This is a genomic window from Sulfurospirillum sp. MES (assembly GCF_000789415.1).
GTDB lineage: Bacteria > Campylobacterota > Campylobacteria > Campylobacterales > Sulfurospirillaceae > Sulfurospirillum > Sulfurospirillum cavolei.
Genome location: NZ_JSEC01000001.1, coordinates 575,156 through 632,826, shown reverse-complemented (window position 1 = coordinate 632,826; position 57,671 = coordinate 575,156). Strand labels below are relative to the sequence as shown.

Below are 57,671 nucleotides of genomic sequence, written 5' to 3'. Positions count from 1 at the left end.
GCGCCTACGACGGAAGGTTGAAGCGTAATCAAACTGACGTCATGATTGACGCTCATCTTTTTCCAATCGCGCGAGGTTACCAGCAAGATCGAATCGGTAATCGCCTGCCCCGAAAGGCTCGTTCCTGCGGCTCGAAAAACGACCGGAAGTGAAAACGTGTCGCTGAGTTTTAAAATCCGACTGACTTCATCGGCATTATCGACCCACACGACGATTTTCGGAATCAATCGATAAAACGACGCGTCCGTTCCGTAAGCAATCGTATGCAAAGGATCGGTAAAGATACGGGACTTTGGGATAAAAGAGACGATTTCTTGATAAAAATCGTGATACTTTCCGCTTAATGTCATCGGCCATCCTTCATGGTTAGAATTTTAATCGAGTGTAACACGTCGGTATAAAATCGGTATGACATTTTGAGAGAATCGCGGTAAAAAAAACGAAAGCGGAAAAAAGGTTACATGTAATTGACATGTAACCTTTAGAGTCCTTATTTAAGCATGATGTCGATGCCGTAAAGTTCAGGCCAAAGCGTGAAAAGAATCATGACGCAAATTTGCAATACGATAAACGGTACGACGCCTTTGTAGATATCCATCGTCGTCACGCACGAAGGTGCTACGCCGCGCAAAAAGAAAAGGCTGAAACCAAAAGGCGGCGTTAAAAACGACGTCTGTAAATTTAAGGCGATCAATAAGGCATACCAAACGGGATTGAGTCCTATAGCAGCGGCAATCGGTGCTAAAATCGGAACGATAATATAGGATATTTCGACAAAATCGATAAAAAAGCCCAATGCCATAATCGCGAGCATCGAAACCACGATAAAACCCCATTTATCGCCCGGTAAGCTTCGCATCGCCGCTTCGACGATCTCGTCGCCTCCGGTATACGAAAAGACCATCGAAAAAGCCGTCGCTCCGATCAAAATGGCAAAAACCATCGCCGTAGCGCGTACCGTTTCCAAAGAGGCTTCTTGAACCATTTTAAACGAAAACGATCGGTACATCCATGCTAAAACCATCGCACCGATACATCCTACCGCCGACGATTCGGTGGGTGTCGCGATTCCTTCAAAAATGGAGCCTAGCACCAAAACGATTAAAATTAAAGGCGGCAAAATTGCCTTAAACGCACTCAAAATTTGACGACGTTTGCTCTCTTTAATTTCATGACGCGGAATCGCAGGAGCCGCTTCTTTATTAAAAAAAGCCGTTACTGCGATATACGCGACGTAAACGCCTACCAACGTCAAGCCAGGTCCCAACGCCCCCGCGAAAAGATCGCCGACGGGTTGTTGAAAAACGTCCCCCAAAATAATCAAGACCACCGAAGGCGGAATAATTTGTCCTAGCGTTCCCGAAGCGCAAATCGTGCCGCATGCCAACGATTTTGAATAGTTGTATTTGAGCATAACCGGTAACGAAATGACACCCATCGCCACAACGCTTGCTCCGACGACGCCGGTCGAAGCGGCCAAAAGCGCACCGACCAAAACGGTACTGATCGCTACACCGCCTCGAACTTCGCCGAATAAAAAGCCCATAGCTTCCAACAAACGTTCGGCTAAACGCGATTTTTGCAGAATAATACCCATCAAAATAAACATCGGAACGGAGATCAAAATCGCATTTTCCATGATCGACCAAATACGATGCGGCATAAACGCAAACAGATGCGCGCCGATTTGCAGCCCTTCCATGAGACCTCCACCGTCTCCCAACGACTCGACGATACCGGCAATCAAACCGAATACGACCGAAATCGCTCCGAACGTAAACGCTACGGGGAACCCTAAAAGAAGCATCGACATACCGACGAAAAACATAATAATCCCGATCATAACGTCTCCTTCGGCTGTGCGTTTGCGTGGCGAAGTCCCTTATAAACTGCGATATTTTTAACGATAAACCCGATTTCCATCAGCAGTAAAACGGCAAAAGAAAACGGAATAAATGCTTTTAAAATCCACCGCTGCGTTAACCCTCCCGGAGCACTGCTCACTTCATGCGAAACGTACGCTTCGCTCACGAAACCGAGTGAGCTAAACATCACTAAAAGAGCAATCGGCGTTATAAACAAAACGGCACCGATAATATTAACCGCGGCTTGACGACGTTCGCTCCATTTGGCATAGAGCACGTCGACGCGTACATGTGAGTCTTCCATCAGCGCGTAAGACATACCGAGCAGGAAAATGACCGAAAAAAGATGCCACTCCAATTCCTGTAGTGCAATCGAACCGCTTTTAAACGCATAGCGCATGCACACGTCGTAGAAAATATTGAGCATCATCACGATCATTAAAAAAGCGCACACATACCCGATCATGCGGCTCAACGCATCAAACCATTTCTCAATTCTTAAAAGCATCACCCTACCATCCTCTTTTCTTCTTTGGATTTTTTAATAAAGTTCTTGCAGAACTCTTGACACGTCTTTAAAGCAAAGCTCTAAAGACTACGTTAACACTGCGTTTTCTTCAGTGCAAAGCCCACGCACCTTTGGTGCTTTGACTCAAAGCAATTCTATAACGGCTATTGATTGTCGCGAATATACGCGTACTCGCCGATCAAGGTCCACGCTCTTGCTTTTTGCATGTAAGCACGTTGCGACTCGACGATTTTTTTGAACTCCTGATTTTTGGAAGACTCTTCGGCAATCAATTCGGCATTGGCTTGACGCATCGCATCCATCACGGGTTTGGGAAACGTCTTAATTTTAATATTCGGATACTCCGTTTTCATTCGATCCCATGCCGCGGCGTTCATATCGGCATTTTGGATTAACATGTCATACGCCGACAAGCGCATCGCCGCTTTTAAAATCACCTTATTTTTCGGCGAAAGCGCGTCGAATTTGGCTTTATTGACGATAAATTGTAATTCCGTTGCGGGTTCATGCCAACCGGTATAATAATACGGAGCGATTTTATGAAATCCCATGCTCATATCCATCGAAGGTCCCACCCATTCCAATGCATCAATCGTTCCGCGCTCCAACGAAGTGTACAATTCGCTCGGAGCAATATTGGTCACCGCACAGCCCAATTTGGCGAAAATCTCTCCCGCAAAACCGGGAATACGCATCTTAAGCCCTTTTAAATCTTCCAAACTGCGAATCTCTTTTCGAAACCAACCGCCCATCTGCATGCCCGTATTGCCGCCCGGAAAAGAGTAAACACCGTGTTTAGCGTAGGCTTTTTGCATCCATTCCATTCCTTCACCTCGGTAAAACCATGCGTATTGCTCGAGGGCATTCATACCAAAAGGCATTGTCGTAAAAAGCAACAACACCGGATCACGCCCTTTCCAATAATACGACGCGGAATGCGCCATATCGTACTGGCCGAGCTTCACCGCATCTAAGACGCCAAACGCCGCTTTATGTTTGGATACGTCGTCGATTTTAATCTTGAACTCTCCGCCGCTCATCTGCTCGACCATCGTTACCATATTTTCAACGGTATCGGTAAAAGGAGGAAACACCTTGCTCCACGACGTTGCCAACTTCCACGTAACCGTGTCGCTAGACGCATGCGCGCCCAATGCGAAAAGAAGGGAAAAAAGACTACATGTAAGAATCGATCGTATCGTTTGCGTGAACATTGTTTACCTTTTCAAGTCTAATAGCGTAAAATATACCCGACGTCTACCACGGTTTCGATGCATTCAAACGGGAGCTTTTTACGTACGCGGCGCATTAAAGAGCGAATCGAGTCTAAACTCGTAAAATTGCCCTCCCATACCATCGCTTGAATTTTATCGAACGTTACGACTTTGCCTTTTTCGCTAATCAACAAATTGAGCAGCAATTTTTCTTTACGCGATAAATGCTCTTCGTGTTCGCCGATGCGAAGTAAACTCGACTTAAAATCAAAACAGCACGCTTCGCCTAAATTAACGATGTCGTGGCGAATATTGCAAAATTTTTCGATTTTAATTTCTAACTCGTCGATAAAAAACGGCTTTTTCAAAAAATCATTGCATCCGAAATTGTACGCATCTTTAATCACTTCCAGTTCGATGCTGGAGCTGATGATAATGACCGGCGTTTCACGGTAAAAGTCGCGAATTTTTTTCAAAAGCTCAATGCCGTCGAGGTTGGGAACGTTAATATCCAAAATAAAGCACATGTAACCGCTGTCTAAGGCCTCGTAAGCTTTTTTACCGTCCATAAACGCATCGACGCGATAGCCCTTGGCTTCTAAACGTTTGACGATCGTCGCGTTTAAGCGCGCATTGTCTTCCAACAATAAAATTTTCACGTTTCCTCCTTTATGCAACGCTATTGGGAACGCTTAGCGTAAATTCGACGCCTTGAGTGCCGAGATTGTGAACACGAATACTGCCGCCCATTTTATCTTCGATAATCATCTTTGCCATATACAACCCAAGTCCCGTACCGTTTTTGCTCGTCGTAAAATAAGGATCGAAAATAAAGCCGATAATTTTTTCGGGAATCGACCCACCGTCATCGCTCACGATCAGTTTCGTCGAAGAAGCGTCTTGATCCAACGCGATTTGAATACGTTCCCCTTTTCGCGTTTTCAACAGTTTGTTTTTTGCATTGTTGATAATGTTTAAAAGCACTTGTTTAAATTCGTTTTCGTACCCGTAGACGGGATAACTTTTGGTATCTTTACGATACTCGACTTTAAGTTCGATATGTGCGTAAAAAATTTGGCGCCCGATAATCTCCAAAACTTCCAAAAGTGCCTTTTTGGCACAAAAAAGCGTTTTTTTTGTCGAAGGTTTTAAAAAGTTGCGAAAATCTTTCAATGTCTGCGACATGTACTGAATTTGAACGATCGAATCATGCACGAACGCTTTCATTTTAGGCTGATCCATTTCGCCTTGATTGAAACAAAACTCCATATCCTGCATGATTGCCGAAAGCTCAACCAAAGGTTCGTTCCACTGATGCGCCACGCCTGCGATCATTTCTCCCATCTCAGTTAATTTGGATTGCTGAATCAAAAACTGCTGGTGTTGCGTGCGCTCGGTAATATCGTCCATCACGCATACGATACCGCCGACGCTTCCGTCGATATTGGAATAAACCGCCTTATTTAATACAAAAACTCTAGGCCGTTTTTTAGGAAAATGCAGCGTCAACTCAAACGTCTCGGCACCTTTATTCGCTAAAAGATCGAGATCGTTTTTACGGCGCTCGGTTGCCCAATCGTGTGGGAAAAAATCGAAAACGGTTTTTCCTAAAATTTCCTCTTTACTTTGATCGTATAAAGTGGCAAACGATTGGTTGGTACCGATATACTCGCCTTTGACGTTGGTATAATAAATAGGATTGGGGATCGTATCTAAAAGGACACGGATAAATTCGAGCTGATTTTTAAGGGCAAGTTCGCTTTGGCGACGCATACGAACGTTTTGCGTTAAAAAAAGCACGACCATGCTAATCGCGCTTAAGAGTGCTGCAAAGAGCCAAATATAGTGTTTATACTCCTCGTAAAACGAAAACGGTTTATTGATCATCTCATAATATTTGATTTCCGGAGCGATTTTTAAACGATGTTCCAACAACTCTTTATAGTCAAAAATATAGCGGTTCGGACTGGTTTCGATAATGGGAATTTGATTGGGGTTTTTCCCTGCCAAAATTTGCTTAACGATCTTTGATGCGGCTTGGGCTTGGGCGGTAGCACTGGTCAAAAAGCCGCCGACGATCCCGTCGTCCAAATAAAAATCCCATAAGCCGTAAATCGGAATGTTCGTAATTTTTCGAATCTGTTGCAGGTTTTCTTTGTAGGTAAAAAACTTTCCCGTTTTATCTTTATAAAGCAAAACCCATAAAATAGCACTGTTGGGAGAGAGTTCACGCGTCTTTTGCTCGATCTCTTCCATATCCATACTATCGATATATTCTATCGTCGTTTTACCTTCATACCGAGGTAAAATAGCATCGATTTGATGCTTGATCGCCTCTCCGGTCGTCGTGCGCTCGTTAATAATTAAAATTTTATCCAAACGCGGTTGATTGGCTAAAATCAAATCGATATTTTTTTCGATATCGACGTTTTCAACAACGCCGCTGACCAAATCGATATTATGAATCAAAGAAGGTTCAAAATTGTTAATCCCTAAAAAAACGACCGGAATAGCTTCAAAAAGTTCGTGATAATGTTCTCTGACAAAATCCAACGCCGCATTATCCGCAACGATCACGACATCAAATTTATAGTGTTTAAACCGTTCTTTATAATAAGCGTAGAACGTTTGAAGGTACGAAGACGTATCGTTTCGCTTCGTATCCATATAAACCGTCGAGAGAAAAATATTCTCTTTTTCCGAAAAATTTTGTTCGATAACGCTTGAAATCGCATCGCTCCACTTATACCCTTTATGGTACGACTGAATCAGTAAAATATCTTTAGGCGGAGAAGGATTAGCAAAAACAAACGTAGCGAATAAACAGAGAAAAAAAAGAATTTTTTTCATACGCACGAACGATCGTTACAGAATGAAAAAATTGTGAGGAGTCTTTAAAATGGCACTGTGCTCGGCAATAGCCTCTTCCGCCATATTGTAACGTTCATTAAAAATGGGGTGGTGAAATTGTACTTCATCATTCAAAATTTCAAAAACCATCGTCTCATAAACGACTTTTTGGGCATCTCCTTCGAAAAACGAATGCCTGACGTTCATACTGATCGTCGAAACCAAAAACTCTCTATTGTCGAGTTTCAAAATATTTTTTAACGCAACTTCTTGCATAGAATCATCCTTACATACATTAAATGTATCGTTTGCAAAAGAGTAACATAACTAAACATTGGATTTACTAAAAAGAGAAAGTTAGATCAAAAGAAGATGGTGCGGACGGGGGGATTTGAACCCCCACACACGTAGTGCGCTACCACCTCAAGGTAGTGTGTCTACCGTTCCACCACGTCCGCAAAGAGGAAACGAAGAGAGAAATTTCTCTTCGCTAAAAAGCACGGCTATTAACCGATAAAGTTTGTTTTTCCAAGAATAATAAAAGCGATAACAAGTGCGTAAATAACTTGTGCTTCGATCATTGCAAGTGCAATAAACATCGTCGTAGAAAGTTTGCTTCCAAGACCTGGATTTCTTGCAGTACCTGAAATTGCCGCCGCTGCAGTATTTCCCATACCGATAGCACCACCGAGTGCTGCCAAACCGACCAAGAAGCCGACACCCAAAACCGCATAAGATGCAACAACGTCGCTTAATGCTTTCGCATCATCCGCAGCAAATGCAAATGAAGCAAATGCTACCATTAAAAAAAGAATCTTTTTCATAAGACTTCTCCTGATTGTATTTCAAAGTCGGTTCGGATATACCCCTACTTTCCACTTTGTGAGCGAGATTATAGCCGCCTAATTGTTAAAAACCCATTAAAAGCTATCGGATAAGCTCTAATTCTATTTTATTTCCCGTCTGTTTCAAAATCTTAACGCGTACTTTTTGCTCAAGCGCAAGATAATCGCTGACTTTTTCGACGCGATGATCGGCTATTTTTGAGACATGTAACAATCCGTCAATGCCGCCGGGCAGTTCCACAAAAGCACCGAAATCCACGATGCGTTTTACCGTACCGTCTACGATTTCGTCTTGGACAAACGTCGGAACCGGTTTTTCTTCTCTTGGAGCACCGTGACGATCGTTGCGATCTCGGCCGTGCCCGCCGCCGCGTCCGCCGAAGGAAGGTTTATTGGTAATTTTAATAATATGCTCTTTTGCGGCATCCACGTTTGTTTTATTTTCTCCAGCAATTTTGACTTCGCCTTTTTCGCGATCCAAATCGATTGAAACCTCAAATTTTTCGATAATCTCTTTGATAGTTTTACCTGCTTGCCCGATAATATCGACAATCTTCGAAGGATCAACGCTAAAAAGTTCTAATTTCGGCAAGATCGCGTTATTGACGACGATTTCACGACTGGCTGCTTCCATAAGCCCTAAAATATGAGCTCTTCCTTCTTTAGCTTGAAATAACGCTTCTTTCAGAACATCACGAGAAATACCACCTAATTTAATATCCATCTGAAGTGCCGTAATACCGTCTCTCGTACCCGCCACTTTGAAATCCATATCGCCGTCATGATCTTCCAAGCCCATAATATCGCTTAAAACGGCATGTTTATCTCCCTCAAATACAAGTCCCATCGCAATACCGGCGACTAATTTTTCAATTTCAACGCCGGCAGCTTTCAACGCCAATGCACCACCGCAAACCGTCGCCATAGAAGAAGAACCGTTGGATTCTAGAATTTCGGAAACCAGACGAATCGTTTGTAAGCGATTCATGGAAACGACCGGTTCAAGTGCACGACGTGCCAAATTACCGTGTCCTAATTCCCTTCGTCCCGGTGCACGAAGCGGTGAAGCTTCGCCGACGGAAAAACCCGGAAAATTATAATTAACCATAAACGTATCGCTCACACTGTTTTTTTCTGTTAAAAGGTCGTACATTTGAGCGTCTTTATCGTTACCGAGCGTTGCAATAACCAAGGCTTGCGTTTGTCCACGCGTAAAAAGGCATGAACCGTGGGCTAAAGGTAAAAGGTTCGTTTCGATGCTAATCGGTCTAATTTCATTTAATTTTCTACCGTCTGCTCGTACGCGTTTTTCGACGATCATTTCACGTACAACTCGTTTTTTATAGGCACCTAAAACGCTTTCGACCAGTTCTTTACTCCAGTTCTCAAGTGCTGCCGTATCGTCTTTTAAGATTTTGTCAACGATTTTACCGAGTTCGCTGGCACGTTCACTTTTTGCCATTTGTAGAATCGCATGAGAGACTTCTTCTTTATAAAATTCATCAATATAGGCAAAAATAGAATCGCTTTCCAAATCCGCCTTATAATCCAAAAGCGCATCTTCTTTTTTAAGCGGCGTAAAAACGTTTTCATAGATCGTCGTCGCTTCGGTAATGGCACTTTGTGCTTTATCGATCGCCGCTAAAATGGCTTCTTCGTCAAACTCGTTCACGGATTGTTTGGCAATCACGCTTTGTGCAAGCGTAGGGTCTAACATCGGATCGATCGCCATAACCGGAAGCGTCGTCGTTTCCATAGACGCGATCGCACGCATTTCGATCATTAAAAGCTCTTCTTTCGTACCTGCAACGTAAAGATCCAAACGACTGTTTTTTAAAGCAGAATTTGAGGGGTTAACAACATACTGACCGTCGATGTAACCGATTCTAACGCCTGCAACCGCCTTGTTAACGGGAATATCCGAAAGATATAACGCAGCACTTGCGGCGTTAAGCGCGGCAACTTGTAAATCAACTTCAGGATCGCAACTCAGTACGAATATGACAATTTGCGTCGGATAGGCATAGCCTTTGGGGAAAAGCGGACGTAAACTTCGATCGATAATACGAGACGTCAACGTTTCAAAATCACCGGGTTTGGTCTCTCTCTTAACGTAACCTCCGGGAATTTTACCGACGGCATATGTTTTTTCGACGTATTGAACGGTAAGAGGAACAAAATTTTCTGCAACTTGCGTATCGTCTCTTGCAACGGTTGCTAAAATAACCGTATTTTTAATACGTAATAACGCCGCACCGGCTGCTTGTTTCGCAACTTTACCGATGTCGTACGTTTCTTCTTGATTGTTCACTTTAAATGTATATTCCACGCTTTTGCTCCTTAATAGTGTTCCTGTTAATTTTGAATACTTTACTGTTTTTGTTCCGATTCCGTTTTAAAATCATAACTAAAACTTCCCATCGGATATAAGTTAAACATCAACATCACGCCTCGTTTGTTAACCGAGTCGATACCGTTGGTGCTCGTTGTCTGTTTTGGAGTATTGGAATCGCGATACACCAAAGAGTAATCCCAACATTTTTTCACTTTTTTAAATCCTAAACTCCATGACTTGAACAAATCGTCTTCAACGTCGTAATTAATCGCGCTAAAGAGCGTAAAATGCTCCCAATAAGCCGTTTCGGCATACAGCGTCACGTAACTGTAATCTTTTCCTTCCGTATTGTTTTCATAGGTAGTATCGATATACGTGTGGCGTAATGAAACTTTATAAATCGGCTCTTGATAATTTAAAGAAATTTGATTACGTGACAATTGATCGTAGCGATGTGAATAATGAACGGTATCGCCGATGTAAAAATGTTCGTTAAGATAATATTTGACATCATTTTCTAAATCACCGTAGTGGTACTCTTTATCATAGTAATAAGCTTGTTTGAGCGAATGACTGAGTTTTTTCTCACCGTCCATATCATAAAAAAACTGCTTAAATTGGAATGCCGTATTTTTTTCTTCCAAATCAAGAGGAATCATATCTTCACTAGTAACTGCATTTTTGAATGTATTATTGTATTGAGTTCCTTCCGTTTTACTGTAGCTTGGAACCGTATGCTCAAGACCTATGTACATCGTATGAAAAAAAGTATCGTAACTTCTTGCAAGATCGGTAAAAAGATTAAAACGATGATAGTTGCTATAATGTTTAAGATAACTGCCGTCTGTTTCTTCGCCGTAAGAGACATACGTCATGTAAATATTTTCCGACGCACTTGCATGTACGTAATCGTCAAAAAAAGAGGTATAAAACGTTACGGGAGTATTGATTTCATTTTGCAAGGCAGTAATACCTTCTTCTCGTGTATAATTTTTTCCCTGATAGTCTACCGAATAAAGCAGATTATCCCAAAAAATCGGAGAAGTAAACCGGTGGTATTGGATAGTCGGAAGTTCTTGTAACGTATCTTTATTTGAACTTTTTGACGTATCGATATAATATTTCGTATAAAATCCAAAATAGTCTTGTTCTTGTTTAATATAATAGTTAAGACGCGATACGGCTAATTTATCATAGACGGTATCTTCATTATCTTTCGTATTGTAGTAGTCGATATCGTTTAAATAATGAATATCTACCCACAAGCCGTCTTCTTGAATCTGCGAGTATTGCGTACTTAAAAGAGCACTGCGATCGTATTGGAGATGAAAGCCGTAATGGGCGTCGTTTTTAAGATTTTCTTCATCGACGTAATGACTTTGCTCTTTAAAATAACCCGTTGTTATTTCGCCTTTTGAGTATGCCGTATCAACGAAGCGGTACGTTGCATGAAGCCCTTCTCCGCGATTCGTTCGAATTTGAGGTCTTAATTCCAAATCCCAATCGACGGCGGGTGCAAAATAAATCGGTTGCATATAATACAACCCTTCCGAACTACTCATGCCAAAATCCGGACGTAAAAGACCCGTACGGCGAGTACGGTCAGTTGAAAAAGCAAAATAAGGCAAATAAAATACGGGTACGTCTCCAGCATAAAAGACGGGATTGTATAAGTGCATCCATTTGCTCTCTTTATTAAACTCTCCGGTCGTAAAGACAATTTTCCAATCGGGGTCTTGCGTATTGCAACTGGATACAATCGATTTTTGAGTGATATACGTTTCCGCATCTAAGACGGCATTTTCACATTTAAGCCATACACTTGAACTTTCGTCAAAGAAAAAAAGCGGATCTGAGGTTCCTTTTTTAGTTTTCAAGTTCAATTTCGAATGTCCGCTGCGTGAGGCGTAATTAACGCCTTCTAACATCGTAATATTGCCGAAAAGCTCTAAATCCCCCGTAACGTAATTGTAATAGGCTTCATCGGCGGTAATTAAATATTGCGGGCTGTAAACGACGACATTACCGATCGCGTGTGCTACATCCCCGTCCTTCGTGACGGTTTTTGCCAACATCTCGACGTCTTGATCTTTGGGCTTATCCGCCGCCTGTAATAGAGCACAAGAAAGGGTTAGAAAAATAAAAAATTTAGCGAGCATCGACAACCAACGTCGTAGCGATTTTATCGTGCCAAGTTTCGCGTTTCGGATTTAAAAAAGCCCATACGAATCCTAAATAAAAAAGCGATTCGCTGACGATACGAAACGATGCGCGACTCAATGCCGTAAAAAACGTCGGATTTTCTAGATCCAACGTCGAAATGACGCGTATTTTCATAGCGATACGCCCCAAAGTCGCTCCGTACATCCATACGAAAAAAGTTTGATACAAAATTTTGATTAAAACGATATAACCGAAAAGTCCGTTAACGATTCCGATAAACTCTTCGGTCGTAACGGTTTCGGGAATCTGATCGAAGTAAATTAACGAAAACAATACGGAGATCAAAATCTCGTCGATAGCATAGGCCAAACCTCTTTTTTGCAAGGAGGCTAGCGTAATATTTTCACTTTCAAACTTTTCGATTAACTCTTCGTTAGTCATTGTCGTAATGCCTGATATGCGATATCGTTTCTAAATTGTTTACCCGCGAAATGCACTTGCCCACACAATAAATAGGCACGATCACGCGCTTCTTTGATACTTTCTCCGACGCCAACACATAAAAGTACGCGTCCGCCGGTTGCATATAATTTTCCGTCTTCTTCGCTGACGCCCGCATACGAGATGTGCGTGTGTTCAAGTTCGGAGTGTGCGTTTTGATCGATGAGAATTTCCGAAGGCTTTGAACTGCTATAAGGATAGTTTTCGCTTGCCATAACGACGGCAACGGCAAAACGATCCAAAAATTCAATCGTCAGATTTTTAAGATTGCCCGTAGCGGCTTTGTAAAAAAGCTCACTCGCCGGCGTTTTTAAAAGCGGCATAAGGATTTCACACTCCGGATCGCCGAAGCGGACATTATATTCTAAAACGATCGGCTCATTCTTAACGATCATCAAACCGATAAATAAAACCCCTTCAAACGGAGTATTTTCCTGCTGCATACCGAGTAAGGTAGGTTTAACGACGCGCTCTTCAACTTTTTTGTAAAGCGTTGCATCGATTAAAGGCGTCGGAGCGTAAGCACCCATTCCCCCGGTATTAGGACCTTCATCGTTATCTAAAAGACGTTTATGATCTTGTGCCGCCGGTAAAATTTTATAATCTTTTCCATCGCATACGACAAAAACGGAGAGTTCGTAACCGTCTAGAAACTCTTCGACGACAACACCGCGTCCGGCATCACCGAAGCTTTTTCCGCTTAACATGTCGCTAACGGCCTCTTTTGCTTCGTCATAGCTTTTAGCGATGATAACGCCCTTCCCGGCGCATAAACCGTCAGCTTTAACGACAATCGGCAATGCGAGCGTATCGATAAAATCGTTGGCTTGCTTGACGTCGCTCGTTTCGATATACCGTGCCGTAGGGATCGCATAACGCGAAAGAAAATTTTTCATAAAAATTTTTGAACCTTCAAGGCGTGCGGCCGCCTTTGACGCACCGAAAATCACTAAACCGCGAGTCCTAAAACAATCGACGATCCCCTCGACCAAAGCCGTCTCCGGTCCGACGACGGTAAGGTCTACGCCGTTTTCTTTCGCATACGCGGCAAGTTCTTCGTAATTGCGATACGAGACGTTACGCCCCAGCCGCGAAGTTGCACCGTTACCCGGTGCAAAAAAAAGTTCCGTAACGTTAGGGTCTTTTTTCAGCGCTAAACCTATCGAATACTCTCTACCGCCGCTACCGACGACCATTACCTTCATTCATTTTCTCCACGACAGACATCAGACTTTTTTCACAATTTTTCCGATCAAAACGATTGTGAAAAAAGTCTGTTAAAACCCAAGTGAGCGTTCCGTGATTGAAGCGGCCCTAATAAGCCAACTTCTGGGAATTGACCTTTTCTTTAGGCTGCAATTTCTCGCTTTTTCAAGCTCGGACGATACCGCAGACACACCAAAAACGTACAGATTCCGCTTTTACTAATTGTTGGACCCTCATGAAAACGGTTGTCGCTTCACCCAGGCACTAAAACATTGTCTCATTATAAAAGAAGTTTGCTTCTAAATAGCTTTTGCTAAGTCTATGCACGAGGCAATCGAGGGCTTTTGTGCGATATAGACCCGAAACGACGGAGGAAACGCGGCAGCGGTCTTTGTGCCGATCGCAACGGCTTTATAACTTTCGTCCCATTCGAAATTTTTAAAAAAACAACGCACGGTGGAAGGCGACGTAAAAATCAGACGTGCATTTTTCGGCGGAGCGCAATGCGGTTCATACGAACGACAAAACGTTTCGTAAACGATACGTTCGTCAACCCTAACCCCGCATTCGCGTAAAATGGCATAAAGCGACGAAGAGACTTCTTTAGCGCGCGGAAATAAAACGGTTTTGCCCGTCAAATCAGACGCAATTTTTTCGGCAAAGCGATCGCCGTAAGAATCTTCACATGTAAAGCAAAGCGTCCCGCCTAAACGCTCGATCCATGCCGACGTTCCCTCGCCGATAGCGTAAGATGCTTTTTGCCTCCACGAAGGATCAAGGCAATCGAGGGCTTTAACGGCATTTTTAGAAGTAAAAACCAGCGCATCGTAGGGCGAAAGATCGATCGGCGTCGTATCAAAACGAATTTCAAAAAGCGGTAGATGCTCTACCCCCTCATGCGCTTGATCGCTTAAGAGGTAGATCATCGTTTTATTCCCACTCGATCGTGGCGGGCGGTTTAGAAGAAATATCGTACACGACGCGATTAATTCCGTTGACTTCATTAATAATACGTCGACTGATATTTTCCAAAATCGTATGCGGAATATGCGCAAACGTCGCCGTCATTCCATCGGTAGCATCCACGATTCGTACGCATACGGTATTGTCGTAGGTACGGTTATCGCCCATCACGCCGACGCTTTTGACATTTAAAAGAACCGTAAACGCTTGCCACGTTTTATCGTAATAACCTGTTGCGCGAAGCTCTTCTAGCATAATCACGTCGGCGGCACGTAAAAGCGTTAAATCTTCTTTCGTTACCGCCCCCATAATGCGAATCGCAAGACCGGGACCGGGGAAAGGATGACGCGAGAGCATCTCTTTAGGCAATCCTAATTCCGCACCTAAAGCACGCACTTCGTCCTTAAAAATTTCACGAAGCGGCTCAATGAGTTCAAAACGCATCCAATCGGGAAGTCCTCCGACGTTGTGATGCGATTTAATCGTTTTAGAAGGTCCTTTGACCGAAACGGATTCGATTACGTCCGTATAAAGCGTACCTTGGGCTAAGAACTCGATGCCGTCGTGTTTTTTCGCCTCTTCGTCAAAGACCTCGATAAACGTTTCGCCGATAATCTTACGTTTTTTCTCCGGATCGCTAACCCCGGCGAGCCGACTCAAAAATTTTTCGCCGGCATCCACCGTAATCAACGGTACGCCCCTACTTTTAAACATCGTTTCGACTTGTTCGCGCTCTTTTGCGCGTAACAACCCGTTATCGACAAAAACGGAAACCAATTGATCGCCGATTGCTTCGGCTAAAAGTGTTGCTACAACCGAACTGTCTACACCGCCGCTGACGCCGCAAAGCACTTTTTTACTGCCTACTTTTTCGCGAATTTTAGCGATTTGCTCTTTCGCAAACGAACCCATATTCCACGTACTTTCGCATCCGCAAATATATTTCGCAAAATTTTTAAGCAGTTTCGTACCTTGTTCGGAATGATAGACTTCCGGATGAAACTGAAAAGCGTACATGTTACGTTTTTCGTCGGCAATCGCCGCATAAGGAGAGTTCGCGCTAAAGCCTATTTTTTCAAACCCTTCCGGTAAAGTTTCGACGCGATCGCCGTGGCTCATCCAAACGATTTGTCCGCACGCCGTATCTTTAAAAATTTTATGATCGCTTTCAAAACGAAGCTCCGCTTTACCGTACTCTTGATGCGTTGCGGGAATCACGCTTCCTCCGAAATACTGCGTTAAAAGCTGCATACCGTAACAAATACCTAAAATCGGTAAACCTAAAGTGTACACTTTTTCATCGGGGTGATAAGAGTCCTTCGCGTAAACCGAAGCGGGACCGCCGCTTAAAATAATACCCTTAGGGTTCCGTGCTTTAATATCTTCGATTTTCTCGTTATACGGAACGATTTCGCAATAAACACCGCTTTCACGAAGTTTACGAGCAATCAGTTGCGTATACTGCGAACCGAAATCTAAGACTAATAGAGGGACTTCTTTCATCTGTTTCCTTTTTTTAATATAAACCCATGACTTCAAATTGAACATACCAAATCACTAACGATACGATATATCCGACTAACACGGTCCAAGCGTATTTCATGTGAGATCCGAAGGTATAAACCCCCCTAAGTTTCCCCATAACTCCCACACCTGCGGCAGAGCCGAAACTAATCAAACTTCCTCCGATTCCTGCCGTCATCGTAACCAACAACCATTGATCGTCGCTCATTGCGGGGTTGGCTTTCAATACGGCACTCATCACCGGAACGTTATCGATAATCGCCGATAAAAATCCGACGCCGATATTGACCGTCGTTGCACCGGCATAATCATACAATTTTGCGGCTAAATCTAAGAAGCCTAAAAAATGGAGTCCTCCGACCGCCGCTAAAATACCGAAGAAAAAGAGTAAAGTGTCAAATTCTATTTTTCCAATGGATTTAAAAATGCTGATCGTTTCGTTACTACGGCGCTTGAGTTGATACGTGTAAAGCTTTAAAAGCGAAAGCCCGAAGACCATGCCCCACATCGGCGGCATATGAAAAAGTTGCTGACATAAAACCGCCGAGACGATCGTTAAAAGTCCTAAGACCATCACGACTTTACCGCCCTTTAAAATCACGACTCTTTTTTCCACGCTCGCGTCAAAATGCGGTTTAGAAGAAGGAACTGACAAGGAAAGCAACCATGCCGTTAACAACCACCCTAAAAACGATGCGGGAAAAAGCCCGAAAAATTCGGCAAACGTCGCCTTTTCCGCCATCCACGTCATTAACGTCGTAATATCTCCAAACGGACTCCAAGCACCGCCGGCATTCGCACCGACGACGATATTAATCGCACCGGGGACTAAAAAAGTTTTGTCTTCTTTCTCAATCGTAATCAAAACCGTCGATAAAATGAGTGCCGTCGTCAAATTATCGGCAACGGGGCTGATAAAAAAAGCTAACGTTCCGGTTAACCAAAAAAGTTTTTTATACGAATAGCCTTTTGAAACCAGCTTATATTTTAACGTATCGAAAACGCGTCGTTCGATCATAACTTCGATAAACGTCATCGCTACCATTAAAAAGAAAAAGATTTCCGCGATTTCCAAAATCAACGCATCGACTTCATGCGTCAAAGGCGCCGTATCCATACCGTTCAGCGCAAAATAGATACCGATAAGAATAAAAATAAACGTCCCCATAAAAAGCGCAGGCTTTGCTTTATTGATGTGATAATTCTCTTCCGCCGCAACAAAATAGTAGCCGACCACAAAAATAATCAACGAAACGATGCCGACCCACGAGCTACTTAAATTCTGTCCGCCCGAAGCCCATGTGCAGCTCAAAAGCGTTAATAATAATCCGATAATTCGCATATGTGTTAGTTCCTTACGACCATAGTATGTGCACCGAGCGAGGTTTTACGTCGACGAGCACTTAAAATAATTTCTCTGGATACCGCCAATCTCAATCTTAAAAACTTACCTATCGGCAACGCCAACATCTCCTCGACACGCTCTTGTGCTTTGGCCAACCCTTCTTCATCGCGTAAAATACCGGCATAACGCCACATGAGACGACGCAATTCGTTTTTTAGCTCTTTATCTCCCGTTTGGGATAAGCAGGCTTCCGCTTCGCTAAAATAATGCTCTTTTCGAGACGTAAAATCGCTTTGCGCAAGCTCTTGGGCAACGCGGCGCGCAAAAACAAGTCCTTCCAAAAGCGAATTGCTGGCGAGACGATTGGCACCGTGTACGCCCGTGTTAGCGCATTCGCCGACCGCAAAAAGATCCTTAACGTTTGCAATACGTCCTCTTAAGTCGGTGCGAATACCGCCCATAGCATAATGAAACGCCGGAGAGATCGGTATCTTTTGTTCGGGAACGTCATAACCGATCGTTCGCATGTTGTAGTAAATACTCGGGAAACGTTTCTTAAAATGTTCATGCGAAAATGCACTCAAATCCAAGTAAACCTCGCGCCCCGTTTTTTGTTTATGTAAAAAAATGGCCCGACTCACGACGTCTCGCGGAGCCAGTTCTCCGCGCGGATCGTACTCAAACGTAAAGCGTTCCGCATGATCGTCGACGATCATCGCACCCTCGCCGCGAAGCGATTCGCTCAAAAGCTGTTTGCGTACCGCATGTCCCAAAACAAACGCGGTAGGATGAAATTGCATCATTTCCATATCTGCTAAAGCGATTCCGTGATCCAAGCAAATTCCTTGCATATCGGCACTGATCGTTCTGGCATTGGTATGATATTCGTACAAAGAGCCCACGCCGCCGCTTGCGATAACGATTTTCTTAGCGTAGAGGTTAAAAATCTTACCGGCATGAAAAACGCGTACACCATAACATGTACCCTCGTCAATAAGTAAATCCGTAACGTGCGTATTGTATAAAACCGGAAAAGGCAATTGTTCCATTAAAAAAAGATGTAAATAACGTCCGGTAGCATCGCCGCCAGCGTGCAAAATGCGTTGCGTACTGTGTGCAGCTTCCTTGGTATACAATAACCGTCCCGACGCGTCATGATCAAACGAAAATCCCCGTTCGATCAATTCACGAATAGCGGCAGGTCCTTCGGAGCATAAAACATCGACCGCCGCTTCGTTGCAATGTCCCGCACCCGCTTCAAGCGTATCGCGACGATGCACCGCGACGTCTTGCGCATCTTTGGCAACCGCAACGCCGCCTTGTGCATAAAACGTATTGCATTCCCATGCATAATCTTTTGAGATTAATAAAACATCGAGATTTTTAGGGAGCCCGAGTGCCGTATTTAAACCGGCGATTCCCGTACCGACGATGAGAACGTCGTAAGATGTTTTCATAAAAAGTGCGTTTTCTTCGCAGGAGTCGTTGTATTGGCGTCTTTGTAGACGGGATCGCCCTTATAGCCGCACCCCAAAAGGCTCAAGCCTAAACATGCTATAATGAGCACATGAAAGATTCTAAAAGTATAATTTCCCATCTCGTTCGACAACCTTCTATGAAAAAATACGCTCAGATGCGTTGTTACGAAAACTGGCTTGCGCTCTTGCCTCAAAGCTTTACCTCAATGGTGCGCTTTGTGTATACGAAGAACGACACGCTCTTTTTCGTGCTCAATCATCCTTGCGCGAAAATGGAATTCAATTATAAACGCAATTTAATAAAGAGTCTATTAAAAGAGTTTAACGCTCGTTTCCCCGAATGCACCTGTTTATGCGTCAAAGAGGTGCAAGCTTTTGTCACGAACCAACCCGTAGAAGAGGAAAAAAAACCGACACCTTCGGCAATTTTTTACGCCGAACAGGCGAAGGGTACTTTCGAAACACAGTGTGACGATCCCACGTTAAAAACCCTTTTCGAAGCTATCAAACAAACGATTCTTACACGTACATGTTAAGCCAAAAACTTAAAAATGCTCCGGAATTTGCGGGCATCTATCAATTTTTCAACGCATCCGGCATGCTCCTTTACGTAGGCAAAGCTAAAAATATTAAAAATCGCGTCAAAAGTTACTTTCGCTTTTCGGGCACGCTAGCACCATCTCCGACGCTATCGTTGCGTATTACGAAAATGATTTTAGAAGTAAGCGATGTCGAATTTATCGTCGTACAAAGCGAACACGACGCTTTAATCTTGGAAAATTCGCTCATCAAACAGCTCAAACCCAAATACAACATCTTGTTAAGAGACGATAAAACCTACCCCTATATCGCCATCAACCTTGCTGAACGGTTTGCGCGTTTTGAGATAACGCGTAAAATCGTCGATACGAAACACACACGTTACTTCGGTCCGCTTTCGGGCTCGGCTAAAGCTCTTCTAGAAGCCCTCTACTTGGTCTTCCCGCTTGTGCAAAAAAAAGGATGTCTCAAAGGCAAAAAAGCGTGTCTTTTTTTCCAAATCGGGCGTTGTTTAGCACCTTGTGAAGGACGCATCGCCGAGCAAGACTACAGGGAAATCGTCGAGAAAGCCTTGTCGGCATTGAGCGATCAGCGAAAACTTCTTGCCCTTTTGGACGAACGCATGCAAGAAGCCTCTTTGAAACTTAATTTTGAAGAAGCCGCGCATTTAAGAGACACAAGAATTGCGATTCAAAATGCCTTACATGTCACGCATGTGGAACTTAAAAAACTCGAAGACTACGATGTTTTTGCGATTGAAGCAACCGAAAAAACCGCCGTCGTAATGCGCTTATTTATCCGACACGGCAAAATCGTCTCGACGTCGCACTCGTTGCTCCATAATATTTACGGTTTTGAAAAAGACGAGCTTTATCAGCGAGCACTTTTCGAATTTTACTATCCGATGAACCAAAGCTTCGCAACGCGCGTACTTACGGCGGAAGCTTTTAGCGAACAAGCCGAAATGGAACGCTTTTTAAGCGAAAAATTTCAGCAAAAAATCGAGATTTTCGTTCCGCAAAAAGGCGAAAAACAGGCTTTGACGACCATGGCACGGCACAATGCGCAAGAAATTTTGCTGCAAAACCTTTCTAAAAACCAATCCAGCTTTGCCGAACAATTGCAAAACCTTTTTGATCTCGCGACACCTCCGCGACGCATCGAAATTTTCGACAATTCACACCACGGCGGTAGTGCTCCCGTAGGAGCGATGGTCGTTTGGGAAGACGGATTTGCAAAAAACGCTTATCGCCGATACGCTTTATGTCATAGCGACGAGTATGCCCAAATGCACGAAATGCTAACGCGCCGTATCGAAGATTTTGCCCATGAACCGGCACCGGATTTATGGGTACTCGACGGAGGCGAAACCTTGCTGAAACTGGCACGATCGCTCTTGGAAAAACACCGAATGTCCATCGATCTTTTAGCCATAGCAAAAGAGAAAAGAGATGCAAAAGCCTATCGTGCCAAAGGAAATGCCCACGATACGGTTTACAATCTCAAACAAGCGTTCGTCTTACCCGCACACGACAAACGCTTGCAATTTATTCAACGTTTACGCGATGAAGCGCATCGCTTCGCTATTACGTATCATCGCAGTAAAAAACGGAAAAACGATCTAAGCTTAGAGCTTCAAAATATCGAAGGAATCGGTCAAGCGACGATTCAGAAGCTTTTGAATTATTTTGGATCTTTTGAAGCACTTTATGCCGCAACGCAAGAAGAACTCGAGGTCACGGTTGGTAAAAAAAACGCAACCAATATCATTAATTTCTTAAAAAAATAGCTTAATTTTAAGTATAAGTGAGCTAAAATGGACTTTCTAACGTTTACTAAAGGATCTACATTTGATACTTTACGATAAGAATGGTCTTTTTTTGGGAATGGGTAACCAAGAGTTGTACTTGCTAGGCTATGAAGACATCGAAGAGTTTCGTAATTATCACAATGACTTTGCGGATCTTTTTATAAACAAGCCCGGCTTTATCTTCAAATTTAAAAATTTTTCGTGGATTGATTATGCTCTGCACAGCGGCACACCCAATAAACGCGTCTTAATCAAAACTAAAAACGGAAAAGAGCTTGATACTTCGCTGAATATCAACGAAATTTTTCTTTCCAAAGAAATAAACGGCTGTTCGACTTTTTTTAGCGTCGAATTAACCAATGCACCGCTTTATAGCGAAGCACCCGCATCCTTTGCAAACCTTTCTTCCGCAGCGACATCCTCGCTAGACGCTAAAGAATTGCCGAAAGACATTCCTAACGAAACCTCGTTTAACTCGTCTTCGTTTCTCTACGATTATACGCCGACGTCGCCTGCCTCGGATACGCAAAGCCTTACGGTTCCTTTCTTATCGGAGCCCGTTTTGGAAGAGTCCGTTTCTCTCGACGCTTCAAACGTTGAGCATTCGTATCCCCTAAAAGAAGAAGCGCAAGAGTCGTTCGATTTTAAACTCAAATTCGATCATACCGTTTTGGATACGCCACCTTCCGCGGATACGACTTCGCCGCAAAACCTCCTTGCTGAGGAATATCGTTCAATCGATCAAATTGCCCAAGACGATTTTCATTTTACCGAAACTCCCGCATCTCAAAACGTTGAAGATACTTCGATCTTTAATCGCGTAGAAACCGTAGACGAAACGGCACTTGACGAACCGATAGCCTTTGATCTTTGCGATTGCGCAGAGGAACTCGGTCTTGATATTAGCACGTTAGCACAAATCATCGAAGAATACATCGAAAATCTCGATACGGCTATGCCGATTTTGTACCGAGCCGTCCACGACAATAACCGCATTTTGGCGAAAAACGAAAGTCTTAAACTCAAAAGCGTTGCACTCCATTTACATGTCGTACCTCTTTACTATGCATTGGAACATTTGGAAACCGGCTTGGATTTCGATACGAAAGAAGAGTTGCTACAAACGCTTCAGACCTTGCAAGATACGATAGAAATTTTTAAGGAAACCGTTTTATGAAAAGGGTATTGTTCTGTTTTATACTGAGTTGTACGGCATTAACGGCCGATCATTTCCGAGACGGAATGATCGCTTACAAAGCAGGTGATTTCGTGCATGCCAAGGAGCTTTTTGAAGCTGCGATTAAAAAAGAAAACTCCGTACAAGGTTATTTTTATATCGGTAAAATTTATCTTTACGGCGAAGGCATTGAAGCCAACCCTTCGCTTGCTATTCCGTATTTAGAGCAAGCCGTTATGAAAGGAAACATCAAAGCTAAATGTTACCTAGCCGAAGCGTACCTTAAAAGTCGTATTAAGCATGAAGAAGCTACGGTACTATTACAACAAGGTGCACAAGAGAGTCAAACATGCCTAGAAATTGCTACGGCATACAATATCGTCATAAAACGTTAGGAAAGGACGCGAATCATGAAATTAACCACACAACATACCTTAAAATTAATTAGTCAGTACCCGCTGATTATCCTTTTTATCTTTTCAAGTTACTTTCTTTACTTATCGTATACTCAATTCGATACTACGCTAACGCTTAAAAATAAAATCGAAAGCACCCGTGTTTTAAGTACGTTATCCATCGAACTCGCCAAAGAGAGAGGTTTGAGTGCGTCATACCTTTCAAGCCAAGGAAGTATTGCTGCGGAATCTTTGAAAGAACAACGCATCGTCGTTAACAAAGCGATGAAAGATTTTTACGACTATTATAATGCGCACCATAGCGAAATGTCGCCGCACATTAAAGCCGTTATGGCGCATCTGACAAAAATTCTCGAAATGCATAAAGCCGTTGATACTTTTGCTATCGACTTTAATAAAATGTTCTTTGAGTATTACAGCCAAATTAATACCTTACTTTTAAAAGAACTCGAATCTATCGGCACCATTAATACCAACTCTAATATTTCCAACCTCACGGCGTCTTTAGTTTCCGTTTATAAAAATATCGAATATTTAGGACAAGAACGCGATTTCGTCTCAAAAATTTTAAGTCAATACGTTCCTTTCAGTCCCAAAGATTTGGAGACGTGGATTACGATTTTTAGCGTTTCGAATATTTTCGACCATACGACGATTAACGATGCATCGGCTCGAGGTCAGATCGAAAATCTTTACAAATTGCCTGAAAATCAAAAAATTGAAGCGGAAATTACGCAAGCTAAAAGTGAGCTGATTACTGCGGCTCAAAGCGGTGAATACTTAATCGATCCGACGCTTTGGTTTGGTTTATTAACGAAAAAAATCGATCTGCTCGACAAATCCGCTCAAATTATCAAAAGCTCATTGACGGCCGAAGAAAAAAGCTACGACAACCAAAATATCGGACAACTTATCGGTGCCGGATTGATATGGATTATCTCCATTGTCTTGATGTTCTTGGGATTTGGACTTGCCAATCAATTTAGAAAAAACGTTCGCGGACTCGAAAACATTTTTAGTCGCGTCGAAGAACTTGCCGAAACCAAAGAAAAAGTCGACTTCAACACCACCGAAGGTATGAATACGGCATATGCCATTATCGATAAAGCTATCGAAAACATTGCAAAAGAGAAACAAAATGCCGAAGAAGCAAGTGCCGCAAAAAGTATCTTTCTTGCGAATATGTCACATGAAATTCGTACGCCGCTTAACGGTATTATCGGTTTTACCGAATTACTTAAAAATTCCGATCTTGATGAAGAAAAACGTGAATTTGTCGACGTAATCGAGAAAAGCTCTGAAAACCTCTTAGCCATTATTAACAATATTTTGGATCTTTCCAAAGTCGAAAGCAATAAAATTGAAATCGACGAAGGTCTGTTCTCCCCGATCGACGAATTTGAAAATGCCGTCGAAGTTTACGGACCTAAAGCAGCCGAAAAGAATATTCAACTCTCTCTTTATATCGATCCTAGCCTTCATAATTACCTTAAAGGCGATGCCGTTAAAATCAAAGAGGTTCTTATCAACCTTATGAGTAATGCCGTTAAGTTTACGCCGAATAACGGACAAATTACTGTTGAAATCAAACGACTTAATGACGCTCCGCTTGATCGTGCCCGCGTTTTATTTAGCGTTCAAGATTCCGGTATCGGTATTCATAAAGATAAGATCGACGGAATTTTTGATGCTTTCAACCAAGCCGATTCTACCATTACGCGTAAATTCGGCGGTACGGGTCTTGGGTTAACCATTTCTTCAAAATACATTGCGCTTATGGGCGGGCAACTTGAAGTCGAAAGTGAAGAAGGACAAGGTAGCCGCTTCTTTTTCGCATTGGATCTTATTGAAACGACATCAAGCGGTACGGATTACAGGAACCATTTCAGCGATTTTAATTGTGCGCTTTATTCTCCGCTTAACGGTGCCAAAGCACATACGGAGTTTATGTTCGATTATCTGAGCTATTTCGGCGCCCAAACCAAGTACTATACCGACTTTCCTTCGTTAAAAAATATGATTTTTAAATCCGGAAGCAACATTATTATTGCCGATTACAATAATCTCACGAAAGAAGAGCTTGAAGAGTATAAAAAAATTAAATTGCCGATCCTTTTAATTTTCAAACCTTCTCAGCAAGCACGCTTTAATGAATTTAACACCAAATACATTACGCCGATTTACGAGCCTATCAATGTTTCTAAACTGGTGAAAGCGTTGGAATCCAAACGCGAATTTTTGCCGGTTAAAGAGAATAAGCCCGAACAAGAAAAACCGATACAACGTACAACGTTAGGAACGAAATTCAAAGCCGACGTCTTAGTCGCTGAAGATAACGAAATCAACCAAAAGCTGATTCGACGTACGTTGGAAGACTTAGGCCTCACCATTACAATCGTTCCCAACGGTCTTCAGGCCTTAGAAAAACGTCGTACGGATACGTTCGATATGATTTTTATGGATATTGCAATGCCCGTTATGGACGGAATTGAAGCAACGCATAAAATTTTAGAATACGAAGAAAAAAATCATTTGGCACACATCCCGATTGTTGCGATTACTGCCAATGCGCTTAAAGGTGATCGTGAACGCTTTATGAAAGAAGGCTTGGATGAGTATATTACGAAACCGATTAAAAAAGACAGCATTATTACGATTTTAAATCTTTTTATCCCCAATAAAATCGACGATGCTTATGAGGCACCGTTAGTCTCATCCGCTTCCAATAAGCCTAAAGAAGCACTCAGTACCCAAGAAGAGACTGAAAAAGAGCTTGTTGCGATACCTGAGGTTGAAGAAGAAAAACCTATTGCGGTACCGGATTCTTCCACCCTCGAAAAAAGTAAAGAACCGCAGTTGGAAGCACCATCACGTTTAGCACCAGAAGAACCTTTATCTTTTCCATCACGAGACGTTATCGTTTTAAAGAAAAGCTCAATAGAAACAAAAATTTTTACAAGTGTGTTGAGCAAGATGTGTGAGAAAGTTGATCCGGCTTCTTCTTTTAGCGACTTGAAAAGTAAATTGGAACAAAATAGCTATAAAGTCGTTCTTTTTGATAAAGAGATGCTTTTAGACGATCCGAAAAGTTTCGTAGACTGGATCGGCGAAACGGCAAAGAGACATCGTATCGCACATATTCATACCGTTATGTTTATTGACCCTAAAGAGAAAAATCTCGACAATGCCGATCTATTTGATAGCGTACTACCAAATCAAATTAGCAAAAAAGATCTTGAAACACTGATTCAAAAGTTTATTTAAAAGGCTAAATGATGGAAAAACAGTTAAAAATTCTAGCGGTCGACGATGATTTTATCAATCTAAAGCTTATAAGCTCTATGTTACGCAAAAATCCCAACGTCGGTATTATTATTGAAGCGACCAACGGACTTGATGCCATCAACCTTTTAAAAACGCAAGGAGATATCGATCTTGTCTTACTGGATATCAAAATGCCGGTTATGGACGGTATAGAGTTTTTAGCGAACGTGCAATCGATGGTAGAGTTTAAAAAATTACCTATTATCGTTCTTACGACGGACGAAACGCGTAAAAACGAAGCGTTTAATCACGGAGCATTTGATTTTCTGGTCAAACCGATTAGAGAGCATGACCTCAGCGGTAAAATCGCAAAAGTTGCCGATCTTTTTTAAAAGACCGGCTCCCTCCCTATTTCCCGTTAATGCTTGATTACGGCATTAATTTGATCGTACAGCGACGTAATTTCTCTTTTTTTAGCAATAAAACTATTCTTGTTAGCGATCAAATAGGCAGATGATTCCAAAATCGTTTCGACGACTTTAAGTCCGTTTTGTTTCATCGTACTTCCCGTTTCGACAATATCGACAATCACATCCGACAGACCGACAAGCGGCGCAAGTTCGATAGAGCCATATAATTTGATAATATCAACGGCCATCGCTTTTTTCGAAAAATATTTTTGAGCAATATGCGTCATTTTTGTTGCAACTTTTAACTCGGGTGCACTGTAATCGATCTCTTTTCCTTCTTGAATGCCTACACAAACTTTGCATCTACCGATACCAAGATCGAGTAAGCGAAGTAAATCTTCATCTTTTTCTTCCAAAACATCTAATCCTACAACGCCGATATCGGCTGCTTGATGCAGTACGTACGCAGGAACGTCTTGATTACGTACTAATAAAAAACGAAAGGTATCTACTTCTAAAATTAATTTTCTATCGTCAAAACGAAACGCTTTCCCAAAAATTTTTTCAAAAATATCAAGCGTTTCATCCGCAATTCTACCTTTAGGTAGTGCTACCGTTAACATGTCTGTCCTTTTATGCTAAATGTGCTTCTTTAATCGTCCTTAACATTCCTCGAAAAATCAAAGAGCGATCAAAAATAGCATTGGAAAAAAATTTGGAGAAAAATTTACCGTCTCCCCCCGTGAAATAAATCCTCTTATCCTTACATGTCACTTCCAACAATAAAATAATCGAACGAATAACGCCGTAAGATAATGCATCGCTCGTTTTTTGAGGTAAGGCATCTAAAGAGATGTTGGGATTTAAAGGCATTTCCAATCGAGGAGAAATGGAAGCGAAAGCACGCTCATACGCACTAATCCCCGGTACAATAAAACCGCCTAAATGCATACCGCCGGACATAATATCAACGGTAACGGCACTGCCGGCATCGACAATCATACCATCCTTAACCGTCGAGCATGCCGCGATACGATCAATGCCCAAACCTTGATAAATCGTGTCGAATTCAAAATAAGGTTCTAGATCGATATACCCTTCTTTCGCTTGTAAAAATTGCGTAAGTGCTTGATTGACGCTAATGTAAAAAATCTTTTCTTGCGTACGAAACTCTTTAAACTGTTTATGCGGCATATTCCACATTTTACCGTCTTGGTAAAAATCGACATTAGAATTACCGATATCACACAATATCATGATAAATTTTCCACCCTTCCGCATTCAATAATGCTTGGGCTTTAGAACACAAAGGAGCATGTAAAATAATATGTTTGTAAAAATACCGATGGTCTTTAGCGGCTTCAAGTGTTTGTTCTAAAGCAAATATTTCATAAGCATGCCGTACAAGAAATCGACTCTTTTGCTCGACACGAAATACGACATGGTAGTAAGATTTCAAATCGACACCGCTAAAAACAGTTACTTTTTTTCGTGTTTTTAGTGCTGCGGGGAGAATCGTTTCCAGAGATGAAAAAACGATTCGTTTGCCGCAAATACGTTCAATCATCTCTTTCATAATGCAAAAGCCTACGACACCTATGGTTTTCGATTTAATTTAAAAAAGCGATCTTTGTAATAGAACGTATCGCCGTTCGTATAAATATGGGTTTCGATTTGATCCGGCATTTGGTAAACGTTTGTCGAAACTAACTCTAAATCGCTTGCGATCATATAACCGCTTTTTTCAATCATGTAAATATAATCGCCGTAAATCGTACCCGAAAAAATCGCAAACGGGAATTTACGTTCTTTTAAAACTTTTAAATCGGCATCCGTCAACAGGACCTGTCCGTCTTTGGTAAAAACAAAAATGCGATTGGACAATACGATGACGTCTTTTACCTCTTTTTCCAAAAAGCTAATCGACTTTGGACTGATGGAAACGACTTTACTTTTTGTTGCCGCAACCAACCTATCGCCTAAAACTTGTAAGTAGATGATATTGCCGAAAAACTTATCGTTACTCACGACAATATCGCGAATCGGTTTCTTGCTTTGTTCATCGACAATCACGAGTTTACCGTCAAGCGTCGGAAATACGATAAGATCGCCCAAGAAATACGGTGCCGCAATACGTGAATCTAATACGTACACGTTATCTTGCTTAATATGCATCGTCTCTTTACCGTCGTTAATATCGATCAAAACGAGTTCATTCGAACCTAAAACCAATGCGAGCGTATTGCCTTTAAGTGCTGCGGAAGCCACCGCGATTTGGCACTCTTTAGAATAGAGCTCTTTTTGATTAGCATCGATAATTTTTAAAGCTCCGCATTTTGACGTCGCAACGTAACGTCCTTGATTATCCGCTAAATACGAAAATCCTTGCGGTAACTTCACGTTTAAAAGCCCCTCTTTGGTAATCACTTGCCCGTTTTCTAACGTTGCACCTGCTCTTAAAGCATCGTGAATAGGAGCGGGAAGTGAGCCGTCGTAACTGATTTTACCTGAAAGCACTTCAGGTTCAAAATATTGTCGTTTCGTTCCGCAACCGCTTATGAGCAACAATAAAGCCAAGAGTGTAAAAACAATTTTTGCCTGTCTCATCATTTTAAACCTTGATAATGTTCTAGATTTTTTGCAATCTGTTTTAAAGGCGAAGTAACATCTATTTGTGAAAGTTTTAAACGCGCTTCTTCGATTTTATTTTCATTCAGCAATCGATAGCCTTCTTGCAATAAGGTCATATCTTTAAACAATTCGCTTGAAGCGGGTTGCGTGTTTTCAAGTTGCGCGAGTTGATAACGGGCAATATCCGCTAAAATAGCGTCTTCTTTAGACTCGGCAACGATTTTAAGTGCCTCCTTGTCTCCCGTTTGCAATGCTTTTTCAAAAAGAAACATCGTATAAAGCTTAGGATTTTGTTGTTTGAGCGTCTCAAGGGCTTGCGCATTGGAGGCATCTTTTAAAAGCGTATGGTACGCTACGTTAGAGCTGTGAAGTTTGCGCTCTTTCATCCAATCGTTTAACGCATACGCAGCCGCACCCAAAGCGACGCATACGACAAACGCGATAATGTATTTTTTATTACGATTAAAAAATCTTTCACCTTTAATCATACCCTCTAAAAACTGTTCTTCGGTACTGATCTCTTCTTGGACCGCCTTAAAATTTTCCTTGAGTCCCAAATACGAATCCTTCTTAAGCAATTTTTTGAAAAATAGTGTCATAGTTTATCACAACAAATCTAAAAACCCACTAATACCGTTTCAGTATTACCACAAAGAGATTGTGTTATAATCGATTTCTAAAAAAATGCGATCTAAGGATACCTTTTAGTATGAAAATCGACGACGCTTTATTATCAAAACTCGAAAAACTCTCTTCTTTGCGCATTAGCGAAGAAAAACGAGAAGGTGTCATCCAGCAACTGAGCGAAATCGTCGCTTTTGTCGAAAATCTAAACGAATTAAATCTTGAAAATGAGGAAGCCTCGTTTACGACGCTTCAAGGAGGCACGCCGTTTCGTGAAGACGTACCGAATAGCCATTCTACCGTCGTCGAAACCATTTTAGCACATGCGCCTCAAAGTGAGGACGGTTTTTTTGTTGTTCCGAAAATTATCGAATAACGCTTTGACAGCGTCTTTTAATACGAGCTTAACTCTGTAAGGATACCCCGTTATGAGCGCCCTCAATATTAAAGCTTTACTCAAAAACGTCGTTGCCTATAAAGCTTCCGATTTACATTTAATCAGCCGTAGCGAACCTCAAATCCGTATCGACGGCAAGCTGGTACCGCTCGATATGGAAACGCTCAACGGAACCGCGATCGAAGAGATGTGCTACACGCTTATTACCGATAAACAGAAAAAGAAGCTTGAAGAAGAAAAAGAACTCGATTTTGCCATTATGTTCCCCGATATCGGACGTTTTCGCGCCAATTATTACTATACAATCAACGGTGATCTTGCCGCGGCATTTAGAATTATTCCGATTAACATTCCCTCTTTGGACGAGTTAAATACTCCAATTGTTTTTAAAGAACTCGTTAAACGCGAAAAAGGGCTTATTCTCGTCACCGGCCCTACCGGTAGCGGTAAATCCACGACACTTGCGGCATTGTTGAACGAAATCAACGTGTACGAACATCGCCATATTATTACGATCGAGGATCCCGTCGAGTTCATTCATACCAATAAAAAAGCTCTTTTTTCCCACCGTAACGTCGGAGACGATACTAAAAGTTTCGCACGCGCTCTCAAATTTTCGCTCCGTCAAGATCCGGACATTATTCTCGTCGGCGAGATGAGGGATCAAGAAACGATTAGTACTGCTATTACCGCCGCAGAAACGGGTCACTTGGTTATGGGAACCTTACATACCAACTCCGCCGTTCAAACGATTAACCGAATCGTCGATAGCTTTGAGGGCGCGGAACAGGTTCAAGTCCGTAACATGCTTGCAACTTCGCTTTATGCGATTATTTCGCAAAGCCTTTTGCCTAAAATCGGAGGCGGACGGGTGGCTATTCATGAAATTATGATCAATAATTCCGCTATCGCCAATCTGATTCGCGAGAACAAGATTCATCAAATTTATTCTCAGATGCAATTAAACCAACAAAAAACGGGCATGTTAACGCAAACGCAGGCTATGATGAAAGCTTTACGCGCCAATTTAATTACGAAAGACGATGCTATTCGCTACTCGACGCAACCGCAAGAACTGTTGAATAATATGGGTCTTTAGCGATTAGCCATGACATTTTACAAAGATTACAGCTTTTTCACGTTATACTCAACGTTAAAATCGGATAAAGGTATTTACAAGCATGAACAACGGTAATCATATCTCAGAGATCGTTCTTAGCATCGGCGATGCCACCTTTACAAAACTCAAACAACTCAATATTCCGCCCTATCCCAAATATTACCACGACACGTTTGTCGAACTGATGCAAAAAGAGAGCAACGAAGAGCTTTTAGAAATTAGTAAAAAGCATTCATACCTTTTTTCCAATGCGCAACAAGACGCGCAAGTCAGTGAAACGTGCTTCGGGTTGGTCAAAAAAGGGCTTGAAGAGTTTGTCAAAACCAGCGATAACCTTAGATTTATTTCCGATGAAACGGCGATTAATATCGACGCGATTAAAAAAGACTATTCCAGTATCGACACGAATCAAGTTATTCAAGCATTCGACCATTTTCAAACTAAAATTTTAGAAGAGCTCCATGTTGCCGACGATACGATTGCCAAGCTCAAATTGGAAGTGGAACGCCTTGAAAGAGAATCCAATATCGATCCGCTAACCAAAGCCCATAATCGACGCGTTTTGATCAAAGACCTTGAAGAAGTTTTAAATTTCGGTAAAGAAAAAGATATCGACATGCACCTTGTTATGTTCGATGCCGACGATTTTAAAAAAATCAACGACTCTTTCGGGCATATCGCCGGAGATAAAACGTTGATCTTTCTAACCAAATTGATTCAAAACTCCTTGCGCAGAGGAACGCGCATTTACCGTTACGGCGGAGAAGAATTCGTCGTCATTTTAAACCGCATGTCGCACGAAGAAGCGCAAAAAGTCGTCGAACGCATTATCAAAGAGACATGTGAAAGCAAATTGCTTTACAAAAATCACGATATTCACCTAACCTTAAGCGCCGGACTTTGTTCTCACCGCCGTAATATGAGCTCCGAAGAGCTCTTAGACAAAGCCGATAAAGCTCTCTACGAAGCTAAAAACAGCGGAAAAAATTGTTTTAGGAGTGCCCAATAATATGTCGCAAATCGTTTTGTTCGATATCATCAGCCTTGCGCTTGTACTTATTTTAGGAATCAAAGGCATTATTAACGGCTTTATTAAAGAATTTTTCGGTCTTTTAGGTATTATCGGCGGTGTTTACTTCGCATCGCGTTACGCACAAGAAGCGGGAGCGGCGATTAATACGCATATTTACACTTTCGGCAATCAAGCATCGCTTTACCTTTTCGGTTTTATTACCGTCTTAATCGTCTTTTGGACGGCATGTATTTTTTTAGGATACCTTATTGCACATGCTTTAAGCTTAAGCGGTTTGGGAATGCTGGATCGTTTAGCGGGATTTGCAATCGGTTGTGCGAAAATTTTTCTCGTTTTTTCCGTTTTGGCGATTACGCTCAACTCTATCGAGTTTATCAAAACAAAAATCGAACCTTACGTAGGCAACAGCACGATGTTCCCTCTTTTTTTAGAAACCGGACGGGCTATCGTTAAACTGGATACGAAAGAGATGTTAAATTCCATACCGTTAGACAAACAACCCAATCCTTAAAGAGGTCCGCCATGAATTGCACATGTGAAAATTTAGAATACTCTTCTTTACTTACTTCTTTTAAAGAACTACTGAAACAAAACGGGTTAAAATATACCAAACAACGTGAAGTCGTTTTAAAAACGCTTTACGAAAAAAATGAGCATTTTACGCCCGAAGATCTTTATATTTTTCTTAAAAACAGTTATCCGGAACTCAATATCGGCATCGCTACGGTTTATCGAACGCTCAATCTTCTTGAAGAATCTAATATGGTCACGTCTCTTTCGTTCGGCGTTGCCGGAAAGAAGTTTGAACTTGCCAATAAGCCCCACCACGATCATATGATCTGCAAACGTTGCGGACTCATTATCGAGTTTGAAAACGACAAAATAGAACAATTGCAACTTGAAATTGCACGAACGCATCATTTTAGGCTCACCAGCCATTTGATGCAATTGCAAGGCATTTGCGAAAAATGCGTTCAAGAGATGAAATAGAAAGAGGAAAAGATTTGATATTTCAAGACCAATACCAACAACAACGTATCGAAAAGGGTAAAACGCTTTTCGCCTTAGGACACAATCCTTATCGCCACAACGTCGTCAAAGACACCGGAACCAAAGAGTTTTTGGAGTGCTACGAATACGTCATCGAGAGCGAGCTCAAACGCGACGAACATAAAAATAATACCGTCGTAGGACGCATCAAATTTTTGCGCCATATGGGTAAAGCCGCATTTGCGAAGATTGAAGACGAAGACGGCGTTTTACAAATCTATTTTAGCCGCGAATCCATCGGCGAAGCATGGTTTGACGAAGCAAAAAAGCTGATTGAAGTCGGCGATATTATCAGCGTTACGGGCTTTCCGTTCGTAACCAAAACGGGTGAACTCTCCTTACATGTCAAACACTTAGAAATCGCAACGAAATCCATCGTGCCTTTACCCGAAAAATTTCACGGATTGCAAGACAAAGAGTTGCGTTACCGAAAACGTTACCTTGATATGATTATGAACGCCGACGTTCGAAAAACCTTCAAACTTCGCAGCCGTATCGTAAGCGAAATACGCCACTTTTTCGAAGAACGCGACTTTTTAGAAGTCGAAACGCCGATGATGCATCCGATTGCCGGCGGTGCGAATGCCAAACCGTTTATTACCTATCATAACGCCTTGAACGTCAATCGTTATTTGCGTATTGCTCCCGAGCTTTACCTCAAACGCTTGGTCGTCGGCGGTTTTGAAGCGGTCTTTGAGATCAACCGTAATTTTAGAAACGAAGGTATGGATCAAACCCACAATCCCGAATTTACGATGATCGAGTTTTATTGGGCGTACCATAATTACCATGATTTGATGCGTTTAACCGAAGAGATGTTCGACGTCTTGCTTAAAAAATTGAAACTACCGAAAAAATTGCCTTACGGAGATATCGAAATCGATTTTTCAAAACCGTTCCGTAAAATCGCTTTTAGAGAAGCCCTTGTCGAAATCGGCGGTGTTAGCGATGCGATTTTAGACGATAAAGCAGCCATTATCGCGTATATCGAAAGTCAAAACTTTAGTGTCGAAAAAAATCTCAGTTTAGGTAAACTATACGAAGAGTTGTTTGACCTATTCGTTGAAGAAAAACTGGTTGATCCAACGTTCATTATCGACTATCCGATTGAAATCAGTCCGCTTGCACGCCGTAGCGAAACCAATCCAAACATTGCGGAGCGTTTTGAACTCTTTATCGCAGGGCGAGAAATCGCCAACGGATTTAACGAACTTAACGATCCTTTGGATCAATACGAACGATTTGCCAAACAGTTACAAGCCAAAAATGCCGGAGACGACGAAGCACACGAAATGGACGAAGACTACGTCTACGCTTTAGGCTACGGCTTACCGCCGACTGCCGGTCAAGGAATGGGTATCGATCGTTTGACGATGCTTTTAACCAACGAACAGTCGATCAAAGACGTCATCTTATTTCCGGCGATGAAACCGCTCGGCGATGCCGATGATACAATGACCACCGAAAAAAAAGAGGAAGAAAAATGAGTATTTTAAAAAGCGTCGATCCCGTTATTTACGATCTTAGCGTGAAAGAGTTACACCGTCAATGCGACCATCTCGAAATGATTGCTAGCGAAAACTTTACCTATCCCGCCGTTATGGAAGCGATGGGCAGCGTTTTTACGAACAAATATGCCGAGGGTTACCCGCATAAACGCTATTACGGCGGTTGCGAGTTTGCCGATGCGATCGAGGAAATTGCGATTGAGCGCGTCTGTAAACTTTTCGGTTGCGCGTATGCAAACGTTCAACCCAATTCCGGTAGCCAAGCCAACCAAGGCGTCTACCAAGCCCTTTTAAACCCGTTTGATAAAATTTTAGGTATGGACCTTAGCCACGGCGGTCACTTAACGCACGGCGCGAAAGTCAGCAGTTCGGGAAAGACCTATTCAAGCTTTTTCTACGGCGTTGAACTGGACGGCCGTATTAATTACGAAAAAGTACGCGAAATCGCCCACATCGTTAAACCGAAAATGATCGTTTGCGGTGCAAGTGCTTATCCGCGAGAACTTGATTTCGCAAAATTTAGAGAAATCGCCGATGAAGTAGGTGCTTATTTATTTGCAGACATCGCGCATATCGCAGGACTTGTTGCCGGCGGCGAGCATCCAAGCCCGTTCCCGCATTGCCACGTTGTGACGTCTACGACGCATAAAACACTTCGAGGACCTCGAGGCGGTATTATTTTAACCAACGACGAAGAGCTCGCTAAAAAAATCAATAGTGCCATCTTCCCCGGCATTCAAGGCGGCCCGTTGGTGCATGTCATTGCCGCTAAAGCGGTCGGCTTTGCGGAAAACTTGAAACCGGAGTGGACGGCATATGCCAAACAAGTCCGCGCCAATGCCAAAGTCTTGGCGGACGTACTGATTCAACGAGGTTACGACATCGTTAGCGGCGGTACGGACAACCACTTGGTACTCGTTTCGTTCTTAAACAAAGAGTTTAGCGGTAAAGAGGCGGATTTGGCACTCGGTCGAGCCGGCATCACGGTCAATAAAAACACCGTTCCGGGCGAAACGCGAAGTCCTTTTGTCACCAGCGGCGTTCGTATAGGCTCTCCGGCACTAACGGCACGCGGTATGAAAGAAAAAGAGTTTGAAATCATTGCCAATAAAATTGCGGACGTTCTTGATAATATCAACGACGAAGCCTTACATGTCAAAATTAAAGACGAGATGAAGGCATTGGCAAGCAACTTTATTATTTACGACAGACCAACGTATTAAGGAATCGCATGTACACGATAGACGTCTCCCTCATCAAAATGATTACCGATCATTATTGGATCAAACGCGATGCGATTGTCCAAAAGATCGATTTTGGGGGGAAGGTCTTTTTCGACAAATACGAACGTATCGATCAGCCTTTGAGCAATGCCGTCATTAAAGATCATCTCGAGGGAAAAATAACGGTTGCCCATTCGCTGATCAATCGTTTCGATAAAGTCGAAAATATTGTTTTTGATTATAACGGTCGCAACACCGAACGTTTTTGGCATAGGGCACAACTTTTGCTTAGAGAAGAGGGATTTATCAATTTTACGGCCTACAAAAGTAAAACGGAAGGTCATCTGCATCTCTACGTACACAAGGGACACACGACCTTGCAAGAGGGGTATCAGATCGCTAAAATGCTCTCGGCGAAGCTTTCGCAGAAACTTCCGCGCGAATGGAGAATGTTTCCGAACCAAGAGCTGCCCAAAGAGTTCAATATTTTGGCGTTGCCTTACGATTTGTACCAAAAAGAGCGCGGAGCTTCTTGGTCAAAACATATGTAAAGAGGATCTACGAAGACCTCTTTCATAACCTTTATCGCTCATAAGCATTGAAAGTTTGTGAAAGAAGTCTATTATTCTAAGGAGAAACGATGGAAAATAGAAATGAACTGAGTGATATCGTCCTTGAAAAGGGCGATACGAAAACTCTTAAAATGAAACGTATTTTAATTTTAGTCGCTTTTTTGATCTTGGTTTTTTTGATAGCCCTTGCCAGTATGAAGCTGATGAATAAAGATCAAAGCAAAGATACGTCAAAGTTGATTTTGCCTCCGGAACCGAGCCAAGAAAATCAAATTCCTAAAGACGATCAGCTTTTTAAACAAGTACCGATTATCGAAGAAAACACGGCTAAAAAAGAGAGTTTTGAAGATATGATCAAAACCCTTAAAGAAAAAGAAGCCCAAAAACAAGAGGAAGCTAAAGGCACCGATACTCAAAAAGAGGCAACGACCGTAACGCCGCCGAACGTTCAAGAGAGTAAATTACCGGCGACGGCAAATGCCAAAGCCGCCAAAGAAGAACCGAAAAAAGAGGCACCAAAAGCTGCAACCGCCGCAAGTAAGCCCGCAACAACGGCACCAAGCACGCCGGTTGCATCGTCAAATAGCGGCGGAGCAAACGCGCAAGCGGGTATTTACGTCCAAGTCGGAGCCGTTGCCACGGCACCGGAACAACGCGTTTTAAACGACATCAAATCCAAAGGCTTTGAGTATCGCGTCTATCCAACCGTCGTTAACGGAAACCACGTCACGAAAATTTTGATCGGACCGTACGCCAGCTCCGCCGATGCCGAAAATGCTTTGGTACTCATTCGTTCCAGCATCAATAAAAACGCATTTATTTACAGGGTAAAATAAGGTGCTAACGTCTCGAAAAATTTTATTCGATCAGCTTACGCCGATTACGATTTTTGCTAAATTACAACGCTATTTCGAAGGAGAACTCTGTTTCTTATTTGAAAGTGCCATCAACAATAACGACGGCAACTTTAGCTTTTTATTTATCGGTGCGAGGGAACGTGTGATCCATCAAAACGGACAGAGCATTCATATCGACGAAAACGCGGCAACGCATTCTTTGGGAAATGAGCCGTTTAGCTTTTTAAAACAACGTTACGCTAGTATCGATAAAGCACGCTATCAAACCTATAGCAAAGAGCTAGGCGTAGGATTTATCGACGGTTTTATCGGCTATATCGGCTATGACGCCGTTAAACTTTTCGAACCTAAACTCGCCGCTTCGATGGATGCGCTTCGCGACGATTTACAGATTCCCGAAGTCGATTTGATGCGTCCGAAACTCGTCTGTACCTTTTCGCACAAGTCCAATACGCTGATTCTCACGACGTTTTTACCCGAAATTGCCGCACAATTAGGCGCGATTGAAGCAACGCTCAAAGAGCCGCACTATCACATCCCGATTCAAACGGTTCATGTCGATAAGCAAAAAGGGAGTTTCGCTTTTAGCAAAGAACATTTTTTCGAAATGGTCGAACAATCCAAAGAGATGATTCGTAGCGGAGACGTCTTTCAAATCTTGATGTCCAACCGTTTTACGCACTACGCGCATGTCGATCGACTCAGCTTCTACCGTATTTTACGCCAAAAAAATCCTTCTCCTTACATGTTCTATCTTTCGTATCCTCAATTTGCGATTATCGGAAGTTCGCCCGAAGTGATGGTCGGGCTCAAAGATTCGCGCATTATGCTGCGTCCGATTGCGGGTACTCGAAAACGAGGGGCAAGCTACGAGAAAGATATGGCATACGAAAAAGAGATGCTAAGCGACGAAAAAGAGCGTGCGGAACATTTGATGCTGATTGATCTGGGACGTAACGATCTAGGACGCGTCGCTAAAGTCGGTAGCGTCAACGTTAAAGAGATGATGCGCGTAGAGCGTTATTCTCACGTCATGCATATGGTAAGCGACATCGAAGCGACTTTGGACGAAAAATACGACATGTTCGATCTCTTTGCCGCGACGTTTACCGCCGGAACGATGACCGGAACGCCTAAAATTCGCGCGATGGAATTGATTAGCGCGTTTGAGGGAATTAAACGCAGCTTTTACAGCGGCGCGGCGGGATATTTCGGTTATGACGGCAACATGGACAGCTGCATTATGATTCGTACCGCCTATTTGGACGACGAAAAAATTATTTTTCAAGCGGGTGCAGGCATCGTCGCCGACAGTAAACCCGAGCTTGAGTACCTTGAAGTAACGAATAAACTAGGTGCTATGACCAGCTCGCTCGACGAGCTCAAAGAGTAGTCATGCTTCTTTTTACGCTTTTGGGCAATCCCGTTGCCCATTCTATCTCTCCAAGGCTGCATAACAGTGTTTTTAAAGCCCTAAAGCTAGATGCTTGCTACGTCCGAAAAGCCGTTGAAAACTCCGAAACTTTACTGCAAACGTTTCGAGAGATGAACCTCTCAGGCGCAAACGTGACCGTTCCGCACAAAGAAGCGGCTTACGCGCAATGCGACGAAGTGCGCGGTTTAGCCAAACAGATCGGCGCGGTCAACACGCTGGTCAGAGAAGGCACGCGCGTCATCGGTTACAATACCGACGCGGAAGGTTTTTACATGTCGATCCAAGCGTTCGAACCGCTTCGCGACGTTTTAATTTTGGGAGCGGGCGGAACCGCCAAAGCCCTTGCCGCTATTTTGAAAGAGCGCGGAATCAACGTCACGATCCTCAATCGCTCGCATGCGCGTTTGGAATTTTTCAAAACGCAAGGCTTCAACGTCCAAACATGGGAGACGTTTTCGCCTCAAGCATACGACCTCATCGTCAACACGACCTCTGCCGGATTGAAAGACGAAGCCCTGCCCTGCCCTTTAGCCTTCTTAGAAACGATCTTACCTCAGGCACGCTTTGCCTACGACGTTATTTACAACAAACCGACGCCGTTTCTCGCTTTAGCCAAGCAAAAAAACCTTACATGTAAAGACGGTAAAGAGATGTTACTCTACCAAGCCGTTCTTGCTTTCGATCTCTTTTTTGCACAACGCTACGACCGTGAAAGCGTCGAAGCACTGATGCGTCCGGTGTTTGATCTCTAAAATAATTTTAGGAGAAACCCTTGCAACTGGAAACGACTTTGAACAATCCTTACGCCCATCATTATCAACTTTTAATTAAAAATATTCTCAATGCACCTATCTATTACAATCCCGAACAAGAGATCGTTTACCGCACGGATACGCGCCTAAGCTACGCACAGTTTAAAGAACGCGTACACCGATTGGCTAACATGTTAAGTGATTTGGGCATTAAAGCCGGAGACACGGTTGCGGTCATGGACTATGATTCGCATCGCTATTTGGAGTGTTATTTTGCGATTCCGATGATCGGCGCAATTTTACATATGATCAATATTCGCCTCTCGTCGGAGCAAATCCTCTATACGATCGACCATGCCGAAGACGTCATTATCTTAACGCATACCGATTTTTTGCCTGTTTTGGAGCAAATTAAAGGCAGAATCGACGTCAAAGGCTTTATCTTGTTATCCGACGAACCGGAGCTTCCCCAAACATCGCTCAACGTGAAAGGCGAATACGAAACACTCTTGGCAAACAGCGCGTCGCATTTTGATTTTCCCGATTTTGACGAAAACATGCGCGCGACGACGTTCTACACCACCGGAACAACCGGACTTCCCAAAGGCGTCTACTTTACGCACCGACAACTCGTCCTTCATACACTCGGCGCACTCGCAACGCTTGGAAGTGCGCCCGAGCAAGGGAACTTTCGGCAAAATGACGTCTATATGCCTATCACTCCGATGTTTCACGTTCATGCGTGGGGCTTGCCTTACGTTGCGACGATGCTCGGACTGAAACAAGTTTACCCCGGACGCTACATTCCCGACCTGCTTTTAGAGCTGATCGAGAAAGAACATGTAACGTTCTCGCATTGCGTTCCGACGATTATGCATATGCTCTTTAATTCGCCGAAAATCAAAACGATGAATTTAAAAGGCTGGAAAGTCATGATCGGAGGAGCAAGCCTTCCCAAAGCTATGTGCCAAGAAGCCCTACGTCTTGGAATCGATATGTTCACGGGATACGGTATGAGCGAAACCTGTCCGATTTTAACCGTTTCGCAACTGACCGCAGAAATGCTTGAACAAGATATGGACGCACAAAGCGACATTCGCATCAAAACGGGACGCCCGATGGGGCTTGTAGAGGTCAATGTCGTCGACGAACAGATGCGCCCGCTTCCAAGAGACGGACACAGCACCGGAGAGATCGTCGTACGCTCGCCGTGGCTAACGCAGGGCTATTTTAAAGATCAAAAAAATTCGGAATTACTCTGGAGCGGCGGCTATTTACATACCGGCGATATGGCACATATCGATCCTTGCGGCTACGTCAAAATTACCGATCGCGTCAAAGATATTATCAAAGTCGGCGGAGAGTGGATCTCTTCTTTAGAACTTGAAGACATCATCCATCGCCACCCTAGCGTTAAAGAAGTCGCCGTAATCGGGATCGCCGATGAAAAATGGGGAGAGCGCCCTTTAGCACTTGTCGTAGTCGATCCGAACAAAAACATCGACGAAAAAGAGTTGCTTTTTCATGCCAAAGAGTTTATTAAAAAAGGTATTATGGCGCGAGAAAGCATGCTTTTAAAAGTTAAATTCGTTGAAAGTATCGATAAAACGAGCGTCGGAAAAATCAACAAACGCGAACTACGCAAAAAATACGCTCCGCCGGTTGCGCAACGCTAAATCTTCGTACGCGCTTCCAAGGCTTTGGATAAAGAGAGCATATCGACGTTTTCAAGATGCACGCCCGTGGGGACGCCTTGCGCGATTTTCGTAAAATGAAGCGCATACGCTTTGAGCTTATCTTCGATAAACAAAATCAACGCGTCGCTCGCCAAAGAGGGTGTCAGGGCAAAAATAACCTCTTTAACGCCCTCTTGGACGATTGATTCCAATTTAACAAGCGTCTCTTCTTCTAAATCGCCTAAGACGAAATAATGCCCGTCGAAGAGTTTGTGCTCTTCTAAAACGAAAATATCTTTGGCACTTTCGACGATGCAAAGCGTTTGAATATCCCGACGTTCGTCCAAACAGATATCGCAAATTTCATGCTCGCTCAAAGCACCGCATCGCTCGCATTTGCGAATCGATTTGACCGCGCTTTCGATTGCGTTGGAAAGCTTCATGGCGGCAAAAGCGTCGTTTAAAACCAGATGGTACGCGAAACGAAGCGCGGATTTTTTGCCGACGGTCGGTAACGACTCGAACGCTTCGACGAGTTTGTTAAACTTTTCCAAACCTCGCATCATCCCCGCGCTCCTTTGGAAAAATCGATGCTAAACTGATGCAAGCCCTCTTCATACGTATATGCCGCTTCAAGCCCGTGCTGGCGAAGAATATTTTGCACGATGTAAAGCCCCAATCCTAAACTGCTTCCGCACGCTTTTGAACCGGAAACAAAAGGTTGAAAATACTCGTTAATTCCCATTTTCAGGGCTTCTCCTTTATTGGCGACGACCAAAGTTTGCTCTTTGGAGCGCAAAAAGAGCGTATGATCTAAGCTATGTTTGAGCGCATTGTCCATCAAGTTTTTAATCGCCAACGCCATTAAATCAAAATCAACCGTTACGAGAAAATCAAACTCTCCTTCGATTTTGATCTGCTCTTCGCGTTTTTTAGCGTCCAACATCAATAAATCCAATGCCTGATCCACGACGTTGGAGAGTGCAACTTCTTGCAGATGAAGCTCGCAACGCTCCGAGGCGATTTGTTCGATCTTCGAAAATTCCGCTATCAGCAAATCCAGCCGTTCAAACACGCCGACCAAACGTTTTTTGGCCGTTTCGTCTTCGAGCATCTCCGTAATAATCCGCCCTTTGCCGATCGGCGTTTTAAGCTCGTGCATAATCGTGCGTAAAAAAAGTTGTCGTGCACCGATTAGGTCGCGGATTTTCTTCGCCGCGCGATCAAATTCGTTGGCGACTTCGCCGATTTCGTCATGCGAGTTGCTTTTACATTCGATTTGCAAATCACCGCTTGCAAATCGTCTGATTTGAGAACTTAAGGTTTTTAAAGGAGCGATACTTCGGAAAATCGAAACGTACATGTAGAGTAAGATCAGCAAAGCAATCGCGAAAACGAACCATAAACTTTCGTTGAAATTTTTATAGTCTTGGCTTTCCAAAAGCACGCTCGATTCGAAATTGTCGATAAAAAGATAATATCGATCGTTGTAAACGATGGACGAAAAACGGCTAATCGGGGAGAGTTTTTGAAAGATAACGACGCCGCGTTCCAAAACCGAGGTACGAAGGTGCTTGCTCGTCACTTTTTTGAGACCGAAGTTGTTAAAATACTCTTCAATATCGCCGGGTTGAACGTTATTGCGATACATCACCAACAGGTAATTGACCGATTGGATTTGACGTTGTTTCATATTTTCAAGGTTGCGTTCGCTTTGATGGTCCAAAAGCACGCTAAAAAACATGACCAGTAAAAAAAGCGAAAGAAAGAAGATCGTACTGATCTTCACTAAAATCGAATTTTTGATCATCCGACCAGCTTATAGCCGATGCCCCGCACCGAGTGAATGTGTTCGGGATTTTTAGAATCGTCGTTGATTTTTGTACGAAGTCGCCCGATAATCACGTCCAAACTCTTCGACCCTTTGTCTTTCAGGGATTTGCAGTTATACACCAACTGTTCTCTGGAAATCGAAAAACCGTTTTGCTTGATCATATAGGAGAGAATCTCGTATTCTGCCGGCGTCAAACTCAAAACTTCGCCTTTAAACGAAATTTCATGGCGTTTCTCGTCGACGGCGAAGACGCTACTGTTCGCTTGTTCTTCTTGCGTCGTGCTTTTTTTATAGCGGCGAATCAAGCTTTGAATGCGCGCGTACATCTCTTTGGGGTCGTAAGGTTTGGGGAGATAATCGTCCGCACCGATTTGAAGACCGATCACTTTATCGCTAATGTCGCTACGAGCCGAAGAGATAATAATCGGAATGTCGTATTTGGCAACGACCTCTTTACACACTTCAAGCCCGTCCATTCCCGGAAGCGTTAAATCCAAAATCAACAAGTCGTACTTTTTAATTCCGGCACTCAGACCCAAATACGGATCGGCATAATTGGTAATTTTAATATTGTACTTTGCCAAATACTCGCCGAGCAACTCCGCAAATTCTTCGTCGTCTTCAATCATTAAGACATTAATCATTCGTGTCCTTAATTTTGCTTTTTAGAATTATACAGAATTTTTGCAGAAGAAGGCTTTGTAAAAAGCCTTCTAGAAAGAGCGTGGATTGAGGTCTATTTTTGCGGAGCTTCCGGAACTTTGGGCATCATCGGACGTTGCGGTCGTTCGCTCATGATTTTTTTAAGCTCTGCTCGTTGATCTTTGGTTAAAATCGAAAATGCTTTTTCTAAAAAATCGGCTTCAAGCGTCACGCGTTTGTCGTTCATCTCGTTACGTAACTTAATAAACGCTTTTTTATCGAACGTATCCGCGCTCATCAACTCTTGCATTTTTTGCATGCTTTTAGGATCGTGTAGTTTTGCCATTTCCAGTCTCATTTCACTGCGCAAAACGTTCAATTTATAGCGTTGATCGTCGCTTAAATCCAAACGATCAAACATCATTCCCGCCATCATGCCTCTCTCGCCGCCGTGCATCATCATGCCGCCGCCTTGTTGCATCATCGGGGACATCATTCCCCCTTGCATACCGCCTTGGCATTGGCTACTTCCAAATGCAAATGCACCTGTCGTTCCTAAAGCAACTAATGTTGCTAGGGCTAAAATCGTTCGTTTCATCGTGACTCCTTTAAAAGTTTGATACTGAAATAGTAATACACCGCTTTTAACCGTCCTTTAATCGTTTGTTAACCAACCTTAACAACCAAAATTTAATCTACTTTTTGGTAAACTTTTTCTCTTCTAAAAAACTTACATGTAAAGAGAATAGACGTGGAATTAGATTATTACGAAGTATTGGAAATTACCCGAAGTGCCGATTCGGGCGAGATTAAAAAAGCGTATCGCAAACTAGCCCTTCAATACCACCCCGATCGCAATCAAGGCGACAAAGCGGCGGAAGAAAAATTTAAAGCCATCAATGAAGCCTATCAAGTTTTAAGCGACGAGCAAAAACGTGCAACCTACGATCGTTACGGTAAAGCAGGACTGGACAGTCAAGGCTTTAGCCACTTCTCCGATATGCGTTACGAAGATATTATGGGAGATTTGGGCTCTATTTTCGAATCGGTTTTCGGCGGAGGATTCGGCGGCGGCGGTTTTGGCGGCGGAAGCAATAAGCAAAGTCGAAAATACAACCTCGATTTGGAAGCCGAAGTGACGTTGGCATTTAACGAAGCGATCTTCGGTACGAAAAAAGAGGTCGTTTTTTCTTATAAAAAACCCTGCGACACCTGCGAAGGCACGGGAAGCAAAGACAAATCCAAAGCGACATGTAAAGAGTGTAAAGGTAAAGGTCAAGTCTTTTACCGCCAAGGTTTTATGACCTTTTCGCAAACCTGCCCCGCATGTAACGGCAAAGGAACGGTCGTCACCAATCCGTGCCCCGATTGTCGCGGCAAAGGATTTAGCCAAGTCGAGGACAAAGTCACCATCGACATTCCCGAAGGTATCGACAATAACAACCGCATTCGCGTCGCCGGACGCGGTAACGTGGACGAAAGAGGAACGCGAGGCGACTTGTATATTTTGGTTCGCGTCAAAGAGGACGAACACTTTGTGCGCCACAACGACGACATTTACATCGAAGTGCCCGTTTTCTTTACGCAAGTCGCACTCGGAGAGACGATCAAAATCCCGACGATTCGCGGCGAAACGGAACTGGAACTGCCCATAGGCGCGAAAGATAAACAACAGTTCATCTTTAAAAACGAAGGCGTTAAAAATGTCCATACCCGCCAATTCGGCAGTATGATCGCTCAAATTTCGATTCGTTATCCTAAAAAAATCACGAAAGAACAACGAGAACTGCTTGAGCAGCTGCAAACGGAATTCGGCATTGAGACCAAACAAAAAGATGAAAAATTTGAGAGCGTCTTTGACAAAATCAAAAGTTGGTTTGACTAAAACGATCGAGTACGAGGGTCACGTACTCTCCTACTCTTTGTTCGTTAACCGACGGCTTAAACATCTTTATATTACAATCGACCCTATCAAAGGGGTCATCGTCAAATCTCCTTTTAACACCATAGACACGATTGAAACGCTTCTCCTTCAAAAAGCCTCTTGGATTCTCTCCAAACTGCACGCGGCACAAGAACGGACGCACATCGGCCGCTTGCTGGAAACCGAAGGCAAAATCCTCTATTTGGGTGAAGCGATCCTTTTGAGCTCTTTTCAAACGCCCGAACTCTTTTATAAAGAAAAGACTCCGCCGTTGGTGAACCGTCTGGTCGAAGAGTGGAGTTTTCTCATGGGCGTCAAACCGACGAAAGTCAGCTTCCGCCAAGCTAAAAAACGGTGGGGAAGCTGTAGCTATCGCAATGAGCTAAGCTTTAACCTCAGCCTTGCCCAACTGCCCTTAGAGTGCATCGCGTATATCGTCGTTCACGAACTCGCTCATATCACACACAAGCACCATCAAAAAGCCTTTTGGGAGTGCGTCGCCTCTTTTATGCCGGAGTACAAAAACCACGAGATAACGCTCAAAAAATTTTCACCCTCGCTGATTTAAAATTACAAAATAAAAACTTTTTAATTGGCAGACTCAAACGCGTGGTTTGTCGGCGGTGAATTTGGGGGTATGAGTATTCACGGAAAAACTTCCGCATCGGCAAGTTCATCTTTTTCCGGCTATTCTTTTCGAGAAGGCAGTTCTTCGGAATCAATCGATACAACGTACGAGGCATTGAAAGTCGGTAAATATTTTGAGTACGGCAGAGTCTACGGAAGTTTTGCCTATCAAAACAAAAAAGAAGATATTAGCTCATTCACGTACGGACTTGCCTACGACTATCTGTTCAGAAATGCTTCCGCGATCACACCGTTTTTGGGTCTTACCGCTTCATACAGTACGTCAAAAAGCGACGATGATAACGCTAAATTACTCTCAATCGATAAACCCAAAGGGTTCAACTACGGTGTCGAAGCCGGTTTAACGTATGCGCTCGGCGCACATACGGAGCTCGAAATCGGCGCGCGCTATCTTTTAAGCGATGTGGACGATACGTTTAACTATGATGACGGCACGACAAATATTCACGTCAAAAGCGAAAATGAACACTTCATTCAATACTATCTTGGATTAAACTACAAATTCTAGCAAACCAAGAGAGATCGCGCAGCCGATCTCTCTTAAGCCGTTACGATACGTATGCCGATTGCCACCAAAACAACGCCTCCCAAGAGTTCTGCTTTACTCTCAAGCCAGCTTCCCGTAAGTTTTCCTACAAAAACGCCTAAAAAGCTCATACCAAAGGTTACGAGACCGATCAAGCCGCAGGCTAAAAGCGGATTCATATCCAAGAGCATTAAGCTAAATCCCGCCGCCATAGCATCAATGCTTGTAGCAATTGCAAGGGTTAGCATCAATTTATTCGTAATTTTTTGAATTTCCTCTTCGAGGTTCTCTTGCATACTTTCATACACCATTTTGGCACCGATGAGCACTAAAAGAGCAAAAGCGACGTATCGCGTATAGTGGTCGATAAATCCCAACAAGCCTTTCCCGCCGATATACCCGATAAGCGGCATTAATGCTTGAAAAATACCGAAGAAAAGCCCCGCTTTGAATGCCAATGCACCGTGCCCCGTCGCTTGTTTCGTTCCCAAGCCGATGGAAACCGCAAAGGCGTCCATGCTCAATGCCAATGCCAACGCAATCACTTCCGTCATTTTAACACTCCCCAATTGGCGCCGATAGCGATCGAAACGTTTAAAGGTACGCGTAAAGCATAAACCTCTTCCATCACATGCCGTGCCTCTTTCGCAAACGTTTCCGCGCGCGCTTCTTTGACTTCAAAGATCAATTCGTCGTGGATTTGCAAGAGCAATTTCGCCTCGTCGTTGACCAACGTCGCCATAATACGATTCATCGCAAGCTTAATCAAGTCCGCGGCACTGCCTTGAAACACCGTATTGACCGCCTCGCGAAGGTATCCGGCATATTGCATCGCATTGGCATGTTCAAAATCAAAAAAGCGTTTTCGCCCCAAAAGCGTCTGAACAAAGCCCTCTTTTTTGGCTTGTTCTTCAATGGAAGCAAGGTACTGCTTAATCGTCGGAAAGGTCGCGAAATAGCCGTCGATATAGCTTTTGGCTTCTTTGGTCGTGATGCCGATCGTCTCGGAGAGGCGTTTAGGTCCCATACCGTACAGCAATCCGAAGTTAATACTTTTGGCGATGCCTCTTTTGGCATCCGCTTCCGCTTCGCCGAACAGTTTGAGCGCGGTCTCTTTGTGAATGTCTTTACCCTCTTGAAACGCCCTCACCATTGCCTCATCCCCGCTAAAGTGCGCCAACAAGCGAAGTTCGATTTGCGAATAGTCGATACCGATAAGCACATACCCCTCTTTGGCGACGAAACCTCCGCGTACTTCACGCCCTAAAGCCGTCTTAACGGGAATGTTTTGTAAGTTCGGGTCTTTGGAACTTAGCCTTCCGGTAGACGTACCCGTTTGCATAAACGACGTATGTACCCGACTGCGCGAAGAGGCTTTAGAGAGCTTCAACAACGGTTCGATATAGGTCGAACGAAGCTTATACAACTCTCGATACTCTAAAATTTTGGCGATGCTCGGATGCTTGTCCGAAAGTTCATTTAAAACGTTTTCGTCGGTACTGTAACCCGTTTTAGTCTTTTTGAGCGACGGAAGTCCCAACTGCTCAAACAGTACCGCACCCAGTTGTTGCGTCGAATTGAGATTGAACGTTGCATTGCACAAGGCAAAAATTTCGACTTTCAATGCCTCTATCGCATGGTCGGTTCGTTTCAAAAGCGTCTCAAAATAAGCAGCGTCGACTTGAATCCCCTCTCTTTCCATATGCATCAGCGTTCGAATAAACGGGAACTCCACGTTTTTCGCAAGATCCAACAACGAAGGATCGAGCATCTCTTTAAGCTTCTCAAAAAGCTTTAGGGTCATCCATGCGTCTTCACTTGCGTATTCGCAAGCTTTTTCCAAAGAGACGCCGCTAAAGTTTTCTCCTTTGGCGACGACGTCTTTAAATTTGATCATCTCATGATTGAAAAAACGTTTGGAAAGCGTATCGAGTCCTACGTTACTTTCAGGATTTAAAAGCCATGCCAAAATCATCGTATCGGCATATAGATTCACGTTTTGAAGACCGAAATTGTGCTCAATGACCGCAAGGTCAAACTTCAAGTTTTGTCCGACGATTTTGCGGGAAAGCAGATGCGTCAGTGCCTCTTTTGCCTCTTCATGCGAAATTTGGTTTCCCACGCCCAAATAATGGTGGGCAATCGGCACGTAATACGCTTCTTGCGTATTCACGCAAAACGAAAATCCGACGATGTTGGCGTTGTAAGCATCCAAGGCGTCGGTTTCGGTATCAAACGCAACTATTTCGTCCTCTTCGATGCCTTCAACGACGCGCAAAAGCAATTTAGCGTCGTCCAACAAAATCGGTTTAAACCCTTGCGTCGGAGGCGTTTGCACATTTACATGTAAGCCTTCCGCTCTCACGCGCGCAAGGATTTGGCGAAGTTCGTATTTTTCCAGTTCTTCCACGATGTACGAGAGCGGTTGGGCATCTGGATAGTGAAACGACTCGAACTTATCGGCAATACTCAGCGTATCGTCCAAACAGACCAAACGACGGCTTAAATAAGCACTTTGCTTGCCCTCTTCCAACATCGTTTTGATGCGCGGATTGGCGACTTTGTCGAGATTGGCGTATACGCCCTCCATCGTTTTAAAATCGTCAAGCAATTTTTTCGCCCCTTTGGGTCCGATGCCTTTAACGCCGGGAATATTATCGGCGGTATCGCCGACCAAAGAGAGGTACTCGCCGATTTGATCCGGATAAACGCCGAATTTTTCAAAACATTTTTCGGTCGTAATTTCGATCTTTTTCATCGGATCGTAGATAACGACGCGTCCGTCGTCGATTAACTGGTACAAATCTTTATCGTGCGTGACGATTCGCACTTTAATATCGTGGTGTTTGGCAAATTTAACCGCCGAAGCAATGATGTCGTCGGCTTCAAATCCCTCTTCGCCGTAACTTTTAAATCCCATTTTTTCAATCCACGAAATAGCGACGGGAAGCTGTTTTTTAAAATCTTCCGGTGCTTCGGGGCGATTGGCTTTATAGTTGGGATCGATGTCGTGGCGAAAATTTTTACCTTTGCTATCGAGCGCGAAAAGAACGTAATCGGTATCGTGCTCTTTTTTGAGAGCCGCGATAAAGTGGGCAAAACCCGTTAAAAGTCCCGTCGGGAAACCTTGGGAATTACGCAATGCGGGAAGCGCATAATAGTTACGAAAAAAAAAGCCGAAAGTATCGATAATAGTGAGTGTTTTCACGAAAGAGCCTTTGCATATGGGCGTTTAAAATGAAGCTTTGATGGATTCGACCGCCTCCAAAAACGGTGCGGAATCTAAACCTTCTTTGTTAAGAAGCATAAGTGCTAGATTGATATTGCGTTCGCTCAAAGGCGCGTTAATCGCAACGGCGGTCTTGACGATTTTTAAAGCGATGCTCTGTGCGCGAATCGCCGCGGGTGCATCTTGCGTTCTTTCGGTAAATCGAATGGCTTCGATCATTCGTTTATCGAATTTCCAATGCTCAAAAATCAACGCCGAAACTTCGCTGCTCGTAACGCCGACAAACATTTTCTCGACGTCCGCGACGCTTAACGCGTTTTCAAGTTCAGACCGAAACGCATACGTCTCGTCGTTTTTTGCGATTTCGTCGGCAATGAGGATTTTACCGCTCTCTTGCAACAACGCACATAAAAAGAGAAAATCAACGCTAGCCGCATCGACGTTTTTGTACCACTTAGAGATCAACATGCTTTGCATGTGCGAAAGCTGCGCGAACTCTTCGGGCGAAATCGCATACGGTACGAGATCGACGCTTAAGAGTTTTTTGATTGACATGTCAAGCACCAACGAGTGCGTCGTCGACATACCGAAAAGCCCGACTGCTTGTAAGACGCTTTTGATTTCACGGCGAAAACCGTACAAAGGGGAGTTGGCGACTTTGAGAAGATTGGCGATAAGCATCGGGTCTTCTTCGATCAATTTTGCCAAATCGGCGATACTGGCCTGTTCGTCATGAAAAAGCGCATTGATCTGCGTAAACGTTTTGGGTAAAGGAGGTAACGCGCGAATTCGCTCCGCTATTTCTTTTAACATGCCGTCTCTTTCGAAGGATTTAAATAGATTATAGCGCGCTTTTGTTGAAATCCCGATGAGGCTAAGCCCCATCGAGACGAAAGAATCGTATCAACCCGGAATAGCGTCTTCCACGGATTCGGGGTGATCGAGCGCATAACGGAATTTTTCCATATCGATCTGTTTGTCCCATGCACCGACGACGACTGCTGCAACCGCGTTACCGCAAAGATTTCCCACCGCACGCATCTCGCTCATAAACTTATCCACACCCAAAAGTACCGCTACGGTCGCTACGGGAATCACGTCTCCCATCGCCGAAAGCGTACCGGCAAGCACGATAAAGCCCGAACCCGTCACGCCAACAGCCCCTTTGGACGCAACCATCAAAATAAAAATGATGCTGAGTTCATGCGAAAGCGTGAGCGGAATACCGAAAGCTTGAGCCAAAAAGATAATCGAAAGCGAGAGGTAAATGTTCGTACAATCCAAGTTAAACGAATAGCCCGTAGGAATAACCAAGCCCGTCGTTCCACGGCTCACGCCCGCGGCTTCCAAACGCCTCATCAACGGAGCCAACGCCGATTCGCTCGAAGAGGTCGCAAATACGATCAAGACTTCTTTAGCGATAAAGCGCATAAATTTGAAAACGTTGATCTTATAAAACCATAAGATAATGCCTAAAACACCGAATAAAAACGCCAATACGGAGATCAACATAACCCCTAGTAAACTTGCCATACCGATCAAAGAAGCGATACCGAATTTGCCGATCAAAAACGCCATCGCACTAAAGCTCGCAACAGGGCTTAACCACATCAAAATCGTCAGGATTTTAAAGAAAACGTTTTGAACTTTCTCCAAAGGAGCGAGAATCGCCTCTTTGTATTTTTCCCCGAACGCGGCAATGCCGATTGCGATGACCAACGCCATGACTAACACCTGCAACGTATTGCCGTGAAGAAACGGCGTAATCGGATCGGTCGGAATCGCACTTTTTAAAATGCCCCAAACCGAGCCGGTTTGGGAAGAAGCGTTAGCGGTAAAGCTTGAAACCGCGGAGACGTCCAAAGACTCGACGTCCAGATGCATTCCGTGCCCCGGCTTCAAAAGATTGCCGAATAAAATGCCGATCGCAAGGGCGAAGGTACTGACGACTTCAAAATAGATAAACGCTTTTAAACCGATGGAGCCGACCTCTTTTAGGCTTTCCAAGCCGACGATACCCGAAATAATCGTTAAAAAGATAATCGGACCGACCAACCATTTCAACGCTTGGATAAACCAATCGATGCCGGGTTTGGCTTGAATCGCCAAGCTCGGATTGAGCATACCCAGCGTAATTCCGGCAACAATGCCGACCACAACCCAAAACGCTAAACTTTTAATCGTATAACGTTTCCAATCTTTAAACGATGTTTTTTCCAACACAAACCCTTTAATGATAAACTGATTTGATTATGGCATAGCAAAAGAGATTTAAATGAGATTTTTTAACTAAAGGAGCATCAAAAGAGGTAAAAAAAGAGGTACCCGTGAGGTGAACGGTAACATTCCCTCACGAGCATTTTAAAGGCGTAAAAGCATCAACCCGGAATAGCGTCTTCTACGGATTCGGGGTGATCGAGCGCATAACGGAATTTTTCCATATCGATCTGTTTGTCCCATGCACCGACGACGACTGCGGCAACCGCGTTACCGCAAAGATTTCCCACCGCGCGCATCTCGCTCATAAACTTATCCACACCCAAAAGTGCCGCTACGGTCACGACCGGAATCGCACCGCCCATCGCCGAAAGCGTACCGGCAAGAACGATAAAGCCCGAACCCGTCACGCCCACAGCTCCTTTTGAGGTAACCATTAAGATCAGAATAATACTCAACTCTTCGCCAAGCGTTAAAGGAATACCGAATGCCTGCGACAAGAAGATAATCGAAAGCGAGAGGTAAATGTTCGTACAATCCAAGTTAAACGAATAGCCCGTAGGAATAACCAAGCCCGTCGTTCCGCGGCTCACGCCAGCAGCTTCCAAACGTTTCATCAACGGAGCCAACGCCGATTCGCTTGAAGAGGTCGCAAATACGATCAAGACTTCTTTAGCGATAAAACGCATAAATTTAAAGACGTTGATTTTGAAGAACCATAAGATAATGCCTAAAATTCCGAAGATAAACGCTAAAACGGAGATCAACATAACCCCCAACAAACTTGCCATACCGATCAAAGAAGCGAGACCGAACTTGCCGATCAAGAACGCCATCGCACTAAAGCTAGCAACAGGGCTTAACCACATTAAAATCGTTAAGATTTTAAAGAAAAATCCTTGTGCAACTTCTAAAGGTTTGAGGATAGCAGGTTTGTACTTGCCCCCGAACGCCGAAATTAAAATCGCCAAGACCAACGCCATCACTAAAACCTGTAAAGTATTGCCGTTTAAAAAAGGCGTTAGAGGATCGCTGGGAATCGCATTTTTCAAAATCGACCAAAACGAACCGACGTCTTGAGTCGAATGGGTGTATTTGTCAACGCTTTTGGCATCCAAGGAGTTGACGTCGAAATTCATTCCGTGTCCCGGACCGAAGAAATTGCCGAATAACACGCCGATCGCAAGAGCGAAGGTGCTGACGACTTCGAAATAGATAAACGCTTTTAAACCGATAGAGCCGACCTCTTTCAGGCTCTCCAAACCGATGATACCCGAAATAATCGTTAAAAAGATAATCGGTCCGACCAACCATTTCAACGCTTGGATAAACCAATCGATTCCCGGTTTGGCTTGAACCGCCAATTTAGGATCGACCGTCCCGAAGATAATACCCGCAATAATTGCAACGATAACCCAAAACGCTAAACTTTTAACGGTATAGCTTTTCCAATCTTTTTTCTTTGTCTCTTCCAAGGAGCCTATGCTACTCGCCATAGATGCTGTTGCTTCCAAGAAATGTCCTTTCATTAAGTTTCGATCAAAAGCGATTATAATGAACAGTTATGTCGATCTTATGTAGAGGACATTTCTTTGACTTTTAGAGCTTTTTATTTTTAAAATAATGTTTCAAAAAGAAACGTTTAAACATTTTCGTTTGAAAGACCCATCTCCATTCCTAAAAATTTACCCGTATAGCTTCCCGATTTTTCGGCGTTACTTGCAACTTCAAACGGCGTTCCCATCGCGATTATACGCCCTCCGTAGCTTCCGCCTTCAGGCCCCATATCGATAAGATAATCGGCATTTTTGATGACGTCCATGTTGTGTTCGATGACTAAAACGCTGTTACCCATATCTGTTAAATGATGTAACACTTTGACCAAACGGTCGACGTCGGCGAAGTGCAATCCGGTCGTCGGTTCGTCTAAAACGTACAACGTATTGCCCGTATCTTTTTTGCTAAGTTCCTTAGCCAGTTTAATGCGTTGCGCCTCGCCGCCGCTCAGCGTCACGGCGTTTTGTCCAAGCGTGATGTATCCCAAACCGACGTCGACCAACGTTTGAATCTTTTGGTTAATTTTCGGAATCGCTTTGAAAAAGTCATGGGCTTCGTCCACGCTCATGTCCAAAACGTCGGCAATGGATTTGCCTTTGTATTTGATCTCTAGCGTTTGGGCGTTGTAGCGTTGCCCTTTACAAGTGTCGCACTTGACCATGATGTCGGGTAAAAAGTGCATTTCGATCTTGATTTCGCCGTCGCCTTGGCACTTTTCGCACCTTCCGCCTTTGACGTTAAACGAAAAACGCCCGACGCCGTATCCGCGAATCTGTGCCTCTTTGGTTTTGGCGAATAAGGCACGGATTTCGTCCATCACGCCCGTATAGGTCGCAGGATTGGAGCGCGGCGTTCTGCCGATCGGGCTTTGATCGAGGTAGATGACTTTATCGAGTTGATCGAGTCCTATGCATTCGACGCCGGCGACTTTATTGATCTTCTTAGCGCGATTAAGGTACTCTTTGGCGACCGGAAGCAAGGTTTGAAGAATCAACGAACTTTTACCGCTACCGCTCACGCCCGTAATCGCGACGAGGTTTCCCAAAGGAATTTTAACGTCTAAGTCGTGAATGTTGTTGATACTGACGTGATTGAGCTCGATCCAACGCTCTTGTGCCCTGTTTTGGCGATAATCGATCGTTTTTGTTCCGTTGATGTACTGTGCGGTGAGACTATTACTGGTTAGAAGTGCTTCGTTCGTTCCCGCAAAAACGATTTCGCCGCCGAATTTTCCGGCCCCCGGACCGATATCCACCACAAAATCCGCCGTTTTGATCGTCTCTTTGTCGTGTTCGACGACAATCACGGAGTTGCCTTTTTTCTGCAAATTGCGTAGAGTTCGGATGAGTTTAAGCGTATCGCGTTCGTGAAGTCCGATGCTCGGCTCGTCTAAAACGTACATGACGCCCGTCAAGCCGCTTCCGATTTGCGACGCGATGCGTATGCGTTGCGCTTCGCCGCCGCTAATGGTTCGCGCGTCGCGCCCAAGACTGATGTAGCCCAATCCTACGTCAAATAAGAAAAAGAGTCGCTCTTTGATCTCTTTTAAAATCGGTGCGGCAATCATCGTTTGTTGTGCCGACATGTATGAAAAATTTTCATTGTTTTTAAAGAATTCCAAACATTGATCGATCGGAAGTTCCAAGATGTCGGAGATACGTTTTCCGGCAACGCGTACCGCAAGACTCTCTTTACGTAAACGATGCCCGCCGCACGTGTCGCACACCTTTTCGCTCATGTATTCGCCGAGCTCTTTTTCGTCTTTAAGCATCTCGTAGGCAATTTTAATGACGCCTTCCCATTTTCGTACGAGCTTATGCTTTTTCCAAAAGAAAGTCGCTTCTTCGACGCCGCCGTGCAAAATGGCACGCTTTTGGTGCTCTTCGAGCTCTTCGTAAGGAATGCGCGTATTAATACCCGCCGCTTGGCAATACGCCTCTAAAAATTTGGCGTAAAAGCTTTTGTTAAAGCCGTAAAAAATACGAATCGCCCCTTCGTCGATGCTCACGTTTTCATTAATAATTTTCTTCAAATCCAGCGTGTAGCGAATCCCTAACCCATCACATGTAGGACATGCGCCTTTGGGAGAATTGAACGAAAACGAAAGCGGTTCTAGCGGCTCAAAACTGATTTTACAGTCAAAACACGCCAAATGTTCGCTGTAATGAATATGTGAAACAAGAAGCCCTACTTCTTCGGCATTGGCGATGTCAAGCTCGACTTCGCCGTAACTCTCCAAAAGGGCTTTTTCAATGTCGGTGGCGATACGATCAAAATTTTCTTCGCGAATGACCACACGGTCGATAATGACTTTAATCGTATGTTTTTTGGTTTTAAGAAGTTCGATCTCTTCATCGAGCCGTACCATCACGCCGTCGATCAAAGCACGCACGTAACCTTTATGGCGCAACGATTCGATCATATCGGCGAAACTACCCTTTTTCTCGCGTACCAACGGTGCTAAGATCGAGAGCTTCGTCTCTGCGGGCAATTTTAAAACCTGTTCGATAATATCCGCTACCGACATTTGCGAGATTTCTTGACCGCAAATATGACAATGCTGCTTTCCGACGCGCGCGTAAAGCAACCGCAGATAGTCGTAAATCTCGGTAATCGTCCCCACGGTTGAGCGCGGATTTTTGCTCGTGGTTTTTTGATCGATCGCGATAGCGGGCGTCAAACCCTCGATCTTCTCGACGTCGGGTTTACCCACGCGATCTAAAAACTGTCTGGCATACGAGGAGAGCGACTCGATATAACGACGTTGCCCTTCGGCATAGAGCGTATCGAACGCCAAGGTACTTTTACCGCTTCCGCTCAGTCCCGTAAAAACGACCAGTTTATTTTTGGGAATCTCTAAGTTGATATTTTTAAGATTGTTCTCTTTTGCACCGTATATTTTGATCATAAAACATTCATCTCGCTTAAAATTTTATTGAGCGTCAGCAAAAACATTACCGTATAGAGTATTAACAAGGCACGTTTTTGCTCTTTTTTCGCTATTTTATGGGAAAGCATGACGCCGAAATAGACGCCTACAACGGATCCGACACTAACCAATGCACCGACTTCGTAATCCACGTAACCGTGCATCGCCAAACTGAAAAACCCCGAAATTGAGCCGAAGATGACAAAAAAAAGCGTTGTCGCAACGGCTTTTTTAATATCCCAATGTAAAAATCCCGTAAGAACGGGCGTTAGAAAAATCGCGCCGCTGGTACCCGTGCTAATCGACACGGCACCCAAAACAACACCCAAAAAAGCCAAGAGAAGGTGGGACTCGTAAGGAGGTTTGGAGCTCTCCAATGCCGTCGTAAACATTTTGTACATCGAAAGTGCTAAAACCGCCTCAAACAAAAAAAGCAACGTCATATGCGATAAAGTATCGACGATAAGTCCGCTAAAAGAAGCTCCCGCCAATGCACCGCATCCTAAAATTAGACCGCTTTTAAGCGTTAAAATTCCGGCTTTATAGTTTTGATACGAACCCAACATCGAACTAAAGATCATCTGCATGACCGAAATACCGATGGCGGTTTTGATGTCATAGCCCATATAAAGAAAAATAGGCACTAAAAGCGTTCCTCCCCCGATACCGAAAAAACCGGAAGCAAAACCCACAAAAACGCCTAAAAGTCCAAATCCTATTTCCATCTATCCCGCTTTTTAAGAAGTGATCTATTTTACTCGAACCCCTCTTAATAAACGATTTAAAAACAAACGTGATCCTTTTCAAAAAGAAACGTACGGGAAAAAGACAAAACTTAAGTTCTCATCTTAC

General features: G+C 43.6%; 53 protein-coding genes and 1 tRNA gene (1 of these 54 cut by a window edge). 21 read left to right on the top strand and 33 right to left on the bottom strand.

The genetic code is table 11. The features are described from left to right. From OA34_RS03210 to nadB, 17 genes are all read right to left on the bottom strand, one after another. Positions 1-350 carry the 5' end (the start) of an FAD-binding and (Fe-S)-binding domain-containing protein gene (locus tag OA34_RS03210; protein WP_039672360.1) on the bottom strand. The gene continues 2,491 nt to the left of window position 1, outside the view, so the window shows 350 of its 2,841 coding nt (coding positions 1-350); its start codon is at positions 348-350; its stop codon lies beyond the left edge, outside the window. Positions 351-490: 140 nt separating this feature from the next. Next, positions 491-1,843, bottom strand: coding sequence for a TRAP transporter large permease (locus tag OA34_RS03205; RefSeq protein WP_039672359.1), 1,353 nt, complete (start codon positions 1,841-1,843; stop codon positions 491-493). Beyond that, the gene (locus OA34_RS03200) at positions 1,840-2,373 is read right to left on the bottom strand and encodes a TRAP transporter small permease subunit (protein ID WP_039672507.1); all 534 of its coding nucleotides are present in this window, start codon (positions 2,371-2,373) and stop codon (positions 1,840-1,842) included. The genes OA34_RS03205 and OA34_RS03200 overlap by 4 nt, the downstream gene beginning before the upstream one ends. Before the next feature lie 164 nt (positions 2,374-2,537). Further along, positions 2,538-3,608: a TRAP transporter substrate-binding protein gene (locus OA34_RS03195; RefSeq protein ID WP_039672358.1), complete on the bottom strand. Its 1,071-nt coding sequence runs from the start codon at positions 3,606-3,608 to the stop codon at positions 2,538-2,540. A gap of 17 nt (positions 3,609-3,625) precedes the next feature. After that, on the bottom strand, positions 3,626-4,267 hold the full coding sequence (locus tag OA34_RS03190; RefSeq protein WP_039672357.1) for a response regulator transcription factor: 642 nt from the start codon (positions 4,265-4,267) through the stop codon (positions 3,626-3,628). Positions 4,268-4,277: 10 nt separating this feature from the next. Beyond that, a complete protein-coding gene (locus OA34_RS03185; protein ID WP_039672505.1) occupies positions 4,278-6,458 on the bottom strand; it encodes a sensor histidine kinase in 2,181 nt (726 codons plus the stop codon). A 15-nt stretch (positions 6,459-6,473) separates the two neighbouring features. Continuing rightward, positions 6,474-6,734 (bottom strand): hypothetical protein, encoded by a 261-nt coding sequence (locus OA34_RS03180; protein WP_039672356.1) that lies wholly within the window; start codon positions 6,732-6,734, stop codon positions 6,474-6,476. Positions 6,735-6,831: 97 nt separating this feature from the next. Next, positions 6,832-6,916 (bottom strand) — tRNA-Leu (locus OA34_RS03175). A gap of 48 nt (positions 6,917-6,964) precedes the next feature. Next, positions 6,965-7,282 (bottom strand): F0F1 ATP synthase subunit C, encoded by a 318-nt coding sequence (locus OA34_RS03170; RefSeq protein ID WP_039672355.1) that lies wholly within the window; start codon positions 7,280-7,282, stop codon positions 6,965-6,967. 103 nt (positions 7,283-7,385) lie between these two features. Further along, the gene (locus OA34_RS03165; RefSeq protein WP_039672354.1) at positions 7,386-9,632 is read right to left on the bottom strand and encodes a polyribonucleotide nucleotidyltransferase; all 2,247 of its coding nucleotides are present in this window, start codon (positions 9,630-9,632) and stop codon (positions 7,386-7,388) included. Positions 9,633-9,673: 41 nt separating this feature from the next. Further along, on the bottom strand, positions 9,674-11,797 hold the full coding sequence (locus OA34_RS03160; RefSeq protein ID WP_039672353.1) for an LPS-assembly protein LptD: 2,124 nt from the start codon (positions 11,795-11,797) through the stop codon (positions 9,674-9,676). Beyond that, entirely contained in the window at positions 11,787-12,242 is a 456-nt protein-coding gene (locus OA34_RS03155) for an RDD family protein (protein WP_039672352.1), read from the bottom strand. The genes OA34_RS03160 and OA34_RS03155 overlap by 11 nt, the downstream gene beginning before the upstream one ends. Beyond that, complete coding sequence (gene purD, locus OA34_RS03150) at positions 12,239-13,507, bottom strand: phosphoribosylamine--glycine ligase (protein ID WP_039672351.1); 1,269 nt, start codon at positions 13,505-13,507, stop codon at positions 12,239-12,241. The genes OA34_RS03155 and purD overlap by 4 nt, the downstream gene beginning before the upstream one ends. Before the next feature lie 300 nt (positions 13,508-13,807). Next, positions 13,808-14,434 (bottom strand): uroporphyrinogen-III synthase, encoded by a 627-nt coding sequence (locus OA34_RS03145; RefSeq protein ID WP_039672350.1) that lies wholly within the window; start codon positions 14,432-14,434, stop codon positions 13,808-13,810. Between the two features lie 4 nt (positions 14,435-14,438). After that, a complete protein-coding gene (gene guaA / locus OA34_RS03140) occupies positions 14,439-15,974 on the bottom strand; it encodes a glutamine-hydrolyzing GMP synthase (protein ID WP_039672349.1) in 1,536 nt (511 codons plus the stop codon). 13 nt (positions 15,975-15,987) lie between these two features. Continuing rightward, positions 15,988-17,337 carry a sodium:proton antiporter NhaD gene (gene nhaD, locus OA34_RS03135; RefSeq protein ID WP_039672348.1) on the bottom strand — a complete coding sequence of 450 codons (1,350 nt, stop codon included), beginning with the start codon at positions 17,335-17,337 and terminating at the stop codon, positions 15,988-15,990. A gap of 5 nt (positions 17,338-17,342) precedes the next feature. Next, complete coding sequence (gene nadB, locus OA34_RS03130; RefSeq protein ID WP_039672347.1) at positions 17,343-18,797, bottom strand: L-aspartate oxidase; 1,455 nt, start codon at positions 18,795-18,797, stop codon at positions 17,343-17,345. A gap of 110 nt (positions 18,798-18,907) precedes the next feature. On the opposite strand from nadB, the gene OA34_RS03125 reads away from it, so the two are divergent. The 6 genes from OA34_RS03125 (at position 18,908) to OA34_RS03100 (ending at position 26,417) form a co-directional block, all read left to right on the top strand. After that, positions 18,908-19,354 (top strand): hypothetical protein, encoded by a 447-nt coding sequence (locus OA34_RS03125; RefSeq protein ID WP_039672346.1) that lies wholly within the window; start codon positions 18,908-18,910, stop codon positions 19,352-19,354. Then, on the top strand, positions 19,348-21,147 hold the full coding sequence (gene uvrC / locus OA34_RS03120) for an excinuclease ABC subunit UvrC (protein ID WP_039672345.1): 1,800 nt from the start codon (positions 19,348-19,350) through the stop codon (positions 21,145-21,147). Before OA34_RS03125 ends, uvrC begins: the two co-directional genes overlap by 7 nt. A 61-nt stretch (positions 21,148-21,208) precedes the next feature. After that, positions 21,209-22,345, top strand: a complete 1,137-nt coding sequence (locus OA34_RS03115) for a hypothetical protein (RefSeq protein ID WP_039672344.1) — start codon at positions 21,209-21,211, stop codon at positions 22,343-22,345. Beyond that, complete coding sequence (locus OA34_RS03110) at positions 22,342-22,740, top strand: SEL1-like repeat protein (RefSeq protein ID WP_039672343.1); 399 nt, start codon at positions 22,342-22,344, stop codon at positions 22,738-22,740. Before OA34_RS03115 ends, OA34_RS03110 begins: the two co-directional genes overlap by 4 nt. Before the next feature lie 15 nt (positions 22,741-22,755). Further along, positions 22,756-26,025 carry an ATP-binding protein gene (locus OA34_RS03105; RefSeq protein WP_286682816.1) on the top strand — a complete coding sequence of 1,090 codons (3,270 nt, stop codon included), beginning with the start codon at positions 22,756-22,758 and terminating at the stop codon, positions 26,023-26,025. A gap of 11 nt (positions 26,026-26,036) precedes the next feature. Beyond that, complete coding sequence (locus tag OA34_RS03100; RefSeq protein ID WP_254376587.1) at positions 26,037-26,417, top strand: response regulator; 381 nt, start codon at positions 26,037-26,039, stop codon at positions 26,415-26,417. Between the two features lie 26 nt (positions 26,418-26,443). On the opposite strand, the gene hisG is transcribed toward OA34_RS03100, so the two are convergent. Genes hisG through OA34_RS03075 form a run of 5 tightly spaced genes read right to left on the bottom strand, consistent with a single transcriptional unit; the run spans position 26,444 to position 29,623 of the window. Continuing rightward, the gene (hisG, locus tag OA34_RS03095) at positions 26,444-27,058 is read right to left on the bottom strand and encodes an ATP phosphoribosyltransferase (protein WP_039672341.1); all 615 of its coding nucleotides are present in this window, start codon (positions 27,056-27,058) and stop codon (positions 26,444-26,446) included. 10 nt (positions 27,059-27,068) lie between these two features. Further along, positions 27,069-27,692, bottom strand: coding sequence for a type III pantothenate kinase (locus OA34_RS03090; RefSeq protein ID WP_039672340.1), 624 nt, complete (start codon positions 27,690-27,692; stop codon positions 27,069-27,071). Further along, a complete protein-coding gene (locus tag OA34_RS03085; RefSeq protein ID WP_039672339.1) occupies positions 27,679-28,011 on the bottom strand; it encodes a hypothetical protein in 333 nt (110 codons plus the stop codon). Before OA34_RS03085 ends, OA34_RS03090 begins: the two co-directional genes overlap by 14 nt. A gap of 20 nt (positions 28,012-28,031) precedes the next feature. Further along, positions 28,032-29,045 carry a PQQ-binding-like beta-propeller repeat protein gene (locus tag OA34_RS03080; protein WP_231563845.1) on the bottom strand — a complete coding sequence of 338 codons (1,014 nt, stop codon included), beginning with the start codon at positions 29,043-29,045 and terminating at the stop codon, positions 28,032-28,034. After that, on the bottom strand, positions 29,042-29,623 hold the full coding sequence (locus tag OA34_RS03075; RefSeq protein WP_039672338.1) for a tetratricopeptide repeat protein: 582 nt from the start codon (positions 29,621-29,623) through the stop codon (positions 29,042-29,044). Before OA34_RS03075 ends, OA34_RS03080 begins: the two co-directional genes overlap by 4 nt. A 152-nt stretch (positions 29,624-29,775) precedes the next feature. Between OA34_RS03075 and gatC the strand changes: the two genes are divergently transcribed. The 12 genes from gatC to OA34_RS03015 all read left to right on the top strand — a co-directional run bounded on the left by gatC (position 29,776) and on the right by OA34_RS03015 (position 41,313). Then, positions 29,776-30,066: an Asp-tRNA(Asn)/Glu-tRNA(Gln) amidotransferase subunit GatC gene (gatC, locus tag OA34_RS03070; protein ID WP_039672337.1), complete on the top strand. Its 291-nt coding sequence runs from the start codon at positions 29,776-29,778 to the stop codon at positions 30,064-30,066. A 52-nt stretch (positions 30,067-30,118) separates the two neighbouring features. Further along, a complete protein-coding gene (locus OA34_RS03065) occupies positions 30,119-31,186 on the top strand; it encodes a type IV pilus twitching motility protein PilT (RefSeq protein WP_039672336.1) in 1,068 nt (355 codons plus the stop codon). Between the two features lie 82 nt (positions 31,187-31,268). Beyond that, a complete protein-coding gene (locus OA34_RS03060) occupies positions 31,269-32,216 on the top strand; it encodes a GGDEF domain-containing protein (RefSeq protein WP_039672335.1) in 948 nt (315 codons plus the stop codon). A gap of 1 nt (position 32,217) precedes the next feature. Continuing rightward, the gene (locus tag OA34_RS03055) at positions 32,218-32,751 is read left to right on the top strand and encodes a CvpA family protein (RefSeq protein ID WP_039672334.1); all 534 of its coding nucleotides are present in this window, start codon (positions 32,218-32,220) and stop codon (positions 32,749-32,751) included. Between the two features lie 11 nt (positions 32,752-32,762). Then, positions 32,763-33,230 (top strand): Fur family transcriptional regulator, encoded by a 468-nt coding sequence (locus tag OA34_RS03050; protein WP_039672333.1) that lies wholly within the window; start codon positions 32,763-32,765, stop codon positions 33,228-33,230. A gap of 17 nt (positions 33,231-33,247) precedes the next feature. Beyond that, a complete protein-coding gene (gene lysS, locus OA34_RS03045) occupies positions 33,248-34,777 on the top strand; it encodes a lysine--tRNA ligase (protein WP_286682825.1) in 1,530 nt (509 codons plus the stop codon). After that, positions 34,774-36,021, top strand: a complete 1,248-nt coding sequence (locus OA34_RS03040) for a serine hydroxymethyltransferase (protein WP_039672332.1) — start codon at positions 34,774-34,776, stop codon at positions 36,019-36,021. Before lysS ends, OA34_RS03040 begins: the two co-directional genes overlap by 4 nt. Before the next feature lie 8 nt (positions 36,022-36,029). Then, the gene (locus OA34_RS03035; protein WP_039672331.1) at positions 36,030-36,572 is read left to right on the top strand and encodes a DUF1882 domain-containing protein; all 543 of its coding nucleotides are present in this window, start codon (positions 36,030-36,032) and stop codon (positions 36,570-36,572) included. A gap of 89 nt (positions 36,573-36,661) precedes the next feature. Further along, the gene (locus OA34_RS03030; RefSeq protein WP_039672330.1) at positions 36,662-37,429 is read left to right on the top strand and encodes an SPOR domain-containing protein; all 768 of its coding nucleotides are present in this window, start codon (positions 36,662-36,664) and stop codon (positions 37,427-37,429) included. Between the two features lies 1 nt (position 37,430). Further along, positions 37,431-38,843, top strand: coding sequence for an anthranilate synthase component I family protein (locus OA34_RS03025; RefSeq protein WP_039672329.1), 1,413 nt, complete (start codon positions 37,431-37,433; stop codon positions 38,841-38,843). A gap of 2 nt (positions 38,844-38,845) precedes the next feature. Further along, a complete protein-coding gene (locus tag OA34_RS03020; protein WP_039672328.1) occupies positions 38,846-39,637 on the top strand; it encodes a shikimate dehydrogenase in 792 nt (263 codons plus the stop codon). 20 nt (positions 39,638-39,657) lie between these two features. After that, positions 39,658-41,313: a fatty acid--CoA ligase gene (locus OA34_RS03015; protein ID WP_286682815.1), complete on the top strand. Its 1,656-nt coding sequence runs from the start codon at positions 39,658-39,660 to the stop codon at positions 41,311-41,313. Here the strand turns inward: OA34_RS03015 and recR are convergent. The 4 genes from recR to OA34_RS02995 form a co-directional block, all read right to left on the bottom strand. After that, positions 41,310-41,879 carry a recombination mediator RecR gene (recR, locus tag OA34_RS03010; protein ID WP_039672327.1) on the bottom strand — a complete coding sequence of 190 codons (570 nt, stop codon included), beginning with the start codon at positions 41,877-41,879 and terminating at the stop codon, positions 41,310-41,312. The two genes, OA34_RS03015 and recR, sit on opposite strands and share 4 nt — an antisense overlap. Beyond that, on the bottom strand, positions 41,876-43,123 hold the full coding sequence (locus tag OA34_RS03005; RefSeq protein ID WP_286682814.1) for an ArsS family sensor histidine kinase: 1,248 nt from the start codon (positions 43,121-43,123) through the stop codon (positions 41,876-41,878). Before OA34_RS03005 ends, recR begins: the two co-directional genes overlap by 4 nt. Next, positions 43,120-43,791: a response regulator transcription factor gene (locus OA34_RS03000; protein ID WP_039672326.1), complete on the bottom strand. Its 672-nt coding sequence runs from the start codon at positions 43,789-43,791 to the stop codon at positions 43,120-43,122. Before OA34_RS03000 ends, OA34_RS03005 begins: the two co-directional genes overlap by 4 nt. Positions 43,792-43,883: 92 nt before the next feature. After that, entirely contained in the window at positions 43,884-44,387 is a 504-nt protein-coding gene (locus OA34_RS02995) for a Spy/CpxP family protein refolding chaperone (protein ID WP_039672325.1), read from the bottom strand. A gap of 153 nt (positions 44,388-44,540) precedes the next feature. On the opposite strand from OA34_RS02995, the gene dnaJ reads away from it, so the two are divergent. From dnaJ to OA34_RS02980, 3 genes are read left to right on the top strand one after another with little or no spacing between them, the layout of a single operon-like run. Beyond that, positions 44,541-45,674, top strand: a complete 1,134-nt coding sequence (dnaJ, locus tag OA34_RS02990; protein WP_039672324.1) for a molecular chaperone DnaJ — start codon at positions 44,541-44,543, stop codon at positions 45,672-45,674. Beyond that, positions 45,667-46,281 (top strand): M48 family metallopeptidase, encoded by a 615-nt coding sequence (locus OA34_RS02985; protein ID WP_231563847.1) that lies wholly within the window; start codon positions 45,667-45,669, stop codon positions 46,279-46,281. Before dnaJ ends, OA34_RS02985 begins: the two co-directional genes overlap by 8 nt. Before the next feature lie 24 nt (positions 46,282-46,305). Continuing rightward, positions 46,306-46,869 carry a putative outer membrane beta-barrel protein gene (locus tag OA34_RS02980; protein ID WP_286682813.1) on the top strand — a complete coding sequence of 188 codons (564 nt, stop codon included), beginning with the start codon at positions 46,306-46,308 and terminating at the stop codon, positions 46,867-46,869. Positions 46,870-46,901: 32 nt separating this feature from the next. Here OA34_RS02980 and OA34_RS02975 read toward each other — a convergent pair whose 3' ends face one another. The 7 genes from OA34_RS02975 to OA34_RS02945 form a co-directional block, all read right to left on the bottom strand. Then, positions 46,902-47,441 (bottom strand): manganese efflux pump MntP, encoded by a 540-nt coding sequence (locus OA34_RS02975; protein WP_039672321.1) that lies wholly within the window; start codon positions 47,439-47,441, stop codon positions 46,902-46,904. Next, positions 47,438-50,095 carry a DNA polymerase I gene (polA, locus tag OA34_RS02970; RefSeq protein WP_039672320.1) on the bottom strand — a complete coding sequence of 886 codons (2,658 nt, stop codon included), beginning with the start codon at positions 50,093-50,095 and terminating at the stop codon, positions 47,438-47,440. Before polA ends, OA34_RS02975 begins: the two co-directional genes overlap by 4 nt. A 24-nt stretch (positions 50,096-50,119) precedes the next feature. Beyond that, positions 50,120-50,929, bottom strand: coding sequence for an HDOD domain-containing protein (locus OA34_RS02965; RefSeq protein ID WP_039672319.1), 810 nt, complete (start codon positions 50,927-50,929; stop codon positions 50,120-50,122). Positions 50,930-51,019: 90 nt separating this feature from the next. Next, entirely contained in the window at positions 51,020-52,336 is a 1,317-nt protein-coding gene (locus OA34_RS02960; RefSeq protein ID WP_039672318.1) for a cation:dicarboxylate symporter family transporter, read from the bottom strand. A gap of 158 nt (positions 52,337-52,494) precedes the next feature. Continuing rightward, positions 52,495-53,829 carry a cation:dicarboxylate symporter family transporter gene (locus OA34_RS02955; RefSeq protein ID WP_041962066.1) on the bottom strand — a complete coding sequence of 445 codons (1,335 nt, stop codon included), beginning with the start codon at positions 53,827-53,829 and terminating at the stop codon, positions 52,495-52,497. A gap of 146 nt (positions 53,830-53,975) precedes the next feature. Next, positions 53,976-56,798, bottom strand: coding sequence for an excinuclease ABC subunit UvrA (gene uvrA, locus OA34_RS02950; protein ID WP_039672317.1), 2,823 nt, complete (start codon positions 56,796-56,798; stop codon positions 53,976-53,978). Continuing rightward, positions 56,795-57,544, bottom strand: a complete 750-nt coding sequence (locus OA34_RS02945; protein WP_039672316.1) for a sulfite exporter TauE/SafE family protein — start codon at positions 57,542-57,544, stop codon at positions 56,795-56,797. The genes uvrA and OA34_RS02945 overlap by 4 nt, the downstream gene beginning before the upstream one ends. Positions 57,545-57,671: the final 127 nt, after the last annotated feature.

What these genes read in the sequence shown, in the direction of transcription:
- OA34_RS03205 (WP_039672359.1), bottom strand. Translation starts at nt 1,843, where the DNA reads ATGATCGGGATTATTATGTTTTTCGTCGGTATGTCGATGCTTCTTTTA.
- OA34_RS03200 (WP_039672507.1), bottom strand. Translation starts at nt 2,373, where the DNA reads ATGCTTTTAAGAATTGAGAAATGGTTTGATGCGTTGAGCCGCATGATC.
- OA34_RS03195 (WP_039672358.1), bottom strand. Translation starts at nt 3,608, where the DNA reads ATGTTCACGCAAACGATACGATCGATTCTTACATGTAGTCTTTTTTCC.
- OA34_RS03185 (WP_039672505.1), bottom strand. Translation starts at nt 6,458, where the DNA reads ATGAAAAAAATTCTTTTTTTTCTCTGTTTATTCGCTACGTTTGTTTTT.
- OA34_RS03180 (WP_039672356.1), bottom strand. Translation starts at nt 6,734, where the DNA reads ATGCAAGAAGTTGCGTTAAAAAATATTTTGAAACTCGACAATAGAGAG.
- OA34_RS03170 (WP_039672355.1), bottom strand. Translation starts at nt 7,282, where the DNA reads ATGAAAAAGATTCTTTTTTTAATGGTAGCATTTGCTTCATTTGCATTT.
- OA34_RS03160 (WP_039672353.1), bottom strand. Translation starts at nt 11,797, where the DNA reads ATGCTCGCTAAATTTTTTATTTTTCTAACCCTTTCTTGTGCTCTATTA.
- OA34_RS03155 (WP_039672352.1), bottom strand. Translation starts at nt 12,242, where the DNA reads ATGACTAACGAAGAGTTAATCGAAAAGTTTGAAAGTGAAAATATTACG.
- purD (WP_039672351.1), bottom strand. Translation starts at nt 13,507, where the DNA reads ATGAAGGTAATGGTCGTCGGTAGCGGCGGTAGAGAGTATTCGATAGGT.
- OA34_RS03145 (WP_039672350.1), bottom strand. Translation starts at nt 14,434, where the DNA reads ATGATCTACCTCTTAAGCGATCAAGCGCATGAGGGGGTAGAGCATCTA.
- guaA (WP_039672349.1), bottom strand. Translation starts at nt 15,974, where the DNA reads ATGAAAGAAGTCCCTCTATTAGTCTTAGATTTCGGTTCGCAGTATACG.
- nhaD (WP_039672348.1), bottom strand. Translation starts at nt 17,337, where the DNA reads ATGCGAATTATCGGATTATTATTAACGCTTTTGAGCTGCACATGGGCT.
- nadB (WP_039672347.1), bottom strand. Translation starts at nt 18,797, where the DNA reads ATGAAAACATCTTACGACGTTCTCATCGTCGGTACGGGAATCGCCGGT.
- OA34_RS03125 (WP_039672346.1), top strand. Translation starts at nt 18,908, where the DNA reads ATGAAAGATTCTAAAAGTATAATTTCCCATCTCGTTCGACAACCTTCT.
- uvrC (WP_039672345.1), top strand. Translation starts at nt 19,348, where the DNA reads ATGTTAAGCCAAAAACTTAAAAATGCTCCGGAATTTGCGGGCATCTAT.
- OA34_RS03110 (WP_039672343.1), top strand. Translation starts at nt 22,342, where the DNA reads ATGAAAAGGGTATTGTTCTGTTTTATACTGAGTTGTACGGCATTAACG.
- OA34_RS03105 (WP_286682816.1), top strand. Translation starts at nt 22,756, where the DNA reads ATGAAATTAACCACACAACATACCTTAAAATTAATTAGTCAGTACCCG.
- OA34_RS03100 (WP_254376587.1), top strand. Translation starts at nt 26,037, where the DNA reads ATGGAAAAACAGTTAAAAATTCTAGCGGTCGACGATGATTTTATCAAT.
- hisG (WP_039672341.1), bottom strand. Translation starts at nt 27,058, where the DNA reads ATGTTAACGGTAGCACTACCTAAAGGTAGAATTGCGGATGAAACGCTT.
- OA34_RS03090 (WP_039672340.1), bottom strand. Translation starts at nt 27,692, where the DNA reads ATGATATTGTGTGATATCGGTAATTCTAATGTCGATTTTTACCAAGAC.
- OA34_RS03085 (WP_039672339.1), bottom strand. Translation starts at nt 28,011, where the DNA reads ATGAAAGAGATGATTGAACGTATTTGCGGCAAACGAATCGTTTTTTCA.
- OA34_RS03080 (WP_231563845.1), bottom strand. Translation starts at nt 29,045, where the DNA reads ATGATGAGACAGGCAAAAATTGTTTTTACACTCTTGGCTTTATTGTTG.
- gatC (WP_039672337.1), top strand. Translation starts at nt 29,776, where the DNA reads ATGAAAATCGACGACGCTTTATTATCAAAACTCGAAAAACTCTCTTCT.
- OA34_RS03065 (WP_039672336.1), top strand. Translation starts at nt 30,119, where the DNA reads ATGAGCGCCCTCAATATTAAAGCTTTACTCAAAAACGTCGTTGCCTAT.
- OA34_RS03060 (WP_039672335.1), top strand. Translation starts at nt 31,269, where the DNA reads ATGAACAACGGTAATCATATCTCAGAGATCGTTCTTAGCATCGGCGAT.
- OA34_RS03055 (WP_039672334.1), top strand. Translation starts at nt 32,218, where the DNA reads ATGTCGCAAATCGTTTTGTTCGATATCATCAGCCTTGCGCTTGTACTT.
- OA34_RS03050 (WP_039672333.1), top strand. Translation starts at nt 32,763, where the DNA reads ATGAATTGCACATGTGAAAATTTAGAATACTCTTCTTTACTTACTTCT.
- OA34_RS03040 (WP_039672332.1), top strand. Translation starts at nt 34,774, where the DNA reads ATGAGTATTTTAAAAAGCGTCGATCCCGTTATTTACGATCTTAGCGTG.
- OA34_RS03035 (WP_039672331.1), top strand. Translation starts at nt 36,030, where the DNA reads ATGTACACGATAGACGTCTCCCTCATCAAAATGATTACCGATCATTAT.
- OA34_RS03030 (WP_039672330.1), top strand. Translation starts at nt 36,662, where the DNA reads ATGGAAAATAGAAATGAACTGAGTGATATCGTCCTTGAAAAGGGCGAT.
- OA34_RS03020 (WP_039672328.1), top strand. Translation starts at nt 38,846, where the DNA reads ATGCTTCTTTTTACGCTTTTGGGCAATCCCGTTGCCCATTCTATCTCT.
- recR (WP_039672327.1), bottom strand. Translation starts at nt 41,879, where the DNA reads ATGATGCGAGGTTTGGAAAAGTTTAACAAACTCGTCGAAGCGTTCGAG.
- OA34_RS03005 (WP_286682814.1), bottom strand. Translation starts at nt 43,123, where the DNA reads ATGATCAAAAATTCGATTTTAGTGAAGATCAGTACGATCTTCTTTCTT.
- OA34_RS03000 (WP_039672326.1), bottom strand. Translation starts at nt 43,791, where the DNA reads ATGATTAATGTCTTAATGATTGAAGACGACGAAGAATTTGCGGAGTTG.
- OA34_RS02995 (WP_039672325.1), bottom strand. Translation starts at nt 44,387, where the DNA reads ATGAAACGAACGATTTTAGCCCTAGCAACATTAGTTGCTTTAGGAACG.
- OA34_RS02975 (WP_039672321.1), bottom strand. Translation starts at nt 47,441, where the DNA reads ATGACGGAAGTGATTGCGTTGGCATTGGCATTGAGCATGGACGCCTTT.
- OA34_RS02965 (WP_039672319.1), bottom strand. Translation starts at nt 50,929, where the DNA reads ATGTTAAAAGAAATAGCGGAGCGAATTCGCGCGTTACCTCCTTTACCC.
- OA34_RS02955 (WP_041962066.1), bottom strand. Translation starts at nt 53,829, where the DNA reads ATGGCGAGTAGCATAGGCTCCTTGGAAGAGACAAAGAAAAAAGATTGG.
- uvrA (WP_039672317.1), bottom strand. Translation starts at nt 56,798, where the DNA reads ATGATCAAAATATACGGTGCAAAAGAGAACAATCTTAAAAATATCAAC.
- OA34_RS02945 (WP_039672316.1), bottom strand. Translation starts at nt 57,544, where the DNA reads ATGGAAATAGGATTTGGACTTTTAGGCGTTTTTGTGGGTTTTGCTTCC.